The organism is Pedobacter sp. G11 (genome assembly GCF_003860265.1).
Classification (GTDB): Bacteria; Bacteroidota; Bacteroidia; order Sphingobacteriales; family Sphingobacteriaceae; genus Pedobacter; species Pedobacter agri.
Genome location: NZ_CP034190.1, coordinates 4875488 through 4933158, shown reverse-complemented (window position 1 = coordinate 4933158; position 57671 = coordinate 4875488). Strand labels below are relative to the sequence as shown.

Sequence of the window (57671 nt, the reverse complement as noted above, 5' to 3'; positions counted from 1 at the left end):
GCCGAAGATGTGCTTTACATGGGTGATGATATTCCTGATCTAAAAGTAATGCAATTGGTGGGCTTACCAACTTGTCCGGCTGATGCCGTAGAGGAAATTAAAGCCATTTCTACATTTGTTTCTCCTTACACTGGGGGTAAAACTGCCGTTCGTGATATCATAGAAAAAGTAATGAAGGTGCAGGGAAGGTGGCATGATGAAAATCCAGCTGCTTCCGATTCTGGTCAATAAATGATCAGCAGTATTGATCAGTTTCATACGGGTAGCGTGTTTATGCCAAAAGTATTTAAAGCCATTTCCATTTATTCTGCAACAAGGAAGTTACACCTTCTGTGTTAAACCATCCCGCTTGGATTTACTCCAACAAGTCTAAATTTCAAAACAAAAAACATGAAAAAATTAATGATGATTTGTGCATTGTTATTCTCGGTAATAACTTATGCAAGTGCGCAGCAAGGTGGTGGTCGTGGTGGTATGATGATGAAGCCTGAAGACAGGGTGAAACAACTGGATGAAAAACTGAAACTAAGCGAAGAGCAAAAAACCAAATTAACTACTGTTTTTACTGAACAAGCAGACGCGATGAAAAAAATGCGTGAAGAAGCGCAAGGCGGAGACAGAGACGCGATGAGAGAGAAAATGCAAAAATTCCGTACAGACAGTGATGTTAAAGTGAACGCAGTGTTAACTGAAGATCAGAAAAAAATGTATAAAACCTGGCAGGATGAGCAGCGTGCTGAAATGCAGAAGCGCATGCAGGAGCGTGGCGGAAACAACTAAGTTTGATAATAATATCAATAACAAAAGCGGCTTATCGGCCGCTTTTGTTATTTTAGCGCTTTTTAGAAATCCTCGTTATGCTGTACAATACACCAATTACCCTTGCTTCAAAATCGCCCCGTCGTCAAGAACTTTTAGCGTTGATGGGATTAAATTTTAAAGTGGAACTCAAAGAGGTTGATGAAAGCTATCCGGAAGAGTTAAGCCCGGCCGAAATTGCAGTTTATATATCAGAACAAAAAGCCAAAGCATTTAAAGCAAATGGTGAAATCGTAATTACCGCAGATACGATTGTAGCTTTGAATGGAGAAATTTTAGGTAAGCCAAGAGATCGGGCGCATGCACAGGAAATGCTTGCAAAGCTATCTGGTAGTAAACATGAAGTTTTCACAGGTGTAACGCTTGTTAAAGGAACGCAAATGTTTTCTTTCTATGATCGTACTGCCGTTTATTGTAGAAATGTTACAAGTGAGGAAATTGATTTCTACATTGATCATTACAAGCCATTTGATAAAGCCGGCAGTTATGGGGTACAGGATTGGTGGGGAATTGCAGTGGTGCAAAAAATTGAAGGATCTTACACCAATGTAATGGGCTTACCAACGGAAAAGCTGTATGCTGAGCTTCAAAAATTGATATAATTTCAGATGAATTATGGAATCATAAAATCTTTTTCATCATGTAGGCAAATACTTTAAAGATGAAAAAGACGCAAGCCATAGTTACGATCGATAAACCTTGTGCCCAGAACTGGGACGAAATGGAAAAAAAAGATGGGTTTAATTTTTGCGAAGCCTGTAATAAGTGCGTAATCGATTTTACAGGTTACAGTAATGCCGAAATTATCAAGACATTGGCTAATGCTTCATCAGAAGTTTGTGGAAGGCTTAGTAAAAATCAACTGGCGCAACTCAACTATCATTTAGCTGTGGTGCCACCGAATAGAAACTGGATGAAATATTTGGGCGTTTTGGCTATAGGTGTAAGCATATTTGGCCAAACTTTAAGCGCCAGTGCTGCCAATTTCCCGGTTAACACTGAAATTTCAACTGAATTGAAAGGTAACGCTGATGAACTAAAGCCGATTACGATCAAAAAAGTAAGCGGCAGAATTGTTGGTGCTGATAAAAAACCTTTGCAAGGCATCAAGTTAATAATTCCAAACACCAAGTATTACGCTCTCACGGATAAAGATGGGCGATATGAAATTAAATTCGCTCAGGGTATTCATCCAAAAAACAACATTATTATTGTTCAGAGTTTGAGGTTTACAGGCGAGATACCAATTAATTTTTCGATGGAAAAACAAAGAGATTTATTGGCTCAGGATCGTGACGCAATAATTTTGGGTGGTATCGGTTATCGACCTTTAAAAACGAGCGATAAGGTTACAAAAAGTTAGCCAACGATCCCATTTTTAAATCGTAGGTGGATAATGTTAGCTGATTTATTTTAGTACGGCCGAGAACATAGTTGGTAATCAGTGCAGCCATTACAATCATATCTACCCGCAAAGGGATCATTCCGGGCATAGCAGCCCGTTCTTGATGGTTAAGATTTAAAAGTTTGATTGCAACTTCGATATATTCGTCAAAATTGAAAACATAGGTCTCAGCTTTGTTAATATCAATCTGTTTATTTTTTTTATTGATGATTAATTCTGCAAAGGTTTCGAATGCGCCAGCCGATCCAATTAAAGTTTGTGGCTGGTAACGTTCGCATATCTCGAAAAGATCAGCCAATTCGCCCTGAATGTGATATAAAATTGCATTTCTGTCATCATCGCTGATTGGATCTGAATTGAAAAATTGTTGGGCCAGGCGAGCGGCACCGATATTATAACTTTTTTTCCAGATGAGTCTTTCGGTGTCGCAAAGAATAAACTCTACACTGCCGCCACCAATATCCATGATTAAGGATAAATTTTGAATCGCCCCACTTAGTTTTACACCTTGATAGATCAATTCCGCTTCATCATCACCGGAGATGATTTCAATAGCAATACTAGTTTTTTCTCTTACAGCATCCACGAAATCCTGACCATTTTGAGCACTGCGAACAGCTGAGGTTGCTGTTGCCCTAACCTGATCAACCTGATACGCAGTCATGGTGTCAGCAAAATTCTTTAAACACGCCAAACCTCTTTCGAACGCCACAGGAATAATTACATTCTCATTTATTTTTCCTTCTCCAAGCTTAACCGGAACATTCGTTTTATAAATAACTGAAAAGTTGTTTTGCTTTATTTCAGCAATTAACAGGTGAAATGTGTTGGTTCCAAGATCGATAACGGCAATGCGCATATTTTAAAATATGTTTTACGGTGCACTATAAAAACTTAAATAGTTGCAATGAATGATGTAAACTAAACCGGATTGAAGCGATATCCTTTTTTTCTGTGATCCTGAGCACAGCCGAAGGAAAGCAAAAAAAGATTTAGCGGAAAGCCGGACGGTTTTAACCTAAAAGTGATGGGCCTGCTTTACTACATCAAAACAGGTTTCTTAAGCCATCAAAAATACTCTCGAAAAATGTACCGATGTTTAATCCACTGCTATGGTTAAAGTAAACAAATACCAGGAACGCCACCACTACAAAAATGATTAGTTTCCGAAAGGCAAACGCAATAATTACTAATGCAATTGGAATAATGAATAACCATAAACTGTTAATGGCGTAAGGCGTTAGATCTGTATCTTTTTTGTAAACATATACCAATTTGCTGTGTGTACCAGTATCATTTTGATGTTTGATGTAAACAAAAGTCGATTTATCAATTGGTAGCGGTAACACAGCTATTCCATCATTAAATTTTAAAATCTGTGTAAATCCGCTTACGCTAAACGTGTATGTACCATTGATATTTTCGTTGGGTACATTTAGCGAATCGGCTGCAATGATAGCCAGCTTATTGTTTTTAAGCAGGTTTTCTTTAACCAGAAAATTATTAATGGCAGCATTTTGAGCAACACCTAAGTAGCTGATTAGGCAGAGCGAAAATATTAAGAATATTCGTTTCATTCGATAGAACGTTTATTGTATATGAGGTAACCGATGTGCAATAATACACCATTTCTTTTTATTGCGTCATTATATAAATTGTAGCTTAAGCTTACCGGGCCAACCGGAGTATGGTAAAGCAGGCCTGCGGTAGCAGCATAGCGTATTTTACTTATTGCTTTTGCGTAGTCTATATCCTGGAAATTATTTAATTCAAACTCTTTATGAGGCAAAAATAAATAACCTTCCAGTCTAAAGTCTAGATTTTTTTTAAAATTGTAAATGTTTTTAATTCCGCCGGCAGCATAGGTAGTGGCCCTGAATTTATCTAAAAACAACGAGCGGCTATCCTGCAACGGATAAAAAGCCGGAGAAACCAATAGGGTAGCGTAGTAATTGTTAAATAAGGGTTGATTTGAAATTACGCCTTCGACAATATAACCCAGTGTGTATTTTTTGAGATGAAAAAAGTAATTTTCCTGGCTAAGCTTAATGGTTCCCCATTGCCTTAAATTGCTTGCGCCCGGTGCTTTAGCCAAACCCGGGGTATTGCGGAAGATATTGCCGGGATTATAGTTTTCTCTGCCAGTAGTATAGTTTACACTTAGCGAAAAACTCTGACCATTGGTGGCGTATTGTTTTCTGTTTAGCGAGTTTTTTTCTAAGTTAAGTGAACCCCTGAAACCATTAAAAATAGTTTGATCGAGCAAATCGCCCACAGAAAATGTGTTATTCGGACTATAGCGATCGTTATTATTGATAAAACTGGCGTGTAACACTACTTTGGTGTTATAATTTAAAGGTGCGCCCATAGCCAAATCTATTTTTCTATCAGATTGTTCGATGTAAATGGGGCGGGGGTTTTCGATAAAAATTTTGCTGGTATTGTAAAAATTCCAGTGGTTGTAGGTGAGTTCTGCTGCTAGGAACAGCGGTAATTTGGTTGGATAATCTATGCGGCCATTCACTTGAACAGATTCGTAAAACCGACCAGAGTAAAAGCTGGTTCCAAAGGTATAAGCCTTTCTGTTGAGATAATTATATTCAGCACCCAAAAAAACATTGCTAATTGGCCTGGTTGAAATATTTCCTCCCAGATCGAGTTTAAAACTCTTTTTAGGCTGCGCCACCACTTCAAAGGTATAACTATCGCTAAGTGGTTGATAGGAGATTTTAGGATAGATGGTTTCAAACGTTTGGTCGGCAACCAGTTTATAATATCCACGTTTGATGTCCTGGAGGTTAAAAGTCGCTTTATCGCTTTTAAAAAGCCTTTCTACATATTTCTTTTGCTGGCTGTTTACGCCTGAAACAATGATGTTGCTAAAGTTTAAATCTGGTTTTTTGGCATTGAACTGCGCCCTTTTCTTTTCCAGCGCTGCTGGATCTACTCTGTTTTTGATCAATGCTTTTATCCGGGGCATATCGGCCATTGTAGCATCGTAACCCTTTTTAATCAAATCTTCCACCGGAGCAAAATTTGTAACGCTGTAATCGCCCAGGTCGGGTTGGATGTAAACCCCATTTTTGCCAATCATCGTTGAGTCTGACTTGGATAAAAACATATATACTAAAAAACGGTTCATTAACCGGTCATCAATATTTTTGGGGTATTCATTATAGGTTTTTGATGATACATTTACACCAATTACATAATCTGGCTTAAATTCTTTTTCCATTACATCAGCAGGGAAATTGTTGTATAAGCCACCATCAAAAACATATTTACCATCTAATTTAATAGGGCGATAAATGATCGGAACAGTCATTGTTGCCCGAACGGCCTCGGCCAGGTTCCCCTTGCCAACGGTGATACTTTTTTGCGACAACACATCGGCCACCATACATCTGTATGGTACAAATAAATGGTCGAAGTTATCTTTTGAAACTGCCGAAGCCTGTGAAAATAACTCGAGAAAGGCAAAATTTAAGGGAATATCATTGATGATGTTAGAGCGAAAGCTAAAATGGAATCCGGTGTCAATGGCCACTTTTGCGGTAAGCATTGACGCATTTGGTGCGTTTTTTTGAAAGTAATAAGTATAATCACTGGTGTAACGTCCGTTCACCCAGTTCTGAAAATCTTTACTTAATGCAATCTCTTCAATTTCTTTAGGAGAATAGCCTGCAGCGTACATGGCGCCCACAATTCCACCCATTGATGTGCCTGTAATATAATCGATGGGGATGTGGTTTTCCTCAAGAGCTTTGAGCGTACCGATATGTGAAAGTCCTTTGGCGCCGCCTCCGCTAAAAACCAAACCAACCTTTTGTGCATACAATTGGGTACTGCACAAAACGAAAAGCATCAGCAAAAGTCTCTTAAAAGCTACCACTCTTCTAAAATAGTGTTTTCTTTTAAAATTAGTTCAATATGAAAATGTTATAAGTTAAAAATGATGCAAAACTTACCCAGAGAATATATGGGATAAATAGGATGCCCGCCCATTTATCAATTTTATAGAACGTAATCGCATTAGCAATAATGATCATTAATAAAATGATGATCTCAAATAAAGCAAATCCTATTTCATGCAGATAAAAGAAAATGAAAGACCAGGCTAAGTTTAAAATAAGCTGAATGAAATAAATGGCAATTGTCCTGGGCAGGTGTTCAATCTTGTCTCGCTTCATCCAAACCAGATATGCAGCGATACCTATTAAGATGTAAAGAGTTGTCCAAACAGGTGCAAATAACCAGTTTGGCGGGTTGAATGAAGGTTTATGAAGTGTTGGATACCATGTTTTAACAGATTGGGCCGTTGCCCAGCCACCTAATGCGCCAATACCCAAAGTGATGGCAATATTAACGATAAGAGCAATGGGTTTAAATTTCATTTTTGCAGGTTTGATGTTAAACAATGATGAAATCTAAATGTTTGCTTAACGCCCAATGCCGGGAACCACAGGCAAACTTTCATTGCCGTCTTGGCCAACGCTTTGTACCGCAAATAAATAATTGTCTTTACTGTAAGGAATTCTCAGTTCGGTTGCTGTAGTGAAAAATTTCTTTTCCCAAACTGCACTGCTGGTTTCACGCATTAAAACATAATAACCTTTTACAGTGCCGTTGGCCGGCGCTTTCCAATACAAATATGAAGAATTGCTCAAATTTTTAACATCTATCTTTACATCTGTAGGTGTAGAAGGCGCTGTAGCCAGATTAGCTAAGACTGCAATATTTACCGCTGTATTTTTGCGTAGATATTCAAAATCCATAAATTCTTGTAAATCGCCATACCGTACACCATTTTCTGTTCTTAAATCCTGATGCTGATGTTCAAAATTCTCATTCATTTCCGTAATGCGAACGGCAGGAAAACCGTTTTCAACAAAAGGTGTATGATCGCCACCACGCAGAAAACGATCATTTCGGTAAATCAGTTTAACTTCTAGCTGATCAACATATCTTTCCCCAATTTCCTTTACATAGCGGGCCAGTTGACGGCTTTTTCCGTCATTTTCCAAACCAAACTGTCGGATTGATTTTGCATTTTTATCCAGTTCGTAGCTCGGTAGTCCCTCACTAAAAACCCTTAACCTGGTATTATCTATAATTTGTGTTTCGCTGCTATTGTTACTGCCAATCATGTCATTATTCAACATGGCGTCAATGTTCCAGCCTTCTTTTTTCGCCTTTGCAGCCATAAATCCAGAGCCCAGCAAAGATTGTTCTTCGCCGCTTACTGCAACAAAAATGATCGTAGCTGCAAATTTATATTTGCTCATTATTCTCGCAGCTTCGATTACGCCCGCAACGCCGCTTCCATCGTCATTGGCACCCGGTGCATCACTGGTTCTATTCATTACATCCGTTACACGACTATCGAGGTGCCCGCTTACTACGTAAACACGTTTATCGCTGGCATCAGTTCCTTTTAAAATCGCTACTGCATTTCCAAGCAGGGTTGGTTTGTCAACCCTTTTTCCATCTGGCTGGAAGGTTGTGGTATCTAAAAAGGCGGTTAATCTGCCATCACTCTGTTTAGCAAACTGATTGAACTTCGCTACCACCCAGTTCCTCGCTGCACCAATGCCTTTGGTTTTACTTTTAATATCACTTAAAGTATTTCGGGTACCAAAAGCAACCATTTTGGTGATGTATGATTTTAAAGAATCCTGATTAACCGATCTGACCATTTCATTAATATTTCCACTGCGGTTGATAATGGTTTGCGATTGGGCAGAAAAGGCAATAAAGGCAAGTAATAGGCAACTGTATAATTTCTTCATCGGGTGGAATAATTGATGAAGCTAATATATTGAATGATTATCATAACTAAATATAAGTAATGATAATGCCTGTAACATTTTTAAACAAAAAAGCCCTCTAATTTAATTAAAGGGCCTAACGTTAGATAATCCGGAACTATCTTGCTAAAGGAGCAATATTTTTTCTGATATTTGGATTGTGCCAGTTTCCAAAGGCTTTTTTTGCAGATGCCTTTGCTGCATTTAATTCAACATTACCCGCAATAGTTAAATATGTTTTCTCTGGAGAAATTTCATTGTAAAAGCTTTTAACATCGGCAAAAGTTAAATTACCAATTGAAGTTTCGTTCACAGTTTGATCGTAATCATAATCCTGTAATTTAATGCTTGTTAAAAGTTTTGCTTTTGCTATGTTAAATGTTTTTTGGTCGATTTCGATATGTTGTAATTTCGAAGCCATAGCAGTTAGTTTCTCATCAAATTCAGCAGTTGAGGTTGCAAGTTTGCCACTATTGTCGTTGAATAAGAAATCGGCATTCTTTCCTAGGCCCTCGTTAAGAACGGCGTTTAACATTTCAACAATACCGTCTTTTTTATTTTCGAAAGATTTATTGTCTAAGGTAAAACTTGCATATGCTTTAGGCGAACGATTATTTTCAGAAATAATGATGTTCATTCCGTTCTTAAGTTTAAAAGCTACAGGTTCTTTGAATGATTGAGCGCTAACAGAAATAGAAAAAGTTAAACCTAAAAGAGAGAGTAAAATTGTTTTAATGGTGTTCATGAGATTTTTATATATTTTATGAATGATTTTCTGGTGACAAAAGTATTTCTAAATGCTTGACTACTATATAAGTGTTCGCTAGAAAGGCATTTTTACCAGATGAAAGGGCATATATACGGGTTTAAATTTCTATTGGATTTTGCGGAGGAGAGAATTATTCATTTTATTCATTCCTAATGATAATTCGGCGATTGCGATAGGATATTGGTAGTTTTATTACTAACGCTAATCCAAAAAAATGAATTGCCTTATTGTTGATGACAACCCGATTGCCTTAAGTACACTCAAAAATCTATTGAAAATTGAGGACTCTTTAAGGCTGGTTGGCGAATGTGAGAACGCAACAGAGGCCTATAAGATACTAGCTACAAATAAGATTGACTTATTATTTCTGGATGTGGAAATGCCAGGTATTTCGGGTATTGAACTGGTAAAGGGATTAGGTGAGAGAAAACCACTTATCATTTTTATCAGCACCAAACGCGATTATGCTTCTGATGCATTTGACCTGAATGTTGTCGACTTTATTGCCAAGCCAGTAACACCTGATCGTTTTTTAAAAGCTGTAATTAAGGCAAAAGAGATATTTAAAAATCATAATCTATTCGTGGCCTCAAAAAAAGATGAATTTATTTTTATTAGAGATTCCAGTATCATCAGGCGTTTAAAACTTTGTGATATCAATTATTTGGAAGCACGAGGAGATTACGTTAAAATTTACGTGGATGATAAAAATTATTCCATTCACTCTTCCTTAAAATCAGTTGAAGATAAGCTGCCGATGGATATGTTTTCAAGAGTTCACCGCTCTTTTATTGTAAATATAGGGAAGATAGACACCATAGAAGGTGGTACACTAATTATTAACCAAAATTTTGTGCCCGTTTCTGATGCGTACAAAGCATCTCTAAATAAAAGGATGCAAATTCTGTAAAACCAGAGTAGTAGTAATTTTAAAATTTATGATGCAACACATTGACGTATTAATTGCAGAAGATAACCTGATTGACCAAAAACTATTGTCTGCTTATCTGGAGGAATATGATATCACACATATTATTGTTGATAGTGGTGAAGAAGCCATTAAGATTTTGCAGTCTGTCACTTTCAAATTACTGCTTTTCGATATTTCTCTACCCGGAATTAACGGCTATCAGTTAACAAAAGTAGTTAAGGAAGAGATGAAAATAACTACGCCCGTTGTAGCCATTACGGCTTACAGTATTGATGAGGCAAAAGATAAATGTTTTGCCAGCGGGATGAATGCCTGCTTTAGCAAACCGATTAGTAAAATTGAATTAGTAGGTATGCTTACACAATTCTTGCCCAAAGAAAAACTAACATCAGCGCACAGCCGCGACTTTGAAGTGATCGACTTAAGTTATTTGAAAGAGATAAGTTTGGGTGATCTGGATTATGAAATGGAGATCACCAATAAGTTTGTAGAAACAATTGAAAGTGATTTATTGGAGTTGGAGAATAGCTTTCACTCAAAAAACGCCGAACAACTCAGTGTTGTGGCACATCGCACATTATCAACAATTTACATTATGGGTTTGAAATCGAAACTGGAAAGTACATTATGTGCAATAGAACAGGATGATTTGACTTATAGCGAATTAAAAACTAATTTGGAGCATGTTTACGAAACCTGCAGGGCGGCAAAAATAGAAGCGAAACTGTTTATCGAAGACCTCAGAAATTGTAAGAGTTATTAAGTGTGAAATCCATAGATCGATCATCAACTTTTCGATCTTCAATAAACTCTTTAATTTCTCTGATGGTTTCTTCGGGCTCACTAATGTGCGGATAATGTCCAGTCGCTTTCATTACCACGAGAAAATTCTCTCTCGTATTTTGATGTATATAGTCTCCTGCAGACTGAGGTGCCATGATGTCCTTGCTGCTTTGTAGTGTTAGGCTGGGCACCTCGAGATTTTTTAATTGATCTCTGTAATCAGCTTTGAATGTTGCCATAGCAAAAGCCAGGGCGATACTGGGTTCGGTTTCTTCAAAGCATTCCTGTAAAAAATCAGAAAGTTCGGGTTTTTCGGCTTTATCTATTACGGCCGGTGAGATGGTTTTTGTCCAACCAACATAATCCTCGGCAATTTGATTGAAAATAGATTCAATATCTGCAGCCTCGAAGCCGCCAATATAATCCCTATCGTTTAAATATTTAGGAGATGGTCCGATAAAGATAAGTTTTTTGAAAGATTTCGGTATTTGCAAAGCAGCGATCATTCCAATCATACTGCTTACCGAATGGCCAACGAAAATAATATCTTTTAATCCTAAGGTGTCAATAATATCGATAACATCGCAGGCATAACCTTCTAAAGTAGAATATTTATGGTAATCGTATTGGTTGCGATCTGATTGCCCGGAGCCCACATAATCAAAAAGAATTACCCGGTAATCTGCTAGAAAAGCATCAGTAATATATTTCCAGGAACTTTGTGCACACCCAAATCCATGTGCAAATAAAATAACCTGACTGCCTTGGCCAAGAATTTTTACATTATTTCTTATTAATATGGAGTGCAAAGCTCAGAATTTAGATGAATATATGATGAGTCTACATTTGAATTTAGAGATTTGTTTTCCGGTTTAACAATTTAAAAAAAAATGAACAAACAAACTCGTTTAAAGGACGTCAAGATAGTTTTTGAGTGATTTTGAGAGCGTTAAGGTGTCTTGTTCATTTTCTTTATACTTCAGTTTACGGTGAAATGATGCAAAAAAACGCCAGATAATCTTGTTGGTGTTATCTGGCGTTTTTTTTAGAGACTTAAACTCAATTTTGTACTTTAATTTCAGTTCTTCTGTTTACAGCTCTTCCTTCTTCGCTGGCGTTTGATGTGATTGGATCTTTTTCTCCATGACCAATAATTTTAAATTTATCACCGCTTAAACCTGCATTAACAAAATATGACTTTACTGCATTCGCTCTGTCAACAGATAACGACATATTGTGCTCTGGTGTTCCTTCAGCTGAAGAATGCCCATGGAGTTCAAACTTAGCTTCAGGTGCTTTTTTCATTTCGGCTACCGCTTTATCTAAAATAGCAAAAGAAGATGTTTTAAGAACAAACGAATTAAATTCAAATTGGATATTATCTAAGTTAAAATTAGGTTTTTCAGCAGGTGCTTCTTCTTTTGGTGGAGGTGGAGGTGTTGGTTTCTTTTCTTCAACTGGCGGTGTTGGTTTCGACACTGGTGCAGGTTCTGGTTTAGCAACAAGTTTCTTTGATTTGCAGGAATACATTGTTAACGTAAAAGCGCCAATCAATGCCGTAAAAAAAAGGTTTTTAGTAATGTTCATGTTTAAAATTGGTTTTAGGTTGATTTGTGTTTTCTTCAAAACTACAAATAATGATTATACCTATAACGGATCTTTTCGAAAGAACTTATGTTTTACAACTTATCGGGTTTTCTTATAAATGGTTCAGCAATACAAATAAGGCTATTAGGACTTCTCAACCAGTTCAATATCCATTTTTTTAATGAGCCCATCTATAAAAGTGTAGATATGCATTACAACTCCATCAAAAATCATATTGCCATCTAAGCTCTTCACAATTTGATGTACCATAACTTCTAAGCTCCCGTTTGGCCTTTCGAAAAAGGAAGTCGGTTGCACGGTTGGATTAATTTCCGCCCACTGCCTTGTCCAGTACGCCCTAACTTCATCATGACCAATAATATAACCACCTTCCCACGCTTTTGACCATTGCACATCCTTTTGCATGGTTGCCAGTGCATTGTCAATGTTTCTTTGATTAAATGCCTGATAGGCAGTTTTAATAGTTTCTACCGTTTGATTATCCATTTTTAAACATATTATAATTCTGCATTAATTTTTTCATTGGCTAATTCCAGTTCTTCAGTTGTTGCTTCAGGGGTTTCATTTTTTACCTCAGCCTTTGGATTATATTGCAAGTCTACACACATCGGGAAGTGATCAGAACCACAGCTTGGTAAACGATTAATACTACTTAAGGTAAAGTTGGGGCTGCAGAAAATATGATCGAGCGGAAATCGAAGGAAAAAATATTTCGCGTTAAAGCTATTGAAAAATCCTCTTCCCCGGCGTGGATCGAGCAAACCACTCACTTTTCCGAAAAGTTCTGTGGTATAACTCCAGGCCACATCATTCAAATCGCCCATTACGATAACCGGGTGTTCTGATTGTTTCGCTTTTTTTGCTACCAATAAAATCTCCATATCACGCTCTGTCGATCTTGGATTTTCCTGAGGAACAGGAGGCTCGGGGTGTAAACAATATAACTTCACCAACTGCCCTGATGGAAGTTTAACCAAGGTTTCTATTGAAGGAATATCTGATTTTACCAGATATTTAATTTCTCCGTTTTGAAGCTCAAACCTCGAATATAATAACATTCCGTAGGTGTTAGCCAGTGGAATTTTCAACTGAAAAGGATAGCGTTCTGATAGCGTATCCATTTGCGTTTGCCACCATGTATCGGTTTCGACCATCAATATTACATCCGGATCGCATGCGTTAATTTCGTTATGATATTCAGAAGCTTTTCTGTTTTCTTGATAAACATTGGCAATGAACACTTTTAAATTGTTTTTTCCGGGTTTCTCTAAACTACCAATAATCTGTTTGTTGCCAAAAATGGTGAAAGGGAAAATCAAATAAACCAGATAGGAAACGTTTATAAACATTGCAAATAGAACAATGTAGTCGGCAGTTTGATGCGGAAAGGCAAATATTAAAATTGCTAAAATCACGAAAATATTCAATACCAGTTTTTGTAATCTTGGATATTCAAAAACCCTAAAAATCCAAAAATCGTGTCTTATAAATGGAACAAGGGTAGAAAGAATAATGGCAATACTCAGGTAGAAAAGGATTTCGTGAATCAATTTGTTAGATTTAGCTTGTTGGTAATTAATTGAAAATTTTAATATTCATTAAAGTTGACTAACAAACGTATGATGCTATAATATTGTTTGCCGACAGGCTATCACACGGTATTTTTCTGGGCAATAATTCTATTGACATCTTGGGCTAAACCGATATTAGTATAAAACTAAGTAGATGATATGATTATGGTGGCACGGTTGGCCGAGGTTTTTTATTATCATACATCAATGTCTGCTGAAAATACAGGCACTATTTTTGAAAATCAATAAGGATAATTTTTTAACTAAAACTGATATCAAATGAGAAAATTAATTTTTGCGCTTCCTGCGCTTTTCCTACTGGCATCTTGCGGAGGATCTTCTAATGATAATGCAAAAACCACCAGCGAACAAACCGCTGCGGAACAAAAAGGTGAAACTTTAACACTTGATACCGTAGGTACGAAAGTGGATTGGAAAGCCACTCATAAAGGAGGTTTAGCACCACGATGGGGAAAAATTAGCGTGACTTCAGGAACTGTTTCAGTAAATAAAGATTCATTAAGCGGTGGTGAGTTTACTATCAATTTAGCTTCGCTTTATGTAGATCCGGCTTCTGTTACCGAAAAAGATAAAAAATCTACTGATTTGGCAGGTCATTTAAAAAGTCCGGATTTTTTTGATGTAGCTAAATTTCCTACGGCGAAGTTTGTGATTACTAAAGTGGAGCCATTTACAGGTGCGCAACCATCTAGTTTACTAACGGATCCTAATTATTTAATCAGTGGAAACTTAACGCTTAAAGACAGTACATTGAATATTACATTCCCTTCAAAAGTGGCAATTGCCGGATCAGATGTTACTGCTACTGCGAAGTTTATCATTGATAGAAGTGCATGGGGAATTAATTATAAAGCAGAGGGAAGTCCGGAAAACTGGATGATTTCGAAAGATGTGAAAATTGGCTTAACGTTAAAAGCTAAAAAGAACTAATTGCTAACTTGATATTGTTATGCAAGCATGTATTTGCATAACACCCAACGAGTCATCAATGACAAAGAAATGCCTGAAATTTATTTCGGGCATTTTTTTTAAGGTCTAAATTAATGAGGGTGAAAATTCCTTACCGAAAATTACCTCAAATAGTGGGTGGAGAAATAAAATTGATAGGAAAAAAAGGAGGCAACATCGAAATGTTGCCTCTTTGTGCTCCCGACGAGATTCGAACTCATATCGATGGTACCGGAAACCATAATTCTATCCATTGAACTACGGGAGCGAGGGTGCAAATATAGAAAATCAAAATGTTAGTTTCTTGTAATATGAAGCGTAAAATCAACTTTGTTTTTGTCACGCTCAAACAAGAGGTTTGGTTTGCTGTTGGTTTTTGGAGATCGGGCGGTGATAATGAGGAGAATAGAGTGCCTAAGTATTAATTTCTGTTGAAATTACAAGGCTGGCTTTAATTCAGGTTTTCGACGAGCACTGATAAAAATTTTATTAGCGAAAAAATGAACTTTCGCTAACCGGAGCATCCAAAAGACAATTTGAAGAAGTGTAATAAACCTTATTGAAGCGATATCCTTTTGAGCCCTTCAGCGAAAAAGATAAAGTGGAAAGAAGGACTGAGGAAACCGAAGCGAAAGTAACCTTGCTTTACTAAAAATTAATGCGCTCTTAACTTCGAAATTGGCTTTTTTAAAAATAAAAACGCACCTTTGCGAACCGTTAATAGAGGCTTTTGGCATGTAAAAAATAAATAATTGTTTATGGAAGAATTGGTTGTAGAGGAGATTCAGGAACTGCTTGAAAAAGAGAATGATAAAGCATTAAAGCGTTATCTCGATGAACTGAATATCTCGGATGTGGAGGAATTAATTGACGAACTTCCACAATATGCAGCTAAATTCATCGAAACGATTTCACTTAACCGGGCAGTTAACGTTTTCCGGATTCTGGATTTCCCTACCCAGGAAAGAATTATTAAAAAACTTACCGGAAACAAACTCAATCAAATCATAAAAGATTTGCCTCCTGATGATCGTACAGCACTTTTCAGTGAGTTGAAGGGCGATGTGGTAAAAAAAATGATTACGCTTCTGCCACCCGAAGAACGTAAAGAATCGCTGGCGCTTTTAGGTTACAACGAGTACAGTATTGGCCGATTAATGACGCCAGATTACATTGCTGTCAAGCCAGAATGGACTATTGCCAGAGTTTTGGCGCACATCAGGCGGTATGGCAAAAATTCGGAAACGATAGATGTAGTTTACGTTATAGATAAAGACGGAGCGCTTTTAGATGACATTCGGATTCGCGAAGTTTTATTGGCAGATCCTGAAGCCGTTATTGGTGAATTGACGGATAAGCGCTTCATTGCTTTGAGGGCCAATGATCCACAGGAAGATGCAATTAGTATTTTCAGGATGAACAATCGGGTGGCTTTGCCGGTAGTTGATGAAAACAACATTCTTCTTGGTATTGTAACTGTTGATGATATCCTGTGGATTGCCAACGAAGAATACACTGAAGATATTCATAAAATTGGTGGTTCGCAGGCTCTAGATGAACCTTATTTAGATGTGCCTGTTTTTGAACTTTATAAAAAACGTGTGGTTTGGCTAATCGTTTTGTTTTTTGGTGAGCTGCTAACAATAGCGGCAATGTCAAATTTCGAAAATCAAATTGCACAGGTTGTAATTTTAGCCACTTTTATTCCTTTGATTATTTCGAGCGGTGGCAATAGCGGTTCTCAGGCCGCAACGCTTATTATTCAGGCTATGGCGCTAGGCGAAGTAACCGTTAGAGATTGGTGGAATGTGATGCGAAGAGAGATTTTTTCGGGAATTTTATTGGGCTGTACTTTGTGTTTACTCAGCTTTGCGGTAATTGGAACGTGGCAATTGTTTTGGCCAGGCTTTACCGATCATTACGTCCGAATTGGCTTGGTTGTAGGCTGCTCGCTGATAGGAGTAGTGCTTTGGGGAACTTTGATGGGCTCGATGTTGCCCTTATTACTTAAAAAGGTTGGTGCCGATCCGGCGGTGTCTTCCACACCTTTTGTTGCCACCCTGGTAGATGTTACAGGTTTAATTATCTATTTCTCATTCGCGATACTTTTTTTAAGCGGTATTTTACTTTAATAACTTATAAGATGCAGAAAACTATAACAACATTGTTTACCGATATTGGTGGGGTTTTATTAACCAACGGATGGGATAGGCAGGCGAGAGGCGAAGCTGCAGTACTTTTTAATCTCGATTCTGTTGATTTAGAAGAACGCCATCATTTAACCTTCGATACTTATGAGGTAGGTAAGCTAACGCTTGATGAATATTTGGAACGTATCGTTTTCTTTGAAGAGCGTTCGTTTACTTATGATGATTTCAAAGAATTTATGTTCAAAAAGTCGCTTCCATATCCGGAGATGATTGATTTGATTTGTGATTTAAAAAAAAAATATAACCTGAAAGTAGCAGTAATCAGCAACGAGGGAAGAGAATTAAATCAATATCGAATTAATACTTTCAAACTGAATGAATTTGTTGATTTTTTTGTTTCATCAAGTTTTGTTCATTTCCGCAAACCGGATGCAGATATTTTTAAAGTAGCGATTGATATTTCTCAAAGCGACGTGGAGACGAGTTTATACATTGACGACCGGATGCTTTTTGTTCAGGTTGCTGAAGGATTGGGTTTAAAAGGAATTCATCACACCACGTATGAAGATACCAAAGCGCAATTGGCAGGTTTTGGATTGGAATTATAGATCAATTTAATAACAACCGATTTATTTTCAGGAAAGCAATTACACGGCTTTTTTTGATTTTGCTCCTGCTTTCCGTTATATCCCAGATGAAAAATCTGGGGATGCCACTGCAATCAGGTTTGATTAACTATGTTAATGCTACTATTTACAGTTGCAAATTGGCCTGGATGATTGTCGATCAAGATTGTTCCGCGGCTTTTGTGTTTCCGTGGTTAAATAAATAAAAAGGCCACTCGGAAGAGTGGCCTTATATTTATCAACGCCCCTTCAGGGTTGGGGTTAAACGTTAAATCTAAAGTGCATGATGTCACCATCTTCTACCACGTACGTTTTTCCTTCTACACCTAATTTACCAGCATCTTTACAGGCATTTTCTGAACCTAAGGTTACGAAATCATTATATTTTATTACTTCAGCACGGATAAATCCTTTTTCAAAATCTGTATGGATTACACCAGCTGCTTGTGGCGCTGTAAAACCTTTGGTAATCGTCCAGGCCCTAACTTCTTGCACACCTGCGGTGAAGTAGGTGAAAAGATTTAATAATTTGTAGGCTGCACGAATTAATTTGTTTACACCTGATTCATCCAGACCTAAATCTGCTAAAAATTCCTGGCGCTCTTCATAGCTTTCTAGTTCAGCAATTTCTGATTCAATTTTTGCAGAAATGACTAAAACTTCTGCATTTTCATCAGCAACATTTGCTTTCACCAGATCTACATATTTGTTTCCTGTAACTACCGATGCCTCATCAACATTGCAAACATACATCACCGGTTTTTGAGTCAACAGACCTAAATCTTCGATAAAATCAAAATCTTCCTGAGCCAATGGCGCAGTACGGATCGATTTTCCGCTTTCTAAATGCGATTTAACAACAGTCAAAATCTCATAGGTACGTTTTGCATCTTTATCGCCGCCGGTTTTAGCCATCTTCTCCACTTTCTGAATACGTTTTTCAACAGTATCCAAATCTTTAAGCTGCAATTCTGTATCAATGATTTCCCTGTCGCGAATGGGATCAACTGAACCATCTACGTGAATCACGTTTCCATCATCAAAGCAACGTAAAACGTGTATAATTGCGTTTGTAGCACGGATGTTGCCAAGAAACTGGTTGCCTAAACCTTCACCTTTTGAAGCCCCTTTTACTAAACCTGCGATATCGACAATTTCAATTGTATTTGGTTGTACCTTGTTTGGTTTAACCAGTTCAGCAAGCTTTGTCAAACGCTCATCAGGCACAGTAATTACGCCAACATTTGGTTCGATTGTACAAAACGGAAAGTTTGCCGCCTGCGCTTTCGCGTTTGATAAACAGTTAAAAAGAGTCGATTTTCCAACATTTGGTAAACCTACAATACCACATTGTAATGCCATTTATATTATCTTGATTTTATTATTTACGATTTACGATTTCACCTTTCACCTTTCACCTTTCACCTTTCACCTTTCACCTTTCACCTTTCACCTTTCACCTTTCACCTTTTTCAGGCGGCAAAGATAAGCTTTTAAACCTTTATTTTAAGATGGCAATTTGTGGTACATGGATATTTTATCTAAGTTTATAGAAAATTAAAACATATGATGGAAGAATTTGAGCAGCAGAAAGCTGAAGAAGTAAAATTGGTGGTTACCGAAGACATGCGCAGTTATCTTTACGATATTACCAAATGGGCCAAGTTTCTTTCGGTTGTAGGTTTTGTTATTTCTGTTTTTATTATTCTTGCTGCATTCAGTATCCCTGCATTGGTGAATAGTAACCCAGCTATAGCAGCACAAATGGGGCAACTGGGCGCTAGTGGAGCTACAATTATCACAGTAATTTATTTTGTGATGGGCTTGCTGTTATTTTATCCAAGTATACTATTAAACAGAGTGGCAAACAAAGGAAAACAAGGGGTATTATTTGGCGACCAGGAAAACTTAAATCAGGCAATATCAAATTTAAAATCGCTTTTTAAATTTTGGGGTATTGTTACGATAGCCATTATCGCATTCTATTTTTTAATGATATTTTTAGTTGGCGCCGGCATGGCCGTAGCCTAAGTAAATTTTCAATATATCCAATGCAAATAAAAAGGCCTTTGTTGAAATAACAAAGGCCTTTTTATTGAAATTATATTTACTTAAAATGAAAAATCATCGGTTGCTTTAGTGCTGTGTTCCCCATTTTCAGAGTATTCATAGCGTTTTTCAACAACATCCTGGTGAGTTTTAATGTAATCAACAGTTTCGTTTAAACCTTCTGCAAATTTCTCAAAATCTTCTTTGTATAAAAAGATTTTGTGTTTAACGAATACACCGTCTTCTAATCTTTTCTTGCTCTCGGTAACTGTTAAATAATAATCACCTGAGCGAGTAGCCTTCACGTCGAAGAAATAAGTTCTCTTACCTGCTCTTACTTTCTTTGAAAAAACTTCTTCTCTTTCCTTGTTGTCGAATTCTCCCATGGTTGGTATTGATGTTGGTTTTTGGTTTCGGTAAATATAAAGCAAATATTTAAAGTTCAAAATACAATTTTAATACAATTTAAATTGTTCTCGTTTCTTCTTCCAGAAGTTGGTGATTATAAAGTTCGGTATAACTGCCATTCAGGCTAAGTAATTCATTATGTGTGCCTTGCTCGATGATTTTTCCGTCGTCAAGAACGAGTATTTTATCGGCATTTTTTATAGTAGAAATACGGTGGGCAATTAATATGCTGGTTTTGCCCAACATAATTTTGCCTAAGTTTTGAAGAATCTCTTCTTCAGTTTTGGTGTCAACAGCTGATAAACAGTCATCAAATATTAAGATTTTCGGCGATTTGATTAATGCTCTTGCAATGGAAACCCGTTGTTTTTGTCCACCGGATAATGTAATTCCGCGTTCACCAAGCATCGTCTGGAACTTCTCTTCAAACCCGATGATGTTGTTATAAACCGATGCATTTTTTGCTGCATCGTGAACTTCTTCATCCGTTACCTGATCTAAACCAAAAGCAATATTATTTTTAATGGTATCTGAAAAAAGGAAAACTTCCTGAGGTACAAAACCAATCTGACTACGATAATTTTTAAGGTTTAGCGATTTTAGGTTTTCTCCATCAATGCTAATCCTGCCGTTTTCAACATCATACATTCGCATCAACAGATTTGCCAATGTTGATTTTCCGGAACCTGTTTTTCCAATTATAGCAACAAATTCTCCGCTGTTAATTTGAAAGCTCACATTTTTCAATGCTTCAATTCCGGTATCAGGATAGGTGAAACTTACATTTTCAAACCTGATATTGCCATTGATTTCACTTTCTGCTGTACTTGTAGATTGGATATCAGAAGGAATATCCAAAAATTCGTTAATCCGCTTTTGAGATGCAGCCGCTCGTTGAATTAACGAAGTTACCCAACCTAACATGGTTACCGGAAAGGTTAACTGATTAATGTAAATGATAAACTCTGCAATATTTCCGGCAGTAATGCTACCATTCATGACCTGAATACCACCAACGTAAATAGTTAGGATGGTACTTAAGCCTATTAATAACAGCATGGTAGGATAAAAAAGCGCTGAAACCTTCACCAGGCTCATCGAATCTTTTTTATAATCATTACTTTGAATTTCGAACATGTTACGGGTGTAATCCTCGCGTACGTAAGATTTTATGATTCGAATGCCTGAAAAACGTTCTTGTACAAAACTCGATAAATCTGATAATCGCTCTTGTATTTTTCCACTTTTCTTAAATATCAAGGTATTTACATAGTAGATGATGATGACCAAAAAGGGTAGTGGGAGCAGGCAATAAATTGCCAGTTTGGAATTCACATCAAACATCGACCAAATGATAAGTACTGAAAGCACAAAGGTGTTGATGGTGTACATAATTGCCGGGCCCACATACATTCTAACACGATTCACATCTTCCGTAGCCCGATTCATTAAGTCGCCAGTGTTATTACGGCGGTAAAAACCTAAACTTAATTTTTGATAGTGCTGATAGATGTCGTTTTTCATATCAAACTCAATATGCCTGGACATGAGGATAATGGTTTGACGCATGAAAAAAAGAAACAATCCACGTAAAACGTATAATGCGATGACGAGCAGGCCAAAATATAACAGATTGCTGCTGAAAATATCGTAGATAATTTCTTGGCGATTAAATCCATTAAACAGGTTGTACACCTGCACATTTTCTGTAATTAAATCAACAGCATAGCCGATAACCTGCGCTGGCACTACACCGAAAATATTCGAGATCACGACGAAAATACTGCCCGGAATAATCCACCATTTATATTTTAAAAAGTACTTGTTTAATCTGCTTAGATGTTTCATTCCTGACAAATTTAGCCAAAGCAGATATAATTTTGTTATAGTTTCGTTAAATAGGTGTAATAATGGTTTTTTATTTTAATTTTGCAGCAGGTTAGCCGAACGTTCATTATGCCAGCAAATTCTTCGTCAGATTCATCCATTTTAGAGCAATTGAGTGCTTACGGGCATAAAAAATTGGTTTTCTGTAATGATCCCGATACAGGTTTAAAAGCTATTATTGCCATTCACGATACAACTTTAGGTCCTGCTTTAGGCGGAACGAGGATGTGGAGTTATGCAACAGAAGGCGAAGCCTTAGAAGATGCACTTCGTCTATCTCGCGGAATGACTTACAAATCGGCCATTACAGGCTTAAATCTCGGTGGCGGCAAAGGTGTAATCATTGGCGATTCTCGTAAAGATAAAACAGAAACTTTAATGCGTAGCTATGGCAGGTTTATTAAAAACCTGAATGGTGAATTCATTACCGCAGAGGAAATGGGAACCAATACGCGTGATATGGAATACATTCGTATGGAAACCAATTACGTAACCGGTGTACCAGAATCAATTGGAGGTGCTGGTAATCCTGCTCCCTTTACTGCTCAAGGCGTTTATTTAGGTATTAAGGCAAGCGTAAAAGAGGTTTTTGGTACCGATATGCTGGCTGGCAGAACCATTGTTGTACAGGGTATTGGAAATGTTGGGGAACATTTGGTTGCTTTACTGAGAAAGGAAAATGCTGAGGTTTTAATTAGCGACATTAATCAGGAACAATTGACTTACGTAGCCCGTAAATACAAAGCTAAACCTATCGAGGCTGACAAAATTTTTGGTTGCGACGCAGATGTTTATGCGCCATGCGCAATGGGTGCCACGGTGAATAACAAAACTATCGAAAGAATGAAGTTTGCAATCATCGCAGGCTCCGCAAACAATCAGTTAAAAGATGAAGTTTTAGATAGTGAGTTATTACTGAAAAAAGGAATTCTTTTTGCACCGGATTATTTAATTAATGCTGGCGGATTGATTTCTTGTTATTCAGAGTGGACTGGCTTTGGAAAGAAACGCACTGTTCAGCTTACTGAAAATATTTATGATGCCACACGCAGTGTAATCAAACTGAGTAAAGCAGAAAATATCTCGACAAATATTGCCGCAAATCGTATAGCCGAAAAGCGTATTGCAGATGTTAAAAAAATTAAATCATCATATTAAATAATTATTAAAACAGGTTTTATAAACCGCACTCGTTCTTACATTCATGTTAAACAGAAGGCACTTAAGAATTAAAGCTTTGCAAAATATTTTTGCATGGCACATGGCAGACAAAAAAGACATTAAAGGTGATCTTAAAACTTTAATGCAAAGCATCGATAGCGTGTACGAAATGTACATCTGGATGCTCTCACTAATGGTTGAAGTTACCGAGTTCACAGCTAATGACGCTGCAGAACGTGCTAACAAACACCTTAAAACGGCTGAGGATTTAAATCCAAATATGAAACTGCTACACAATAAGTTTAGCGTTTTAATGCAGCAAAACCCTGAGTATGTTTCAGCAGTAAAAAAGTACAAGGTTGATTGGGGTTTCGATCCGGAAATTCGTAAAACCGTATTTAACTCTTTGAAGGCATCAAAAGAGTATGCTGATTACCTTGCAGATCCAAACGAAAGTTTAGAATCATCAAAAGATATCATCAAATATATTTTCAGAAAAATCATCCTTAAAAATCAGGGGATTATTCAGGTTTTTGAAGAGAAATTTATTAACTGGCAGGTAGATCACGAAGTGATGAAGGGTATGGTTGCTAAAACACTGAAGAACTTCACTTTCGATGATCCTTTTAAAAATAAATTAACTGAAATTAGTGCCGACTGGATTGAAGACAGCAAATTTGTTCAGGATTTATTTGTTTATACTTTGCAAAACGATGCTAAGTATCAGGAATTGATTGCAGAACGTACCAAGAACTGGGAATCGGAGCGTATTGCGCTAATGGATACGATTTTAATGAAAATGGCGATTTGTGAGTTGTTAAATTTCCCATCAATTCCGGTAAAAGTAACCATCAACGAGTATCTTGAATTATCAAAAGATTACAGTACACCGAAAAGTAATTCGTTCATAAACGGTATTTTAGACAAAATTTTAGGTGATCTTAAAAAAACGAATACGATCAAAAAGATCGGTCGTGGTTTAATTGAAGAGTAAAATGAAAAAAGTATTAATCCTTGCCATTGCGGCTTTATCTTTTACTGCTTGTCGCAACGCTAATAATTCAACAACAGCGGTTGCCGGCGGTGATTCATCGGCCAACACAATTGCTTCACCAGATGCCGCAGTAATTGTGTTCGAGAGCGATATCTTCGATTTTAAAAAAATCAATCAGGGAGAGAAAGTCCAGCATGATTTCAAGTTTAAAAATACCGGTAAAAGCCCGTTAATTATTTCGAACGCTACTGCTACTTGTGGTTGTACTGTTCCTGAAGTACCCAAAGAGCCGATTTTGCCAGGCAAGGAAGGTGTAATTAAAGTGATCTTTAATAGCGAGGGTAAAGAGGGCATGCAAGACAAAGTAGTTACGGTAACTTCAAACGCAAACCCTACCATTGCTACCGTACATTTGGTAGGAGAGGTACTCACCAAAAAATAATAAATTGAATGATGATGGATTCACTATAATAATCCGTGATCAACTTTATAAATATAATAAATAAGAAATGACATCAACAGTAATTTTACAAGCAACAGGTGGATTTGGCCAATACGGACAATTAATCATGTTAGGTGCTATCGCGGTAGTATTCTACTTTTTCATGATCCGTCCTCAGGTTAAAAAAGCAAAAGATCATAAAAAATTAATCGAAGGATTGAAAAAAGGTGATAAGATTATTACAACAGCGGGTATTCATGGCCGTATTGCTGATATGAATGATACCACTTTTTTAATTGAAGTTGAAGGTGGTGTAAAAATTCGTTTTGATAAATCCGCAGTATCTTTAGATGCTACTAAAGCAGTTGTAGCACCTACAGCAAAAGCATAATTTAGCTTATCTTTTTTGAAGAGGGTGTTCAAATGAATTGGACACCCTCTTTTTATTTTATGGTGTTGATGAACTTCAAAAAGAGCTAGTTGATTAGATTATTTTTGAGCCACTACTTAATTTGCTACATTTGAAACAATTGTTACCTGAAACAAAAACTTAGACAAAAGTTGGTTTACTTTACAATATGCCCTTTATCAGATTAACTCAAGTCGAGAGACGCCGTGCACTTACACTTCTAGCCTGCCTTTTTCTGGCTATAGCGGCGTGGCTTTTTATGGCGTTAAATAATAAGTATAATTATATCGCAAAAACGGTTATTGTTTTTAAAAATAACCCGACTAAGCGGGCCTTTTATCCTTTGCAATCTGATACTGTTGATTTGGAAGTTGAAGGAACAGGATGGCAGCTGCTATTTGCCCGCTTGAGGATCAGCCCTCCATCTATTTCAGTCAATCTCAGTCAGTTAAATACTAAGGACTTCATTGTGTTTTCTGATCAGCTTTATCAGGTAAATAAACAGGTTGGCAGTGCACAAAAAGTTATTTCAGTTAAGCCAGATACACTATATTTCGATTTTACAAAACGGGTAGTAAAAAACGTTGACGTCAGGCTGGTTAGCAAGCTGGAATTTGCAAAGCAGTATGGTTTGGCAAAAGAAACCATTCTTAGCCCAAAAAAAATAAAAGTAGCCGGTCCGATGGAAGAGTTAAGCAAAATTGAGTTTTGGCCAACTGATACATTGAAAATCAGTAACCTGCAAAGTAGCAGCACAGTTAGAATTGGTTTACAGCATAGCATTCATAAAAATGTCAGTATTTATCCATCCTCAACGGAAGTAAAATTGTCAGTTGATGAATTTACCGAAAAAACTGTTGAAGTGCCTTTAAAGATCGTTAACAATACAAATTATAACAGCATCAAATTATATCCAAAAAAAATTAAGGTAACATTTCTGGTTGCGCTGGGTAGTTATGCTGAAGTGAATGCAAATTTTATTACAGCTACGGTTGATGTAGATGAGTGGAAGAATTTAGGTCATAAACAATTCGCAGTTAAAATAACAGAATTTCCGGATTACTGTAAGCTCGTTAGTGTCATCCCGTCAAAAGTTGATTTTGTTGTAGAAAAATAATGTATAAAGTTGGTATAACAGGTGGCATTGGTAGCGGCAAAACTACTGTCTGCAAAGTTTTTGAGGTTTTGGGTATTCCTGTTTTCTACGCAGATACCGAAGCAAAAAATATAATGGTTCAGGACGAAATACTGATCGCAGGAATTAAAGAAACCTTTGGTAAAAATAGTTATTTTGATGATGGAAAACTGAATAACAAACATATTGCGGGTATCGTTTTTAATAGCGAAGCTGAACTCGCAAAGTTGAATGCCCTGGTTCATCCTGCAGTATTTAGGGCGTTTGATAGATGGGAAGAATCAATTGATCCGAATGTTCCCTATACACTAAAAGAAGCAGCATTACTTTTCGAAAGTGGTTCTTACAAAATGTGCGATACGACAATTTTGGTAACTGCTCCGCTTGAAGTTAAATTGGCAAGGGTAATGCAACGCGATCAGGTTTCAGTAGAACAGGTTAAAGCCAGGATGGACAAGCAATGGAGTGATGAAGAAAAGGCTAAGTTAGCCAATCACTTTATTATCAACGATGAAACGCATTCAATTATTGAACAGGTTTTATCCTTGCACCATCATTTTCTGAACACTGCTGCTGGCGTTCAGATTTAACATTCATCTTATTATTTACAAATATATTTTCTCCAAGTAATGTTTCAACTAAAATCATGTTTATCCTTAAATCTTAAAAATCCTGATTAATGATTTTAGATGATTTTATAACCATAACCCCAACTGGTTTATATTGTGTTTATGGTGATTTCTTTTTAGATCCGCAACAACCAGTTAACGAGGCGGTGGTATCTCATGCCCATGGCGATCATGCGATAGGGGGAAGTCAGCATGTGTATTGTACCGCTGCAACGCAAAGTTTCATGAAACATCGTTACCGTAAGTTTGCAGCTGGCGATTTCCATGTCAAAAATTACCACGAAACTTTTAAAATTAAGGATGTAGCCATTACTTTTTATCCTGCTGGTCATATACTGGGTTCGGCGCAAGTTTTAATGGAATATCAAGGCATAAAATACCTTTATACCGGCGATTATAAAATCGAACCTGACGTTACCTGTGAACCTTTTGAATTTATTACTGCTGATGTTTTGATTACCGAAAGTACCTTCGCAAATCCTGATACCAAGCATCCATCTCCAGTTGAAGAAATTAAAAAACTTAACGCAACCACTGCGAACATTATGCTGGGTGCTTATGCCTTGGGTAAAAGTCAGCGGATTATTCATTTACTTAATGAACATTGCTCCACAAAAAATATAATGGTTCACCATAGTATTATGCCATTTGTGAAGATTTATGAGGATTTCGGAATGGAGGTGGGTAATTATAAGATGTACGATCGTAAGGTGATGAAAAATCATCACGAACACCAAGTATATATCGTGCCACCTATGGTTTTTCATAGCTATCATAAAGCCATTAATGTTGTTCGTGCTTTCGCTTCGGGATGGAAGAATCTGCAGCAACAAAACGGAATTTCACTTTATATTTCAGATCATGCAGATTGGAATGCAATTTTAGAAACTATTAATAAAGTGCAACCAAAACAGGTTTGGACTTTACACGGTGATGGGAAACAATTAAAAGACTACTTTAAAGGCAAGCTGGAAATTAAGATCATGAATGAATGATAGTATGAGTATGTGATTGAATATTTAAGTGCGAATGGTAGTAATTAATTCACTCATTCAATAATTCAAAATTCACTCAATAATTTTTATGAAAGAGGGAGAAGACTTTTATTTTAACGAAGATGGATTGATGGTTTTTACATCAGCATATCATTTAAAGCGAGGCTATTGCTGTAAAAATAAATGCAAACATTGCCCCTGGGGTTACGGTAAGAAAAAAGAGAAGAAATGAATAATCTTTCTAAAATTTAACCCGATTGTAGATATCACTCAATTTAATTTCAAAACCCATTGAAACAAACTTTAAAGCATCTTCAATTAATTTATATTCAATTAATTCCCAGTTTTGTTTGTCATTAAGGTAAAAGGCCTCAACTGATATAGATTCAGAATCAACTAGGATGTACTCTCTTAGTGTTGGAATATCACGATACAATTTAAACTTTCCACCTCGATCATAATTTTTAGTTGATGGTGAGAGGATTTCGATGATTACCGTTGGCTCCAAATTAGTATCCTTGTCCTCCTCAGGATGATTAATTTCGTTGCAATACACAGAAATATCTGGGTAGGTAAATAAAGAGTTTTGTGGTATATTCATCCTCATATCGCTGCCAAAAGGCACACATTTTGAAGTTGCGAGTTTAGTGGAAAGAAATCCAAACAAGCTGGAAAAAATAAGATTATGATTAAAGCCAGCCTCAGACATTGATCTTACTTCGCTACTCTCATCTTGATGCAAAGAAAATATCTCACCCTGAAAATACTCATGCTTTTCTTGTGATGCTTTTTCCATCTCGAGGTATTCTGCAACTGTAAAATGCCTTTTTTTGTATTCTACATTTGGTTCTTTTACAATTTCTTCCATTTCCTAATTTACATAAATTTTAAACTCGTGTAAACTGCAAACGACAAATTGTTAACTCAATTAATGCACATTTCCGGCGAAAAAACCAATCAAGGCCACACCAATGCCCAGTAGCACGGCTACCATTTTACGGGTATTGATTTTATGATCGGCACTCGATTCGAATAAAATCGTTGTAGAAATGTGTAGAAAAATACCAATTACAATACCCATAATTTTATTGAAATAGGCATCTATACCACCAATTGTTCCGTTACTTAGGCCAACGCTCACATAAAAACCCAGTGGCGCCATCGCAGCGAAGATGAGCAAATAGAAAACAATGCTTCCCTTTTTAAAGTGGTTTTGCATTAAGATGCTTGCTAAGGCAAATGCTGCAGGAATGTGGTGCAATGATATTCCAAAGATTAGTTCATTATGCTGATCTTTAGCCAGCGGCATTCCTTCCAAAAATGCGTGTAAACATAAACTAATCATAATACCAAAGGGGAACACATGGCCATCATGATGTTTATGTATATGTCCATGTTCTACACCTTCTGAAAATTGCTCTAAAAATATCTGAAGTAAAAAACCAATTAATATAAAAACCCCGATTTGCCATTTATCTGGTCCGCTATAAGCATCTGGAATTAAATGCAATACAGTAATGCCAAAAAGATAAGCGCCGCTAAATGATAGAATCAGTTTTAGTAATTTCGATTTATCGCTTTTAACCAAAAAGATAGAAGAGCCTCCTAAAAAAGCGCAGAAAAAAAGTACGGCAAATTTCCAAGCTTCCATTAAAATTCAGGTTGTAGTTTTTTAAAAATTTGTGAGCAGATTAATCCAATAAAAGTCCCCAGCAATGCACCTGTTGCAACATCTACAGGGTAATGTACACCTACATAAACTTGTGCAAAGCTAATAATGGCTGCCCAAAAAATTCCAATAGGTAAAATCGGTTTCCATCTGCTGTAAAATAAACCAATCAAAAATACCGCAATGGCAAAATGATTGGTTGCATGTGCTGAAGGAAAGCTTAATCCACTGCCACAAGGCACACGATGGATAATATCATTGGCCAGGTTAAAATCATTACAAGGACGCACTCTCGAAACCAAAGGCTTAATTAATCTTGATGCAATTAAATCGCCCATAGCAAATGTAAAAAGCAGCATTGCAATGATATAGTAGCCTTGTTTTTTATACTGTTTAATGCAAAAAACAATAATAAAAAGGTACAGTGGCGACCAGAAAAAACGGTTACGCATTAAAGGCATCAGCCAATCGAAAAAGCCATTCGAAAGCCCACGGTGGATTTTCAAAAACAACTCAACATCAAATTGCTGTATGCTTTCTATCATGCTTTTTTGCAGATTAAAATTAAACGGTCTGAACTAGATTCATCGAAATCATCAAGTGCATAACTACCGAAAGACTTTTGGATCACCATACCAGCTTTTGTTAGCATCCTTTCAAAATCTTCAAATGAAAAAGCTTGAACGCGTTCTTCGAAATTGTATACTTTGCCCTGGTCGTCAAAATTTATCTTCTTTATAATTTTTCCATCAACCACGTTTTTAGTGATGTTAAAGGTAATGCCATCAAGTTCCTTTGCTTCGCAGTGATTTAAATTTCTGATAATTTTTCCTGTATTGAAATAATCAACAACCAGGGTACCTTCGGCTTTCAAACACTTCCTAAAAGTTTTTAGTGCATTTACGTGTTCTTTTTCGGTGTCGAAATAGCCAAAACTGGTGAAGAGATTTAGCGCAACATCGAAATAATTGATGTAAAAAAGTTTGCGCATATCATGCACCAGGAAATGTAACTTATTGTTTTCAAACTGCCTGGCATATTTTATACTTTGCTCTGATAAGTCGATCCCGGTAACATCGAAACCTTTTTTGTTCAGATAAATGGAATGCCTGCCCTTACCACAAGCAATATCGAGTATTTTTGAATCAGGTTGTGGATTGAGGTATTTGGTAAGGTTATCGATAAAAAATTCGGCTTCAGCATCGTTTCTTTGTTGATAAAGAATATGATAATATGGCGAATTAAACCAATACTGAAACCACTTGCGCTGCATAAAAAAGCATTTTGTTAACGAATTTGCAAACTTAGATAAAATTGGGATAAACAAAGTACATTAATTTCATAGATAAGCAATTTATAATTTATCAATTCAGAGGGTTGATCTTATAGTTTGGAAATTAACGTTCAGTTTTTTATTGGGAGCTACAGCCCTGCCATTCGCTGTAGCCCTCGTAGAAAAAACTCGGGGCTGCCGCTGCTGTCATGTTTAGAAACAAGGGCTTGTTCTTAATCAATCGTCATTGCTGGGTATGGAGCAATTTTAAAGCTTTGGGTTAAACACAATGACAAATCGGAATTAGATGATTGCCTCAGTCGTCGCAATGAAGGCAAACTGATTCGTTTACTTTACAAAAAATTAAAAATCAGTCACACGTTTGATTAAATACCAAACCTAATTTCTATAAAATATATCGTATAAATAGATATAAAAACAATGTAAATTAACCAACCAGGCCAGTCTAAAAATAGCTGCTATCTTGTTTTTTTTCTTATTTTTGAAGTCTAATAAAATACACAAAGTGACTTTAATAAAATCAATTTCAGGAATAAGAGGAACCATTGGTGGGCAGGCTGGAAATGGCTTAACACCCCTAGATATAGTAAAATTTACGGCAGCTTTCGGGAGCTGGGTAGTACAAAAAACAGGTAACAAAAGAATTGTTTTAGGTCGCGATGCTCGTATTTCGGGCGAAATGGTGAATAATTTAGTGATCGGAACCTTACAGGGTTTAGGTATCGAAGTAATCGATTTAGGTTTATCAACTACACCAACTGTAGAGGTTGCCGTACCTGATGAACAAGCCGGTGGTGGTATTATTTTAACGGCTAGCCACAACCCAAAACAATGGAACGCCTTGAAACTATTAAATTCAAACGGGGAATTTATTAGCGATTTAGATGGTAAGGACGTTTTAGATATCGCTGAAAGCGCAAGCTTCGAATTTGCTGATGTAGACAAGTTAGGTAAGGTTATTAAAAACGATACTTACCTGCAAAAACATATCGATAAAGTTTTAGCATTGCCTTTGGTAGATGTTGAAGCCATTAAAAAGGCTGATTTCAAAGTCGTAATCGATTGTGTAAATTCAACAGGTGGTATCTTTATTCCGGCTTTATTGAAAGCTTTAGGTGTAACCAGAGTGACAGAACTTTACTGTGAACCGGACGGTCATTTTCCGCATAATCCGGAACCACTTCCAGAAAATTTAACGGAAATTTCTAAAGAGGTACAAAAGCAAAATGCAGATTTAGGTATTGTGGTTGATCCGGATGTTGATCGTTTGTGTTTCGTAAACGAAGACGGAAGCATGTTCGGCGAAGAATATACCTTAGTTGCCGTTGCTGATTATGTGCTGAAAAACACTCCAGGAAACACCGTTTCAAACTTATCATCAACACGTGCTTTACGCGATGTTACTGAAAGAGCAGGTTCAGATTATAACGCATCGGCAGTTGGTGAAGTAAATGTGGTGAACAAAATGAAAGAAACCAACGCTATCATTGGTGGTGAAGGTAATGGTGGAATTATCTACCCTGAATCGCACTATGGAAGAGACGCCTTAGTAGGAATTGCTTTGTTTTTAACGCACCTGGCTAAATTTGGTAAATCTATTTCATTATTAAGAAGCAGTTATCCGCAATACCACATTTCGAAAAATAAAATTACCCTTACTCCAGAAATGGATATCGATAATTTATTGAAACAGGTAGAAGAGAAATATAAAAACCAGCCATACAGTACCATAGATGGATTGAAGATTGAATTCGATAAAACATGGGTACATTTGCGTCGTTCTAATACAGAACCTATTATCCGTATTTACAGCGAGGCTGAGAATGAAACTGTAGCCGAAAATTTGGCCAACAAGATCATTTCAGACATTAAAGAAATCCTTAAATTGAATTAGCAAATGAAGAGAGTTTATTTAGATAACGCAGCTACAACGCCTCTGGATAAGGACGTAATTGCAGAAATGACAAATGTGATGGAGAACTCTTTTGGTAATCCATCAGCTATTCATGCACTGGGTCGCGAGGTGAGAACCTTGGTAGAGAAAGCTCGTAAAACAGTAGCCAATCTTCTTGGCGCATCTCCATCCGAAATATTTTTTACTTCGGGAGGTACCGAGGCTGACAATACGGCTATTCGCTGCGGTATTTCGGCTTATGGAATTAAACATGCCATCACTTCAAAAATTGAGCATCATGCGGTTGAGCATACTTTAAATATGATGCTTAAAAATGGCGAAATTGATAAACTAAGTTTTGTTAATATTGATGAGAAAGGGAATGTTGATTACGCTCATCTGGAAGAATTGCTTGCCAGCAACGAACGTACTTTCGTATCGTTAATGCATGCCAACAATGAATTGGGCACCTTAACCGATATGATTAAAGTTGGCGATATTTGCGAGAAATATAATGCCATTTATCATGCCGATACAGTTCAAACCATGGGCCATTATACACACAATGTACGGGAACTAAAAGCCCATTTCATCGTTTGTGCGGCACATAAACTTCATGGCCCGAAAGGAGTCGGTTTCTTGTATGTAAATAGCAATATTAAAATTCCACCGATGATTTATGGTGGCGCCCAAGAGCGTAACATGCGTGGTGGAACGGAAAATGTTTACGGCATTGTAGGGTTGGCAAAGGCACTGGAAATTGCTTATGCAGAAATGGAGCAACACCAGAACCATATTCAGGGGTTAAAGGATTATTTAAAAGAAGCTTTAATTGCTGAAATTCCTGGTATCGGTTTCAACGGCGAAACAGATGCAGATAAAAGCCTTTATACAGTGTTAAACGTGTCTTTCCCGGAGATGGATATGGCCGATATGTTGCTGTTTAATTTGGATATCAACGGCATTTGCGCTTCGGGCGGTAGTGCCTGTTCTTCAGGTTCAAACATTGGCTCACATGTTTTAAACGGCATCAAAGCCGATCCGAACCGTCCATCTGTTCGCTTTTCTTTCAGTAAATATACTACAAAAGAAGAGTTAGATTACGTAATCGAGAAAGTAAAAATGGTTGTTAAGCAAAATGCTTTAGCCTAAAATATCATTAACCAAATAGGAACAGTCTCGAAGCAATTCGGGACTTTTTTTTATCGCAAATTTTTTGAAAAGCAATTGCAGCTCGGCGATTAAAGTGAGTCCTGCTTTCTGTTTCAACAAAAGCAGAAAAAGCTTTTGGTTTCCACGTCAATCAGGTTTAGATTACAACGGTTTGTGATGCTTGGTTATGTCAGTTCGGTGCGGATAACAAATAAATCAAACCGTCTATCAGGCTCCTCTCAAGATGGTAATTCTACCACCTAAAACAATAAGGGGCAAGCAAACTTTCAAAAGATTTGCCAAGAAAACACAGAGGTCGAAGCACAATAAGATGAATTAACGGCTCTGAATTGTATTTTACTGTTTTTATTTGTATTTCATGAACCCGCAGAAATGATCGGCTGTGGCCACCTTTTATCAAGAAAAGTGGAAAGCCTGTATGGCTAATACAAAACACTTGTATATCTCGAAACAAAAACTTATCTTTAAATAAGATAAAGGCCATCTATAAGCCAATAGCAATTAGTTCCTCAACGAAACCTTATCAAAACTCCCATGGTATAAGGTTAGACAAATTTTACAACAGCTTTTAAATTTTTGAGTTTCGGCTCAAGAATACATTCGTTCTAAAATTTAATCAACCTACGAAAGCAACCAAGGCTTTCTATAAATCTTATCGTTATGGAAAATTATGAAATTACTCCACAATCAACAAATCTTGAGAATGGAAAATCGTTAGCAGACAGAAAACACATTTACAAGTTTATTTTAACGCCGTTTTCATTTGAATCTTCACATCACTTCAATAAAATACACAAAAGGAAATTTAATTCATTTGGATGTATACACGAACTCAGGAAACTATCTGGATCGATGCTTTGAGTTTATAGTTTAAGCGGGTGATATGCTTTAAAAAAAAGGCAGGGTAAAATATGTTAAAACTTATTCTTAAAACAACTATCACAAACAAAATAAATTTTTACTTGTTCCTATAATACATCAATTGAAAATACTATGGGAACTGATAAAGAAAAAGGCAAAATCATTGAGAATGAATTGCTAGATAAAACAGCCGAAGATATCAAAGAAAATAGAAACCTTGATGATAACAAGTCATCAAAAGTTGCCACTAATTTATTTGATAAAGATAAAGGACGCAAGAACAATGCTTTTGGTCCGGGGCATGAGCCAGGAACTACACCAGGTTCAGGAATTTAGCGAGTTATCGCGAAGCAAAATATTAAATTTAAGCCACAGCATTTGTTGTGGCTTTTTAAGTTAATTTGAAAATGGAAAGAAGAAATTTTATTAAAAACTCGGCATTAGCAATGGCCTTGCTTTCAATTTATAAAACAGATGTATTTGCACAGCAGGAAATATTTCGAGCATATAATTTCAAGCCGCTAAGAAATAATGTTGGTATTTTTACTGAGCAGGGCGGAACCATCGGCTGGTTAAATTCTTCCAACGGCTTTGTTGTGGTAGATTCACAATTTCCAGCTTCTGCACCTCATGTAATTGAAGAATTGAAAAAACTGGGTGAGAAGCCATTCAAATATCTGATCAATACGCACCATCATAGCGACCACACCGCCGGAAATATTGCATTTAAAGGTCTCGCAGAAAAAGTTGTTGCTCACCAAAATTCTTTGGTAAACCAAAAAAGAGGAGCAGAGAAGGCCAATAATTTGGATAAACAATTATTGCCAGACACTACTTTTGGTACGGGTTGGAAAGCGCCGGTTGGGAACGAAAAAATAAGTGCCTATTACTATGGTTCTGCACATACCAACGGTGATGCCGTTTACCATTTCGAAAATGCAAATATTGTGCATGTGGGTGATTTGGTTTCTAACAGAAAATATCCTTACATCGACAGAGAAAATGGCGCACACATCGGAAATTGGATTACAGCACTGGAAAAAATTCACAACCAGTTTGATAACGATACCTTATTCATATTTGGTCATAGCCGTGAACCAGAGAAAGTAACCGGAAATAAAAGTGATATTAAAGCCTTTCAAAACTATCTTCAAAATTTATTAACCTTTGTGGCTGCCGAAATCAAAGCCGGAAAATCGAAAGAAGACATCTTAAAGGCAACCGCTATACCCAATGCCCCTGAATGGCAGGGAGAAGGAATTCTACGGAGTTTAACAGCAGCTTATGATGAATTAAAGGGCGTTTAGATCTTAAAAATGGAGACAACACGCTCACGTATCTGATCTCATCAACTGAAAGCGGTTGTGAGTTTGAGCTGTTGATGACAATTTTTTTAAGTCAAAAAACAAAGTATATATGCGCAAATCTTTTTCCAATTTATAAACATTCTATATTTGAAATAAATCCTAAGCGTAGGGCGTAAACTACTTAAGCTTAGGCCTTATCTGTTATATTTGCGTTACACAAATCCAAATCAGATATGGATGATTTTTTAGCAGCCCGCTCCCAAATGGCCTTATCATTAGGCTTTCATATTATTTTTTCATGTATTGGAATGGTGATGCCATTTTTTATGGCAGTTTCGCATTACAAATGGCTAAAAACAAATGACGAAGTTTATAAAAACCTAACGAAAGCCTGGAGTAAAGGTGTCGCGATCTTCTTTGCCACTGGGGCGGTATCAGGAACAATGTTATCTTTCGAACTTGGCCTGCTTTGGCCAAAATTTATGGAACACGCCGGGCCAATCTTCGGCATGCCATTTTCTTTAGAAGGAACTGCATTTTTTATAGAAGCAATAGCCCTGGGGTTTTTCCTTTACGGATGGGATAAATTAAATAAATGGTTCCATTGGTTTACAGGAATGGTTGTTGGCGTCAGCGGACTTGCATCAGGAATATTGGTTGTGGCTGCAAATGCCTGGATGAACAGCCCGGCAGGATTTGATTTTGTTAATGGGAAATACCTGAACATTGATCCCATTCAAGCCATGTTCAATAAAGCTTGGTTTTCGCAGGCATTGCACATGTGTTTAGCAGCCTTTACTGCAACTGGTTTCGCAGTAGCAGGAGTACACGCCCTAATGATTTTGAGAAACCAAAACAAAGTATTCCATTTAAAAGCATTTAAAATTGCAGCCGTTTTTGCCTGCATTGGCGCTTTACTTCAACCTTTAAGTGGAGATATCTCGGCAAAAGATGTGGCAAAAAGGCAGCCCGCAAAACTGGCGGCTATGGAAGCGCTTTATCAAACCGAAAAACCGGCACCGCTCTTAATCGGAGGAATTGTAAATGAAAAAGATAAAACCGTAAAGGGGGCGATAAAAATTCCTGGAGCACTAAGTTTTCTGGCCCATGGCGATTTCAAAGCGGAAGTAAAAGGCTTGGATCAAATTCCCGAAAATGAACAGCCACCAGTAGCCATCACGCACTATGCATTTCAGATTATGGTAGGTATCGGTACGCTACTTGCCCTAATCTCACTCGTTTATTTTATTAATCTCATCCGAAAAAAATCGCTTTTAGAGAAACGCTGGCTGCTTAAACTCTTTGTATTTGCCATTCCATTGGGCTATGTAGCTTTAGAAGCCGGATGGGTGGTAACCGAAGTCGGGCGCCAGCCATGGATTATTTATGGAATTATGCGTACTAAAGATGCAGTAACACCGATGCCTGGTATTGCCTTTTCATTTTACATATTTTCTGCCATTTATCTTTCACTTAGCATTATTGTAACGTTTTTACTTTATCGCCAAATAAAAATGGTTCCGGTATTGTATAATAATGTAAATCCAAAAACTTCAGATCACTAATATGGAATATGTTGTAATTACCTTTTTGTGTTTAGGGATTTTGCTTTATTTCCTTTTGGGCGGAGCAGATTTTGGTGCCGGCATTATTGAACTTTTTACCTCTACAAAAAACAGAAGCAGGACCAGAAAAACCATGTATCAGGCTATTGGGCCCGTATGGGAAGCAAACCACATGTGGTTAATCATTGCTATTGTAATCCTTTTTGTTGGCTTTCCTCACATCTACACTACCATGTCGGTTTACCTCCATATTCCTTTGCTCATTATGCTTATCGGCATTATCGCAAGGGGTACGGCTTTTGTCTTTCGTCATTATGATGCGATTAAAGATGATATGCAATGGCTCTACAACCGGATTTTTAGGTATTCAAGTTTTGTTACCCCACTGTTTTTAGGAATCATTGCCGGAAGTGTGATTTCAGGTCATATCGATACCGATGCGAAGGATTTCCTTTCGGCTTATGTATACAGCTGGTTAAACTGGTTTTCAGTAGCAGTAGGCTTATTCACAGTAGCACTCTGCGGTTTTCTTGCAGCCATTTACCTTATTGGTGAAACAGATAACGATCATGATAAACGTAGGTTCATCAAAAAAGCAGAGTACATGAATATTGCTGCAGTAATATTTGGTGCGATGGTTTTTATTGCCGCACAATTCGATCATATTCCACTAGTCGATTGGGTTTTTAAAAATATGGTTGGGCTCACCGCCATTATCTTAGCTAGCTTATCTCTAATCTTGCTTTGGTATCTTTTGATTAAAGGTAAAACGCAGATATTAAGGGTTTTGGCTGGTTTTCAGGTGACGATGATTCTAGTGGCCATTAGTTATGCGCATTTTCCAAACTTTATCCGATTGAAAAATGGTGAGGCAATTTCCCTCTTTGAAACCGTTGGGCCACCGAAAACCATTTACAGTTTAGGTTTAGCGCTATTGTTAGGGAGTATTTTAATCCTTCCTTTCCTCGGCTATTTGTTTTATAAGTTTAAGAAGAAAGAAGAGTAGTCCGTTTAATAATGTTGTTCTGCGGGTTAATCCTGCAAATATGAATGTTTGCGTTTTTTTTAGGGCGGTCGTCATTGCGAGTTCCGATTTTTCATCGGAACGTGGCAACCTCATTTAAGTAAAATATCATCATGGAGATTGCTTCAATCGATGAAAAATCGATTTCGCAAAGGCGGAAGATGAAGTTCCTAAAAGTGAAAAAGTAGTTTCATTATAATCGAAGCTTTAAAACTAGAAAACACCTGCATAAAAAAAGAGCATCTGTTTCCAAATGCTCTTTTAAAATCTTATAAATTTCTATTACAAACCGCCTTTTCTGGTCGCTTTTCTGGCTTCTGGCCATGCTGCTGGTTTGCCAGTACGTTCGTTTACAGGTAAGTCTGTCGCTTTTTCTGTCGAAGTTTTTTCTGGATCTTCACAAGCCATATAAACCATAATTGCTGCTAAAATAACGTTGCTGCGAATTTCATCGAAAACTAACTTATCATAGCTGTCGCGGTTGGTATGCCAGGTATAAGTTCCATAATCCCAACTGGTTGAACTTAAAGAATAACCTAGCGCACCTGCTGCTACAAAAGAAGCAAAGTCTGAACCACCTGCACCTGGCATACCAGGGAAACTGGTTTTAATCTGGTTCTTAATTGTATCAGGAACTGCTGCCAACCAACGTGTAATGTAATCTTTTGATTTAGCAAAACCTTGTCCACCAATATTAACCACACGACCAGTTCCATTATCTTGGTTAAACAAAGCTTGTAAGTTGCCTACAATTTCCGGATGATCTTCTACAAAAGCTCTCGAGCCATTCAAACCTTGTTCTTCACTTCCCCAGTGTCCAACCAAAATGGTACGTTTCGGGTTAGGATAAAATTTCTTTAAAATGCGCATGGCTTCCATCATCATAATTGTACCTGAACCGTTATCGGTTGCACCACTTGCACCATCCCATGAATCGAAGTGAGCCGATAGCATCACATATTCTTTTGGTTTTTGCTTGCCTTTAATTTCTGCCAGCGTGTTAAAAGTTGGTACTACGCCATGTTCTTTCGATTCTGATTCAATCTTTAAAGTAGGTTTGTTTCCACTTTGTGCTAAACGGTAAACTAGGCCGTAATCTTCTACAGATAAATCCACTGTAGGAATCTTTGTGGTATTAGCGCCGAAAATTTTATCTACACCAAAACCTTGCGACCAGTTGTTAATAATAATACCCGCTGCTCCGGCATTTTCTATGGCTAAAGCTAAATTTTTAGCGTTTAAACCCGTTTTTGCCATGCTGGCACTCCAGGCTTTTAATGCATCAGCTTTCTCTTTTTTATATTTTTCAAATAAATCCTTGGTTGCAAATTCTTCCCAGTTTTTTTCTGGTCGGCCAGAAATTTGGTTCATCGAAATTAAAACCAATTTACCTTTAACATTTGGTAACCATTTTTGAAAAGAAATGGAATCGGTAATTGCCGGCAGAATGATGGCTTCCGCGTTGATGGCTTTTCCATTGGTTGATGGACTCCAGGCCAGTTGCGTACCTTCCAAAGTTCTTAACCTCGGGCTAACCAAATCAATGTGTGTAACGCCACGTTCCCAGCCACGCCATTCGCCCCATTTTTCATTTTTTGCCGAAATTCCCCAATCGCTGTATTTTTTAACTGCCCAGTCGTTGGCTTGTTTCATTTGTGGCGAACCCACCAAACGTGGTCCAACAACATCTAAAAGTTCATGAGCAAGTTTCTCTAATTGTGAGTTTTCATTAACCTCTTTAACAATGTTGTCGATTACTTTCTTGTCTTGCGCAAAAGCGAAAGAGGAGGTAAACAGGAGTAAGGTTGGGAAAAGTAGTTTTTTATTCATTTCAGTTTGCTTAATTGATGGGCTAATTTAAGGAATTAGGGGCTGGGAGTGGTGATGTTAATGGAAATGTTGCACATCAATGCTTTTATCTTTCAACTTTGGGCTTTCAGCTTAATTAGCTATTTTTGGGCTTTTAATATAATTCATGAGCATTTCCACCAAGTACAATCCTGCAGAAACAGAAGATAAATGGTATAGCTATTGGCTATCAAAAAAGTTTTTTCACTCAGAGCCTGATGAGCGTGAGCCTTACGCCATTGTAATTCCTCCGCCAAATGTTACGGGTGTGCTGCACATGGGGCATATGTTAAATAATACGATTCAGGATGTTTTGATTCGTAAAGCACGTATGGAAGGTAAAAATGCTTGCTGGGTTCCGGGTACTGACCACGCATCTATCGCTACTGAGGCGAAAGTGGTGGCAATGTTAAAAGAGCAGGGCATTAATAAAAAAGACCTTTCCCGTGAGGAATTTTTGAAGTATGCCTGGGAGTGGAAAGAAAAATATGGCGGTATTATTTTAGAACAGTTGAAGAAACTGGGTGCGAGTTGCGATTGGGACCGTACGCGTTTTACCATGGAAGAAGATCTTTCGGAAGCCGTAATCGATTCGTTTATTCATTTGTATAAAAAAGGATGGATTTACCGTGGCATTCGAATGGTAAATTGGGACCCAGCTGGTAAAACAGCAGTTTCTGATGAAGAGGTAATCCGTAAGGAGGTTAATCAAAAACTCTATTATATTAAGTATTTGATTTCGGGAACTGAAGATCAGTTTTTAACAATTGCGACTACCCGTCCGGAAACAATCATGGCTGATGCTGCAATTTGTATTAACCCAAACGATGAACGTTTTACGCATTTAAAAGGCAAAAAGGTTTTTGTACCACTGGTTAATCACGAAATTCCGGTTATTGAGGATGAATATGTTGACATTGAATTTGGTACAGGTTGCTTAAAAGTTACACCAGCACATGATTTAAACGATTATGAGTTGGGTGTGAAACATAATTTACCGGTTACTGATATTTTAAATGATGACGGAACCTTGAACGAGTTGGCGGTTATTTTGGTTGGCGAAGATAGATTTGTTGCCCGTAAAAAAATCGCTAAGTTATTAGATGAAGCTGGTCATTTAGAAAAGGTTGAAGATTATAAATCCCAGGTGGGTTTCTCTGAACGAACAGACGCTGCGATTGAACCAAAACTTTCGATGCAATGGTTTGTGAAGATGAAAGAGTTGGCGCAACCTGCATTAGATGATGTTTTAAATGGAGAAGTAAACCTGATTCCGAATAAATTTGAAAACACATACCGCCACTGGATGGAAAATGTTCGCGATTGGAATATTTCTCGTCAGCTTTGGTGGGGACAGCGAATTCCAGCCTGGTACGATGATAAAGGCAACTGGGTAGTTGCTAAAACAAAGGATGAAGCTTTAGAAGAATTCTGGAAGAAAAAACATCTGGATGAAAGCTGTTCAGAAACAGAAAAAGCAGGATTTAAACATCAACTGGAACCTTTCTTAAGGCAAGATGAAGATGTGATGGATACCTGGTTTTCATCATGGTTATGGCCGATTTCTGTTTTCGATGGTTTTAAAAATCCTGATAATAAAGATATCAATTACTATTACCCAACCAACGATTTGGTTACGGCACCAGAGATTTTATTTTTCTGGGTAGCACGTATGATTATGGCCGGGCATGAGTTTATGGGTAAAAAACCATTTACCAATGTTTACTTAACCGGTATCGTTCGTGATAAATTAGGTCGTAAAATGTCTAAATCGTTAGGTAATTCCCCTGACCCGATTGGATTAATTGAAAAATACGGTGCTGATGCGGTTCGTGTTGGGATGTTAATGTCATCTCCGGCAGGAAACGATTTAATGTTTGATGAAAGTTACTGCGAACAAGGCCGTAACTTCGCCTCGAAAATATGGAATGCTTTCCGTTTGGTTAAAGGTTGGGAAGTTGCTCCAGAACCAAGCGTTTTTATTAAACCAGGTGAATCACAAGAAGTAAGCTACTGGAGTATCGAGAATATGTATGCAATTAGATGGTTTGAATATAGATTAGATGAGACTTTATTAGAAATTGAAAATCATTTTAAAAACTATCGTCTATCCGAAGCTCTTACGACTATATATAAATTAGTTTGGGATGATTTTTGTTCTTGGTATTTGGAAATGGTCAAGCCGGGATTTGAAAGCCCAATAGACTCAGAGACATACAGTATTACAATAGGTTTTTTGGATAAAATCTTAAGAATTCTCCATCCATTTATGCCCTTTCTTACTGAAGAATTGTGGCATGATGCACAACTTTTTGGTAGAAGAGTTGAGCTAGATTGTTGTATAGTATCTTCATTCCCAGAATACACAGGGGAATTTAAGTATGATAAATTGAATTATATTTCTCCAATGTTCGGGGAAACTTCTGTTTCATTAAATGAAATAGTGGTTGATTTTGAAAAAATAAAGAACGGAATCGCATTTATTAGAAAATGTAAGCAACAGCTTAATAAAATTAAGTCTAAAATTGACGTCATTACTATTTCAGGAATTCCAGAAGAAGCAATCATAAATTTTTGGCAACCAGTTATTGAAAAGTTAGCAGGCTGTAAGTTAATTATACAAGGCATTGCTGAATTGGATAAATCTTATTACACAAATAACGACGCGGCTTCTTATAGATGGTTGGTGGAAAAAGAAATTCAAGATGTGGATGCAGAACGCATTCGCTTAAATGCAGATTTGGTTTACTTGCAAGGTTTCCTAAAATCAGTTGATGCGAAATTGAGCAACGAACGTTTTGTACAAAATGCTAAACCCGAAATTATTGCCAACGAACGCAATAAAAAAGCAGATGCTGAAGCAAAAATTAGGATTATTGAGGAAAGCTTAACGATGTTGAAATAAAATATATTAGCAAACCTATAGTTTAAGGCAACCCTTTAGAATTAAATTTCTAAAGGGTTTTTGTTTTTAAGGCGCTCGCTAAGATCAACCAAACCTATCGCCTCAGCTCTGATGATGAGTTTGCCAAACCGTTTCTAAATTGTTACTAAACCGTTTTACAATCTTTCATCTAAAAGCCTTATTTTGGTGTAGAAAAAGAGCTTTGCGCTCCACTAACCAAATTTCAGTCCATTACCTGCATGCTGTACATCAATAAAGGCTTAATTATATGAGAATGAGAATAAGAGCTGTAATCATCGTATTTATTCTTCTGCCTTTAATTTTAAGTTTTCAATCGGAGAAGAAAACAATCATCCCGCTTGGAATCGTGGCGCCGATAGAAAAAGACAGCCTCATACATGCATCTGGATTCAATTTAATGGGGGAGTCTGTGAGCAAAATGATTTCTCCTTCTCTAACAGAAGAAAAATTTGCAGAAAATTTAGTACGAATTAAAAACCTTCAGACTAAACTCTACATGTGCAATGTAATGTTTCCTGGTGATATGAAAATCGCTGGTCCAAACGTAAATGAAACGACGGTACTCGCTTACGCAGATCGTTTATTTGCCAGAGCCCAGAAAGCAGAAATAAAAGTAATTGTGCTCGGAAGTGGAACTGCCCGGCGATTGCCAGATCACTATGATGTGAAAAAAGCAACAGCAGATTTTGTAATCTTGAGCAAAAAAATAGCAGTTATTGCCGCTAAATATCAGGTGAAGATCGCACTCGAAAATCTTCAGCGTAAAGAAACCAATTTTATCAATACAGTAAAATCGGCCGCGGAAATTGTAAGGTCAGTGGATCATCCAAATTTTAAACTAAATGCTGATATTTTCCACATGCGAAGAGAACATGAGCCGCCTCAACACATCATCGATGCAAAAGATCTGCTTATTCATTGCGAGATTGCCGAAGATGCCGACAGGACACTACCAGGAATTAAAGGCGACGATTTTACTCCTTACCTCGAAGCCTTAAAAAACGCCGATTACAAAGGTCCGATATTTGTCGAAGCTGGAAGTAATTATTCACAGACGCAAATGGCCTTTTGCTTTCAATTTTTAGCCAAACAAATCGAAAACGTTTATAAAAACTAATCACCTCAATCATTCGCTATTAAAACGATATTATGGAAAACTCCAGAAGAAAATTTATTAAACAATCTGCCATATTTGCTGCGGCTACTTATGCAGGTACCATGGGCATGAGTGCTAAAAGTTATGGCAGGATCATAGGCGCCAACGATCGGGTACGTGTGGGCGTTGTCGGATTTTCAGACCGTTTTAAAGATACATTACTGCCTTGTTTTTTAAACCACAACAAAGAGTTAAACTTTGATATTGTTGGCCTCTCAGACCTGTGGAATTACCGCAGAGATTTAGGAATTGCCCATCTGAAAGAAAAATTCGGCCATGATATCAAGGCTTGCAGAAATAACGATGAACTTTATGCTACCAAAGATTTGGATGCTGTAATTATCAGCACTGCCGATTTTCAGCATGCGCTGCATACCATCGAAGCAGTTAAGGCCAATTGCGATGCATATGTAGAAAAGCCTTTTGCCGAAACCATGGACGATGCAAAAGCGGCGTTAAAAGCAGTAAAAGCAACAGATAGAATTGTGCAGATTGGCTCTCAGCGTAGAAGTGGTGAAAACTATGTAAACGCGGCGAAATTTATTCAGGATGGGAAATTTGGTCCTATTACGGCTGTAGATTTGGTTTGGAATGTAAACCAACCCAGACGCTGGCGCAGACCAGATTTAGTGGCTAAACTTAAAGAAGAGGATATCGACTGGAAGAGATTCCTCTTAAACCGTCCGAATGAAGCTTTCGATCCAAGAAAATATTTAGAATATCGGTTATTTTGGCCCTATTCTTCAGGAATGCCAGGACAATGGATGTCGCACCAGATTGATACGGTTCACTGGTTTACCAATTTGAAACATCCAAGAAGTGTGGTGGCTAACGGTGGAATATATACCTGGAAAGATGGGCGTAGAAACTGGGATTCAATGGTTGCGGTTTTTGATTATGGTCAGCCAAATGCCGAGGATGGGTTTCAGGTTACCTTCACTTCAAGAATGCAAAACAGTGTGGGAGATGTGGGCGAAGTATACTACTCAAATGGTGGCGAATTAAATCTTATCACCAATAAAGTATCGCCAAAAGGTGGGTTGAAAGAACGTGAAGCTGCCGCAATGGGCATGAAAGCCAATTTGCTGCCAGAATTTGATTTAAGTAAAACCGAAATTAAAGCTGCAACAGGCGCAAATATGGGTGGCGATTCACTCACATCCGGACATATGCGAAACTGGATGGAATGTGTGCGCAGTCGTAAAACACCAAACGCACCTGTAGAAGCTGGTTATTCACATTCTATCGCAAATATTATGACCAATGCTGCCGTTCGTACCGGAGCGAAATCAACTTTCGACGAAGGCAGACAGGAAGTGATTGCAAATGGAAAAGTTTTTAAATATTAATATTCAGCAGTAAAATCAAAAACATGTTAAATATAAAGAAATACAGTATCCTAGCACTTTTCCTTGTTAGTTTATCAGCAGCTGCGCAAAAAGCAAAACCCATTTTCGATGGCAAAACCTTAAACGGTTGGAAAGCCGTTGCCGGGGCCGCACCGTACACCGTCGAGAACGGAATGATCGTAGGTACAATGACCAAGGGAACACCAAATTCATTTTTGATCACCGATAATGAATACGGAGATTTTATACTTGAGCTCGACGTGAAATTGGAGGGCGAAACCACCAATTCCGGCATTCAAACCCGAAGTCATATCAAACCAGAGGGTAACAATGGTAAAGGATTAGTTTTCGGCAGACAAGTTGAAATTGACCCTACGCCGAGAGCCTGGACCGGTGGAGTTTACGATGAGGCCAGGCGTTTATGGCTTTACCCGCTGGAATTAAATCCGACGGCCAAATCATTATATAAAAAAAATGAATTTAATCATTACCGCATCGAAAATATTGGCAATGAGCTTAAAACCTGGGTGAACGGAAAACCTGTTTCTTACGTCATTGATACCCTGGATCAGGCTGGATTTATAGGTTTGCAGGTTCATGGAATAGGGAATAATTTGGAGAACGATGGAAAAAAAGTGTACTTCAAAAATATTAACATTCAAACAGATGGCTTAAAATCCAAAGCATTTCCTAAAGGGATTTATGCTGTCAATTTTACGCCAAATAACTTGTCGCCTTATGAGCAATCTGAAGGATATAAATTACTTTTTGATGGAAAAGGTAATGCTGGATGGGTAGGTGCACACAAGGATAGCTTCCCCGAAAAAGGATGGAAAATTCAGGATGGCATTATTAGCGTAGAACCATCCGGTGGTGCGGAATCAACCAATGGCGGTGATATTGTAACCAAAGAAGAGTTTTCTGCTTTTGATTTGTCTTTCGAATTTAAACTCACACCAGGTGCCAATAGCGGAGTGAAATATTTTGTAACCTTAAACGAAAAGAGTTCAGGTTCAGCCATTGGTTTAGAATACCAGGTTTTAGATGATCAATTGCATCCTGATGCTAAATTGGGTAGAGATGGAAACCGTACATTAGCCTCATTATATGATTTAATGACCTCAAAAAAAGAAGCCCGTTATCTTCGTCCGATTGGGAGCTGGAACAATGGCCGTTTAATCGTTTATCCAAATAATAAGGTAGAACATTATTTAAATGGCGTTAAAGTATTAGAATATGTTCGTGGTTCAGCGGAATTTAAAAAGCTTGTAGCCATTAGTAAATACAAAGACTGGAAAAACTTTGGCGAAGCGGCGAGAGGGCATATCCTGCTACAGGATCATGGAAATAAAGTAGATTTCAGGACAATTAAAATTAAAACACTATAAATGCATCGTAGGTCATTTGTTAAACACTCTGCTGTTTTAGGTTCAAGTTTGCTGGTAGGAGATGACGTTTTTGCTGCATTTCAGACTGATCGGGTAATTAACATTGCGATGATAGGTTGTGGAGATCGTGGAAAAGGTGTGTTATCAGTGATCAAATCCATGCCTTCTAAATTTAATATTACTACATATTGCGATGTACTCGATTTTCGATTAAAAGAAACTGAAAAGTATGTTCCAGCTGGCGCAAAACCTGTTAAAGATTACCATAAAGTGTTAGATGATCAAAAAATTGATGCTGTTTTCATCGCGACGCCCTTAAGTGAACATTTTAAAATTGCCAAAGATGCTGTGCTTGCCGGTAAACATGTTTATGTAGAAAAAACCATGACCTATAATATTGCTCAAGCCTTGGAACTAAAAAAACTCGTTAAAAAATATCCAAAGCAAGTTTTTCAGGTCGGTTATCAGTATCGTTATTCTCCATTGTATTTCAAAGTGAAAGACATGATTCAAAGTGGCTATTTAGGTAAGGTTACGCAAATCGATTGCCGTTGGGATAGGAACTGGAATTGGCGTCGTGCAGTCGCAGATCCTGCTTTAGAGAGACAAATAAACTGGCGCATGTACAAGGAATATTCCGGCGGTCTGGCTGCCGAATTGCTATCTCACCAGATTGATTTTATCAACTGGGCTTTTGAAACCCAACCCGACGAGATTACGGGGACAGGAGGGATCGATGTTTTTAAAGATGGTAGAGAAACCTATGATAATATTCAGGCTACTTTGCGCTATAATGAAAAGGGAATGATCGGGAACTTTGGGGCAACCTGTGGCAATGCCCGCGACGGCTATCTTTTCAAAATAAAAGGTACCAAAGGTTCGGTATCGTTGCTAACCAGTACTGGCTTATTTTATCCTGAAGAAAGTACAAGGAAAGAATTAGGTATTGTAGATGGAGTAACCGGCGCTACTAAAATTGTTGTCAATCAGGATGGTGGAATCCCGATTTTGGATAAGGCAACGCAGGATGGAACAACCTATGCACTAGATGAATTTTATAAATCAATAATGAATCAGATGCTGCCTGCTTCGAATATCAACACCGGTACCCAGGCTTCTATATGTGTGGCCATGTGTAATGAAGCCATTTATACAGGAAATAAGCAGCTTTGGAAAAAAGAGTATGATATTTAATTTATGATCATACTCAGGCACCAGCGATCTTTTTCATCGGAGGCAGATCTTTTCTACTTCAGGATGAAAGGATAGGCTTCAAAGGTAGCTCAGAACATAACTACAAATTCAGATAATCAGGCATGTCAGGCGTAAAAACAAAACTTCCCTTATCGAAATCCATTTTGGCGTACACATGTTGTAAACCATTGGTTAAAACGATCCATTTTGCCTGATGAATGGAATTATATCTCGATGCCTGTTCAAAAACCGATGGTGTGATTTTAACTTTCGGTGCCTTACATTCAATCAACATCAGTTTTTCTCCCGCAGTGTTGTAAACCAGGATATCGCTGCGCTTCTGTAACTGATTTAAAACAAGTCCACCTTCGATTTGAATTAAAGTTTTGGGAAATTTTTTATTGGTTACTAAATCCTGTATAAAATGCTGACGAACCCATTCTTCGGGGGTAAGTACAAGGTGTTTTTTTCTTAACTCATCAAAAATGAAAACCACGTCATCTTTCCGGCTGATTTTAAATGGATAGGGTGGAAGGTTAAGTGGGGTAGGATTAAACATCTTTGGTTGTAATAAGCAATTACCAATCAAACAATTCAACAATTAATCGATTGAACAATTAAGAAACAAGCGCCAAAGTTAATATTGTTTATAAACATTTACTCCATTCATAAAAGCTAAATTGTAATTTTACAGCAATGACAGCTTCCGAAATTATCAAAGACATCAAAGCCCGGAAATTTAAACCGGTGTACTTGTTGCATGGCGAAGAATCCTATTATATCGATCAGGTAACCGATTTCATTGAAGATAAATTGTTAAATGATGCAGAAAAGGGTTTCAATCAGACCGTTCTGTATGGGAAAGATACCGACATGGCAACCGTTTTGGGGGCTGCAAAGCGTTATCCAATGATGTCAGACTATCAAGTGGTTATTGTGAAAGAAGCGCAGGATTTAAAATGGGGAAAAGATGACGGAGGGAGTAAGGAGGCCGAATTTGTATTGAGCTATTTCGAAAAGCCTTTGCCAAGTACCATTCTGGTATTGGCTTTCAAGTATGCCAACTTCGATAAACGTAAAAAGATATATAAGGCCATTAGCAAAAGCGGTTTAATTTTTCAGTCAGACCCGGTACGTGATTATAAGCTGGTGCCCTGGATAGAAGAATTTATCAAGGAAAAAGGTTATAAAATCGATCAGCAGGCTTCAGCTTTGATGGCAGAATATCTGGGAACGGATCTTTCTAAAATCGCCAATGAAATTGAAAAGCTGATGTTAAATGTGCCAAAAGATGTGACGATTAATGCAGATCTGGTTCAAAAAAATATTGGAATTAGTAAGGAATATAATGTTTTTGAGCTGCAAAAGGCCTTAGCCATTCGCGATGTTTTGAAATGCAATAAAATCATCAATTATTTTTCGAGTAATCCAAAAGCCAATCCAACGGTGATGGTATTGGCTAATTTGGGCGGCTATTTTACCAAACTTTTAAAATACCATTATATTCCCAATAAAGCAGATGCTGCCTCTGCACTTGGCGTACCACCATTTTTTATTAAAGATTACGAAGTGGCAGCAAGAAACTACAATACAGGAAAAGTTTTTCAGGTAGTGAGCTTATTGAGAGAATACGATTTGAAAAGCAAAGGGTTGGATAGCTCTGGAAATGTAACCGACGGCGAACTGCTGAAGGAGTTGGTATTTAAAATTGTACATTGATACTTTAAATATTTCATTAAAAATGATGCATAACCTGAAGCTAAAGTGTAATTAGTGCAGAAATTCCTGCAAGTACAACAATAGCTCCTGCAATGATCACGTATTCGCCCGCACCTTTTCTATGTGAGGTTTTACTATAAGCAAAGTTGCGATACGTTTTAACGTAGGTAGAATCTTTTAATAAAGAAGTATCTGAAACGTTTTCAACTCTCGGCTTGAAATAATCAGAGGTTCTGCCACTTGTTCCTTTTCTATATATTTTTAGGTCCGATTTACTTAATTTAAAATTTTTAGCATCCTTCCGGGCAACTTCTTCTTGTCGCAAAAGTTTTTTATGAGATTGTGCAAAGACATGGCTTCCGATAATAGAAAGCAAGAGTATTAGAAGCGTATATTTTATTTTCATGGAAAGGGATTACTGTATCAAATCTAAAAAAAAAATTTGTAGTATAAGTACTAATTGCATGTAGTTAAACTCATTTTTTATGTAAAATGTTTTATATAAAAAAAACCTCTTTTCGCTGTGATAAGTTGGTGATTAAAATATTAATTTATCGCGGAAATTGTAAATTTGAGACTTAAATTAATAAAGCAAATGAATCATTGGTTAGTAAAGTCAGAACCTTTTAAATATAGTTGGGAAAAATTTAATGAAGATGGACGTACATTTTGGGATGGCGTTCGCAACTATCAGGCCCGAAACAATCTGAAAGAGATGAAAGAGGGCGATTTAGTGCTTTTTTATCATAGTAATGAAGGCAAAAACGTAGTCGGAATTGCGAAGGTGGTAAAGGAATTTTATCAGGATCCGACAACTGATGATCAAAACTGGGTTGTGGTTGATTTATCCCCTGTTGAAACTTTAAAAAAGCCTGTAACTTTAGAGCAGATTAAAGCGGAACCTAGCTTGGCCGACATTTCGCTCATACGTCAGGGGCGTTTATCGGTAATGCCGTTAAAAGCGACAGAATTTGATAAAATACTCGAAATGGGAAGCTAGTTCCTTTAAATTTCATAACAAAATGCAAACCACAAGCAATTTCACACCTATGAAATTGCTTGTGGTTTTTATAACGTAGTTTCTTCCACTTTCCGCTTACTAAAGGCAATGCCTAAGGTCATTACCAGGCTTGATCCCAGTACTACCAGAAACAAAAAAGAGGTGCCTACCTGAGGTATTTTTAAGGAAGCTGGCAAGTTAAAGTACAACAGTATGCTAATCAATCCCCTCGGAGCAATATACAGGATGGGCGCAATTGAATCTTTCTTAAAAATTTTGAGAAAAAATATTCTGATCACATAAATTGAAGCTAAAATGAATAAACCATTTCCTATGATAGGTAGATCATTTAACTCCTGAACATTCATGGTAAAACCAAAAATAACAAAGAAGAATGTGCGTAAAATAAACGCACTCTCGGCAGATAACTGGTAGAGTTGAGATAAATCAGCAGATAAATTTTTGTATAAAAATATACTTCTAAACCATAAATTCTGTATGGCATCAGCATTATTTAAAAACAAACCTGTGCTCAATATTAAAACAAGCGACGATAAGTGATAGGATTGTCCGATCGCGTAAACCAATATTAAGATCGATATGATCAGGAAGAATTTAATATGATGCACCAATCTACCCATAATATAGAGTAACACTACACAGGCTATTGCTGACAATAAAATAATTAAAAAGGTGCTTAATCCAAGACCAATAAAGGCCGAGGTTGTAATGGAATGATTGGTTATGGCAAAGTTAAAAATAATGATCCCCAGGATGTCGGAAAAGGAAGATTCATAAACGACAAACTCCTTATCTTTTCCACTCAATGCCGCTGCAGAGGGAATAGCGATGGCCGAACTAATTACGCTAAAAGGGATCGCATTGGCAATGCAGGTATATAAATCTTTATGAGAAATCTGGTAGATAATAACCGTTATCAATGTTGCTGTGCCCAACAGAATCGTAAGTGCTGAGAAAAATGCACTCTTAATAATTTTATTTTTATTCTGGTCATATTTTAGTTCCAGCGATCCTTCAAATACAATCAGAATCAATCCTACGGTGCCAAGTGTAGGTAAAATAGAGAGAAAATTGAAGGTGTGGATATTCAGGTATCCTACCAAAAACCTCAGGCCAATACCCAGCAATAGCAATAGTAAAACAGAGGGTATTTTAGTTTTACTCGCCACTAAATCAAACAGATAAGAGAAAATTACTAATCCGCTTAAAATAATCAGAATGGTGTATGTAGTCATAATTTCGAGCGAATGATGAATTGCTAAAATAAAATAAACCTTTTAAGCACCAAGAAGTTTTTTGTAAAAATTATGCTTTAAAGAAGAGCGCTTTCAATTCACTGGCATCATCCGGGTGCATTTTGCCGCCCAAAACCAGTCGCAATTGTCTGCGTCTTAAAGCACCGTCAAACAGATCGATTTCTTCAGGTGTTTCAGGCACTAATTCAGGAACAGGTATCGTTCTGGCACTTTGATCAAATGCAACAAAAGTGTAGTAAGCTTCGTTACTTTTCTGGCGGGCACCACTCGGAATATTTTCAGCCCAAACATCTAAACGAACTTCGACTGATGTATTGAAAGCCCTGGTTACTTTAGCCTCAATGGTAATTACATCGCCAAGTTTTATGGGATGTTTAAAAGAAACATTATCTACTGAAGCGGTAACTACAATGCGGTTACAATGTTTTTGAGCTGAAATGGCTGCGGCGATATCCATCCAGTGGAGTAACCGGCCACCCATCAGATTATTCAGTGTATTGGTATCGTTAGGCAATACCAATTCATTCATAATGGTAAAACTCTCTTTGGCAAATTTCTTTTTCAGACTCATATTCGAGCGCAAAAGTAAGTAAAATGTAACTTAAAGTTCCAATCTATTAGTGAATGGGAGTGGCTTTCCTGTTGAAATGAAGTTTACTTCTAATCTCTAAACAAAAAAGCTGGACTTAAAATAACCAAAATTATTTAAGCCTAGCTTTTTATATTATACCTCAAGTGCTATCAATCTACTGTTCAAATGAACCAATGACTGATGAGCTACCCGAACAATCTAGTTATTCATCATTTTAATAAAAGCGCCTAATTTAGCTTTCATCGCTCTTCTATCTACAATAAAATCAAGGAAGCCGTGTTCCAATACAAATTCAGAAGTTTGGAAACCTTTCGGTAAATCTTTTTTAATGGTTTCTTTAATAACCCTTGGTCCTGCAAAACCAATTAATGCGCCTGGTTCTGCAATGTTGATATCGCCAAGCATAGCATAAGAAGCAGTAACACCACCAGTTGTAGGATCTGTTAATAAAGAAATATAAGGAATTTTAGCCTGACTCAATAATGCAAGTTTTGCCGATGTTTTAGCCATTTGCATTAATGAGAATGCAGCTTCCATCATACGGGCACCACCTGATTTTGAAATCATCAGGAATGGAATTTTATGTTTAATGCTGTAATCGATTGAGCGGGCAATTTTTTCTCCTACTACCGAACCCATTGAGCCCCCGATAAATGCAAAATCCATACAGGCGATTACAATATCCTGCCCCTCAATTTTACCTACACCCGATCTGATTGCATCCTTTAAGCCAGTTTTGGCCTGGCTTTCAATAATTCTATCAGTGTAAGGTTTATTATCGTTAAAATTTAATGGATCGCCTGACGTAAGGTTAGCGAAAAGTTCTTTAAAGTCGTTGTTGTCAAATAAAACTTCAAAATATTCTTTAGAACCTACTCTCAGGTGATAGTTGCAGTAATGGCAAACATATTTGTTCTCCTGAAGTTCTGCCTGATGAAGCGGTTTTTTACAATTTGGACACTTATTCCACACACCATCGGGTGCTTCTTTCTTCTCTTCGGTGGTGGTAATGATACCTTTATTTTCTCTCTTAAACCAAGCCATATAATTTTTTAAAGAATTGGATTGCAAAGAAACGAAAAATATAATTAAGATAAAGAATTACCAATGATCAAATACAAAGAATGACCAGTTATCAAATCATCAATGATCAAACTATTATAAGTAATACTCAAATTTCAGTTAGCAGATGGGCTTGGTGCTTTGTACGGTTTGAAATTGATTGTTGAGATTTGTTTATTTCCAGAAGTGTGTGTTTTTTACACTAAGGATAATGTGCTATTTACACTAAATAGCCCTTATTTGGTTGTAAGGCAAATAATTCTGTTGTTACAAAAGCTTGTAATGTTAATTTTTTTTTTAACTTCGGACTTAATAAAATTAACAAGAGATGAGTTTAAAAGGCTACAAAGGCGTAATTTACGGAGATGCCGTTCAAGAATTGTTTGAGCAGGCTAAAAAACATCAGTTTGCTTTACCAGCAGTAAACGTAACCGGTACAAATACGGTTAACGCGGTATTGGAAACTGCTAAGGCAGTAAATTCGCCTGTTATGATTCAATTATCAAATGGTGGTGCGCAATTTTACGCAGGTAAATCTTTAGATAATGAGAAATTACAGGCATGTATTTTAGGTGCTGTATCGGCAGCTAAACATGTACATTTATTGGCAGAACATTATGGTGTTGCCGTGGTTTTACATACTGACCACGCCGCTAAAAAATTGTTGCCTTGGATTGATGGCCTTTTAGATCATGGTGAAAAATTCTTCGCTGAAACAGGAAAACCGTTATTTTCTTCACACATGCTTGATTTATCGGAAGAGCCGATCGAAGAAAACATGGAAATTTCTGCAAAGTATTTCGAGCGCATGGCGAAGATGAACATGACTATCGAAATTGAACTTGGTGTTACGGGTGGTGAGGAAGATGGTGTTGATAACAGCGATGTAGACAGTTCAAAATTATATACGCAACCAAGTGAAGTTGCTTATGCTTACGAAGAATTGAGCAAAGTTTCTCCACGTTTTACAGTTGCCGCGGCATTTGGTAATGTACACGGTGTATACAAACCAGGTAACGTGAAATTACAGCCTGTTATTTTGAAAAATTCTCAGGATTTTATCAAAGAAAAATTCAGCTTAACTGCCGAGAAGCCTATCAATTTTGTTTTCCACGGTGGTTCAGGTTCTTCTCAGGAAGAAATCAGAGAAGCAATTTCTTATGGTGCGATCAAAATGAACATCGATACCGATATGCAGTGGGCATTTTGGGAAGGAATTTTAGAATATTATAAAAAGAATGAGGCTTATCTTCAAGGTCAAATTGGTAACCCTGATGGTGATGATAAACCAAATAAAAAATATTACGATCCACGTGTTTGGTTGCGTAAAGCTGAAGAAGCATTTGTTAAACGTTTAACACTTGCATTTGAAGATTTAAACTGCATCAACGCAAACGATAAATTATAAGGAATTGGAAGGATAAATTGTTGGGAGTTTGTAATGTTGCAACTCGCTAACTTTTAAACTTTTCAATTGAAAAACAAAAGCGCCATTGGTAAAAAACCGATGGCGCTTTTGTTTGTTTATCATTATATTTAATCAAATATTGTGATGACAAAATCGAAAAACCATATCAAGAAAAATAATTTTTTTGAGAAATTCGCCAATGCTGCAACAAAGTTTACAGGCAGTTCAGTTGCGTTTATTGCGGCTACAGCTATTGTAGTTATCTGGGCGGTAACTGGTCCGGTTTTTCATTATTCAGAAACCTGGCAACTGGTCATTAACACAGGCACAACGATTATTACCTTTCTAATGGTATTTCTAATTCAGAAAGCACAAAATAAAGACGGAAAGGCAATCCAGTTAAAATTAAATGAACTTATAGCGGCTCAACAAGGAGCGAGTAATCGAATGGTTGACATTGAGGATCTAAGTGAAAGTGAATTGGATCAATTGCATAAATTTTATGTTACGATTGCCACACTTGCCAAAAAAGAGGCCGATATTCATTGCTCACACTCCATAGACGTGGCGAAAGAATTAAACGAATCAAAATTAAAAACGAATAAACATTTTAAAAAGTAAAAGTAATGAGTTTACAGGTTCAAAAAGTTATCCATCCCGAAGATTTAGACAAAGTATTTGCTATACGTAAAATTGTATTTGTAGATGAGCAGAACTGCCCGCCTGAACTGGAGTGGGAAAATGAAGATGTTTCCACTCATTTCCTGGCTACTCAAAACGGACAACCTTGTGGTGCTTGCCGATGGCGTAAAACGGATAAAGGTTACAAGCTGGAACGTTTTGCGGTATTGAAAGACTTTAGAGGGCAGGGTGTTGGCAGAGCATTAATTGCCGAAGCACTTTCTGACTTACCTGAAGATGCACATTATATTTACCTTAATTCTCAGCTTGATGCAGTGAGTTTATATGCTAAGTTTGGTTTTGTTTCAGAAGGAGATCAATTCGAAGAAGCCGGAATCCAACATTTTAAAATGGTAAAAAAGGTTTAGTTAATGCTGTTGTCATTGCGAGGTACGAAGCAATCTTAATGCATTCGCTATAAACTAGACATTTTAAAGTAAATAGTTATGTAAACCTTCGCACCCAAAGTAGTAGGACTGATTCGTGCCTCGCAATGACGACTTAGGTAAAAAATTATAGTTTACCCAAATATCTTTCCTGATAAACGCATCGCTTCATTCCACTTATCCATATTAAGATTCAGTTCTTCACCTTTTGAATTTAAATAACTGATGACATCTTCTGTTGCGATGTTTCCTGTTAAATCATCAGCAGCCATTGGGCAACCCCCAAATCCTTTCAAAGCTGAATCTATTCGCTTTACACCAGAATCGTATGCGGCTTCAATTTTTTCAAATCTTTCGGTAGGAGTAGAGTGTAAATGAACGCCAATTTCCGTGTGATTAAATTTTGATATCAATGGAGGCAAAATTGCTTTTATTTTCGCTGGCGTAGATATGCCAACAGTATCTGCCAAAGAAAGAATCTCAACGCCTTTGCTTACCAATATAGCTGCCCATTTTTCTACAATTTCATAATTCCATTCATCTCCGTACGGGTTACCAAAACCCATTGATAAATACACTACAGCCTTTTTGTTATTTTTGGCACAAAGGTCGAGCATTTCTTCAACAGTAATAAGTGATTGCTCAATACTTGAATTGGTATTTCGCTGTTGAAACGTTTCTGAGATCGAAAAGGGAAATCCTAGGTAACTAATCTCTTTATGGTAAACAGCTTGTTCTACACCTCTTAAATTGGCTACAATAGCCAGTAACTTTGTCGAAGTCTTGCTTAGATCTAAACTGGCCAAAACTTTTTCAGTATCTGCCATTTGTGGAATGGCTTTCGGAGATACAAAACTCCCGAAATCCAGCGTATCGAAACCAACCTGAAGCAATAAATTTAAATATTCTGATTTAAGTTCGGTAGGGACAAAATCATGTAACCCCTGCATGGCATCGCGAGGGCACTCTACTAATTTGAATTTATCTCGGCTCATATGATCTGGTTTAACTGCAAATTGCGCAATGTTTTTTGCAAAGAAAAGAGGTTAGAAGCAACATTAATGTAGTATTGCAATTTAGTCTGTAGTCGATTGTCCATCGTTTATAGGCTAATGAAGTTCTTTTACTTCCTCCCTGTAATCAACACTTCTATCTTTAGCAAAGGTCCTGATAATTAATCTTGTTCCTCTATCGTAACTAAAATAACTCCATAACCAGTTCACGAACACAATGATTTTATTTCTGAAGCCTACTAAGGTCATTAAATGCACAAACATCCACGTAAACCAGGCAAAAACTCCCTGGAAGCGGATTTTGCCGAGATCTACAACAGCTTTGTTTCTACCTACTG

At 37.2% G+C, this 57671-nt stretch carries 59 protein-coding genes and 1 tRNA gene (2 of these 60 running past the window's edge); 34 read left to right on the top strand and 26 right to left on the bottom strand.

Going from position 1 to position 57671, the window contains the following annotated elements:
* The 4 genes from EA772_RS21300 to EA772_RS21285 all read left to right on the top strand — a co-directional run.
* Positions 1 to 231 carry the 3' portion of an HAD family hydrolase gene (locus EA772_RS21300; RefSeq protein WP_124914856.1) on the top strand. Its footprint begins 297 nt before the window's first position, so the window shows 231 of its 528 coding nt (coding positions 298-528); the start codon falls outside the window, past its left edge; the stop codon is at positions 229 to 231.
* Between the two features lie 159 nt (positions 232 to 390).
* Positions 391 to 780, top strand: a complete 390-nt coding sequence (locus EA772_RS21295) for a hypothetical protein (RefSeq protein ID WP_010600446.1) — start codon at positions 391 to 393, stop codon at positions 778 to 780.
* A gap of 77 nt (positions 781 to 857) precedes the next feature.
* Entirely contained in the window at positions 858 to 1421 is a 564-nt protein-coding gene (locus EA772_RS21290) for a nucleoside triphosphate pyrophosphatase (RefSeq protein ID WP_124914855.1), read from the top strand.
* Between the two features lie 59 nt (positions 1422 to 1480).
* The gene (locus EA772_RS21285) at positions 1481 to 2182 is read left to right on the top strand and encodes a hypothetical protein (protein ID WP_124914854.1); all 702 of its coding nucleotides are present in this window, start codon (positions 1481 to 1483) and stop codon (positions 2180 to 2182) included.
* On the opposite strand, the gene EA772_RS21280 is transcribed toward EA772_RS21285, so the two are convergent.
* The 6 genes from EA772_RS21280 to EA772_RS21255 form a co-directional block, all read right to left on the bottom strand.
* Positions 2169 to 3083, bottom strand: coding sequence for an exopolyphosphatase (locus EA772_RS21280; protein ID WP_124914853.1), 915 nt, complete (start codon positions 3081 to 3083; stop codon positions 2169 to 2171). The two genes, EA772_RS21285 and EA772_RS21280, sit on opposite strands and share 14 nt — an antisense overlap.
* 187 nt (positions 3084 to 3270) lie before the next feature.
* Positions 3271 to 3801: a hypothetical protein gene (locus EA772_RS21275; protein WP_010600450.1), complete on the bottom strand. Its 531-nt coding sequence runs from the start codon at positions 3799 to 3801 to the stop codon at positions 3271 to 3273.
* Positions 3798 to 6089 carry a patatin-like phospholipase family protein gene (locus EA772_RS21270; protein WP_124914852.1) on the bottom strand — a complete coding sequence of 764 codons (2292 nt, stop codon included), beginning with the start codon at positions 6087 to 6089 and terminating at the stop codon, positions 3798 to 3800. The genes EA772_RS21275 and EA772_RS21270 overlap by 4 nt, the downstream gene beginning before the upstream one ends.
* Before the next feature lie 55 nt (positions 6090 to 6144).
* Entirely contained in the window at positions 6145 to 6618 is a 474-nt protein-coding gene (locus EA772_RS21265) for a TspO/MBR family protein (protein ID WP_124914851.1), read from the bottom strand.
* 45 nt (positions 6619 to 6663) lie between these two features.
* Entirely contained in the window at positions 6664 to 8013 is a 1350-nt protein-coding gene (locus EA772_RS21260; protein WP_124914850.1) for a M28 family metallopeptidase, read from the bottom strand.
* A 136-nt stretch (positions 8014 to 8149) separates the two neighbouring features.
* Entirely contained in the window at positions 8150 to 8776 is a 627-nt protein-coding gene (locus EA772_RS21255; protein ID WP_124914849.1) for an insulinase family protein, read from the bottom strand.
* Between the two features lie 238 nt (positions 8777 to 9014).
* Between EA772_RS21255 and EA772_RS21250 the strand changes: the two genes are divergently transcribed.
* Both EA772_RS21250 and EA772_RS21245 read left to right on the top strand, forming a co-directional pair.
* Positions 9015 to 9710 (top strand): LytTR family DNA-binding domain-containing protein, encoded by a 696-nt coding sequence (locus EA772_RS21250; RefSeq protein WP_124914848.1) that lies wholly within the window; start codon positions 9015 to 9017, stop codon positions 9708 to 9710.
* A gap of 28 nt (positions 9711 to 9738) precedes the next feature.
* Positions 9739 to 10494 (top strand): response regulator, encoded by a 756-nt coding sequence (locus EA772_RS21245; RefSeq protein WP_124914847.1) that lies wholly within the window; start codon positions 9739 to 9741, stop codon positions 10492 to 10494.
* Here EA772_RS21245 and EA772_RS21240 read toward each other — a convergent pair.
* The 4 genes from EA772_RS21240 to EA772_RS21225 all read right to left on the bottom strand — a co-directional run bounded on the left by EA772_RS21240 (position 10472) and on the right by EA772_RS21225 (position 13672).
* Positions 10472 to 11323 (bottom strand): alpha/beta fold hydrolase, encoded by an 852-nt coding sequence (locus tag EA772_RS21240; RefSeq protein ID WP_124914846.1) that lies wholly within the window; start codon positions 11321 to 11323, stop codon positions 10472 to 10474. The two genes, EA772_RS21245 and EA772_RS21240, sit on opposite strands and share 23 nt — an antisense overlap.
* A 250-nt stretch (positions 11324 to 11573) precedes the next feature.
* A complete protein-coding gene (locus tag EA772_RS21235; RefSeq protein ID WP_124914845.1) occupies positions 11574 to 12101 on the bottom strand; it encodes an OmpA family protein in 528 nt (175 codons plus the stop codon).
* Positions 12102 to 12245: 144 nt separating this feature from the next.
* Entirely contained in the window at positions 12246 to 12608 is a 363-nt protein-coding gene (locus tag EA772_RS21230; RefSeq protein ID WP_124914844.1) for a nuclear transport factor 2 family protein, read from the bottom strand.
* Between the two features lie 11 nt (positions 12609 to 12619).
* A complete protein-coding gene (locus EA772_RS21225) occupies positions 12620 to 13672 on the bottom strand; it encodes an endonuclease/exonuclease/phosphatase family protein (RefSeq protein WP_124914843.1) in 1053 nt (350 codons plus the stop codon).
* A 300-nt stretch (positions 13673 to 13972) separates the two neighbouring features.
* Here EA772_RS21225 and EA772_RS21220 point away from each other — a divergent pair, with 300 nt between their 5' ends.
* Positions 13973 to 14644 (top strand): YceI family protein, encoded by a 672-nt coding sequence (locus EA772_RS21220; protein WP_124914842.1) that lies wholly within the window; start codon positions 13973 to 13975, stop codon positions 14642 to 14644.
* 214 nt (positions 14645 to 14858) lie between these two features.
* On the opposite strand, the gene EA772_RS21215 is transcribed toward EA772_RS21220, so the two are convergent.
* Positions 14859 to 14930, bottom strand: a tRNA-Arg gene (locus EA772_RS21215).
* A gap of 490 nt (positions 14931 to 15420) precedes the next feature.
* Between EA772_RS21215 and mgtE the strand changes: the two genes are divergently transcribed.
* Both mgtE and EA772_RS21205 read left to right on the top strand, forming a co-directional pair.
* Positions 15421 to 16794 (top strand): magnesium transporter, encoded by a 1374-nt coding sequence (gene mgtE / locus EA772_RS21210; protein ID WP_124914841.1) that lies wholly within the window; start codon positions 15421 to 15423, stop codon positions 16792 to 16794.
* A gap of 11 nt (positions 16795 to 16805) precedes the next feature.
* Positions 16806 to 17420 carry an HAD hydrolase-like protein gene (locus tag EA772_RS21205; protein WP_010600463.1) on the top strand — a complete coding sequence of 205 codons (615 nt, stop codon included), beginning with the start codon at positions 16806 to 16808 and terminating at the stop codon, positions 17418 to 17420.
* A 279-nt stretch (positions 17421 to 17699) separates the two neighbouring features.
* Here the strand turns inward: EA772_RS21205 and ychF are convergent, their stop codons facing one another.
* On the bottom strand, positions 17700 to 18800 hold the full coding sequence (gene ychF / locus EA772_RS21200) for a redox-regulated ATPase YchF (protein WP_124914840.1): 1101 nt from the start codon (positions 18798 to 18800) through the stop codon (positions 17700 to 17702).
* Between the two features lie 204 nt (positions 18801 to 19004).
* Between ychF and EA772_RS21195 the strand changes: the two genes are divergently transcribed.
* Positions 19005 to 19469: a DUF5362 family protein gene (locus tag EA772_RS21195; RefSeq protein WP_124914839.1), complete on the top strand. Its 465-nt coding sequence runs from the start codon at positions 19005 to 19007 to the stop codon at positions 19467 to 19469.
* Positions 19470 to 19549: 80 nt separating this feature from the next.
* On the opposite strand, the gene EA772_RS21190 is transcribed toward EA772_RS21195, so the two are convergent.
* Entirely contained in the window at positions 19550 to 19873 is a 324-nt protein-coding gene (locus EA772_RS21190; RefSeq protein ID WP_010600466.1) for a DUF3276 family protein, read from the bottom strand.
* A gap of 79 nt (positions 19874 to 19952) precedes the next feature.
* Positions 19953 to 21743, bottom strand: coding sequence for an ABC transporter ATP-binding protein (locus tag EA772_RS21185; protein WP_124914838.1), 1791 nt, complete (start codon positions 21741 to 21743; stop codon positions 19953 to 19955).
* 108 nt (positions 21744 to 21851) lie between these two features.
* Here EA772_RS21185 and EA772_RS21180 point away from each other — a divergent pair, with 108 nt between their 5' ends.
* The 8 genes from EA772_RS21180 to EA772_RS22190 all read left to right on the top strand — a co-directional run bounded on the left by EA772_RS21180 (position 21852) and on the right by EA772_RS22190 (position 27779).
* The gene (locus tag EA772_RS21180; RefSeq protein WP_010600468.1) at positions 21852 to 22940 is read left to right on the top strand and encodes a Glu/Leu/Phe/Val dehydrogenase; all 1089 of its coding nucleotides are present in this window, start codon (positions 21852 to 21854) and stop codon (positions 22938 to 22940) included.
* A gap of 46 nt (positions 22941 to 22986) precedes the next feature.
* On the top strand, positions 22987 to 23937 hold the full coding sequence (nusB, locus tag EA772_RS21175) for a transcription antitermination factor NusB (RefSeq protein WP_116167513.1): 951 nt from the start codon (positions 22987 to 22989) through the stop codon (positions 23935 to 23937).
* A 1-nt stretch (position 23938) separates the two neighbouring features.
* Entirely contained in the window at positions 23939 to 24379 is a 441-nt protein-coding gene (locus EA772_RS21170) for a DUF1573 domain-containing protein (protein ID WP_168187613.1), read from the top strand.
* A gap of 67 nt (positions 24380 to 24446) precedes the next feature.
* Positions 24447 to 24770, top strand: a complete 324-nt coding sequence (gene yajC, locus EA772_RS21165) for a preprotein translocase subunit YajC (RefSeq protein ID WP_010600471.1) — start codon at positions 24447 to 24449, stop codon at positions 24768 to 24770.
* A gap of 277 nt (positions 24771 to 25047) precedes the next feature.
* On the top strand, positions 25048 to 25905 hold the full coding sequence (locus tag EA772_RS21160) for a CdaR family protein (RefSeq protein ID WP_124914836.1): 858 nt from the start codon (positions 25048 to 25050) through the stop codon (positions 25903 to 25905).
* Positions 25905 to 26513, top strand: coding sequence for a dephospho-CoA kinase (gene coaE, locus EA772_RS21155; protein ID WP_124914835.1), 609 nt, complete (start codon positions 25905 to 25907; stop codon positions 26511 to 26513). The genes EA772_RS21160 and coaE overlap by 1 nt, the downstream gene beginning before the upstream one ends.
* Before the next feature lie 89 nt (positions 26514 to 26602).
* Positions 26603 to 27547 carry an exonuclease gene (locus EA772_RS21150; RefSeq protein WP_124914834.1) on the top strand — a complete coding sequence of 315 codons (945 nt, stop codon included), beginning with the start codon at positions 26603 to 26605 and terminating at the stop codon, positions 27545 to 27547.
* Between the two features lie 88 nt (positions 27548 to 27635).
* Positions 27636 to 27779, top strand: a complete 144-nt coding sequence (locus EA772_RS22190; RefSeq protein WP_010600474.1) for a DUF5522 domain-containing protein — start codon at positions 27636 to 27638, stop codon at positions 27777 to 27779.
* A 9-nt stretch (positions 27780 to 27788) separates the two neighbouring features.
* On the opposite strand, the gene EA772_RS21145 is transcribed toward EA772_RS22190, so the two are convergent.
* From EA772_RS21145 to EA772_RS21130, 4 genes are read right to left on the bottom strand one after another with little or no spacing between them, the layout of a single operon-like run.
* Positions 27789 to 28415 carry a Uma2 family endonuclease gene (locus tag EA772_RS21145; protein ID WP_124914833.1) on the bottom strand — a complete coding sequence of 209 codons (627 nt, stop codon included), beginning with the start codon at positions 28413 to 28415 and terminating at the stop codon, positions 27789 to 27791.
* 60 nt (positions 28416 to 28475) lie between these two features.
* Entirely contained in the window at positions 28476 to 29198 is a 723-nt protein-coding gene (locus EA772_RS21140) for a ZIP family metal transporter (protein WP_124914832.1), read from the bottom strand.
* On the bottom strand, positions 29198 to 29761 hold the full coding sequence (locus tag EA772_RS21135; RefSeq protein WP_124914831.1) for a phosphatase PAP2 family protein: 564 nt from the start codon (positions 29759 to 29761) through the stop codon (positions 29198 to 29200). The genes EA772_RS21140 and EA772_RS21135 overlap by 1 nt, the downstream gene beginning before the upstream one ends.
* On the bottom strand, positions 29758 to 30489 hold the full coding sequence (locus EA772_RS21130) for a bifunctional 2-polyprenyl-6-hydroxyphenol methylase/3-demethylubiquinol 3-O-methyltransferase UbiG (RefSeq protein WP_124914830.1): 732 nt from the start codon (positions 30487 to 30489) through the stop codon (positions 29758 to 29760). Before EA772_RS21130 ends, EA772_RS21135 begins: the two co-directional genes overlap by 4 nt.
* 526 nt (positions 30490 to 31015) lie before the next feature.
* Between EA772_RS21130 and glmM the strand changes: the two genes are divergently transcribed.
* From glmM to EA772_RS21100, 6 genes are all read left to right on the top strand, one after another.
* Complete coding sequence (glmM, locus tag EA772_RS21125; protein ID WP_124914829.1) at positions 31016 to 32404, top strand: phosphoglucosamine mutase; 1389 nt, start codon at positions 31016 to 31018, stop codon at positions 32402 to 32404.
* Between the two features lie 3 nt (positions 32405 to 32407).
* Positions 32408 to 33556: a cysteine desulfurase family protein gene (locus tag EA772_RS21120; protein ID WP_124914828.1), complete on the top strand. Its 1149-nt coding sequence runs from the start codon at positions 32408 to 32410 to the stop codon at positions 33554 to 33556.
* Between the two features lie 1014 nt (positions 33557 to 34570).
* A complete protein-coding gene (locus EA772_RS21115; RefSeq protein ID WP_010603361.1) occupies positions 34571 to 34774 on the top strand; it encodes a hypothetical protein in 204 nt (67 codons plus the stop codon).
* Positions 34775 to 34845: 71 nt separating this feature from the next.
* Entirely contained in the window at positions 34846 to 35745 is a 900-nt protein-coding gene (locus EA772_RS21110) for an MBL fold metallo-hydrolase (RefSeq protein WP_116167524.1), read from the top strand.
* A gap of 233 nt (positions 35746 to 35978) precedes the next feature.
* A complete protein-coding gene (locus tag EA772_RS21105) occupies positions 35979 to 37310 on the top strand; it encodes a cytochrome ubiquinol oxidase subunit I (RefSeq protein WP_124914827.1) in 1332 nt (443 codons plus the stop codon).
* Position 37311: 1 nt separating this feature from the next.
* On the top strand, positions 37312 to 38316 hold the full coding sequence (locus EA772_RS21100; protein WP_116167526.1) for a cytochrome d ubiquinol oxidase subunit II: 1005 nt from the start codon (positions 37312 to 37314) through the stop codon (positions 38314 to 38316).
* A 300-nt stretch (positions 38317 to 38616) separates the two neighbouring features.
* Here EA772_RS21100 and EA772_RS21095 read toward each other — a convergent pair whose 3' ends face one another.
* Complete coding sequence (locus tag EA772_RS21095; protein WP_010599170.1) at positions 38617 to 40164, bottom strand: M20/M25/M40 family metallo-hydrolase; 1548 nt, start codon at positions 40162 to 40164, stop codon at positions 38617 to 38619.
* Between the two features lie 145 nt (positions 40165 to 40309).
* Between EA772_RS21095 and EA772_RS21090 the strand changes: the two genes are divergently transcribed.
* From EA772_RS21090 to EA772_RS21070, 5 genes are all read left to right on the top strand, one after another.
* Complete coding sequence (locus tag EA772_RS21090; protein ID WP_124914826.1) at positions 40310 to 43087, top strand: valine--tRNA ligase; 2778 nt, start codon at positions 40310 to 40312, stop codon at positions 43085 to 43087.
* A gap of 274 nt (positions 43088 to 43361) precedes the next feature.
* Positions 43362 to 44225, top strand: coding sequence for a sugar phosphate isomerase/epimerase (locus EA772_RS21085; protein WP_168187612.1), 864 nt, complete (start codon positions 43362 to 43364; stop codon positions 44223 to 44225).
* A 32-nt stretch (positions 44226 to 44257) separates the two neighbouring features.
* Positions 44258 to 45613 carry a Gfo/Idh/MocA family protein gene (locus EA772_RS21080; protein ID WP_124914824.1) on the top strand — a complete coding sequence of 452 codons (1356 nt, stop codon included), beginning with the start codon at positions 44258 to 44260 and terminating at the stop codon, positions 45611 to 45613.
* 23 nt (positions 45614 to 45636) lie between these two features.
* Positions 45637 to 47001: a DUF1080 domain-containing protein gene (locus EA772_RS21075; RefSeq protein WP_124914823.1), complete on the top strand. Its 1365-nt coding sequence runs from the start codon at positions 45637 to 45639 to the stop codon at positions 46999 to 47001.
* Positions 47002 to 48195, top strand: a complete 1194-nt coding sequence (locus EA772_RS21070) for a Gfo/Idh/MocA family protein (protein WP_124914822.1) — start codon at positions 47002 to 47004, stop codon at positions 48193 to 48195.
* 100 nt (positions 48196 to 48295) lie between these two features.
* Here the strand turns inward: EA772_RS21070 and EA772_RS21065 are convergent, their stop codons facing one another.
* Positions 48296 to 48754 carry a type I restriction enzyme HsdR N-terminal domain-containing protein gene (locus EA772_RS21065; protein WP_124914821.1) on the bottom strand — a complete coding sequence of 153 codons (459 nt, stop codon included), beginning with the start codon at positions 48752 to 48754 and terminating at the stop codon, positions 48296 to 48298.
* Positions 48755 to 48891: 137 nt separating this feature from the next.
* Here EA772_RS21065 and holA point away from each other — a divergent pair, with 137 nt between their 5' ends.
* Entirely contained in the window at positions 48892 to 49914 is a 1023-nt protein-coding gene (gene holA, locus EA772_RS21060; RefSeq protein ID WP_010599163.1) for a DNA polymerase III subunit delta, read from the top strand.
* 40 nt (positions 49915 to 49954) lie between these two features.
* On the opposite strand, the gene EA772_RS21055 is transcribed toward holA, so the two are convergent.
* Complete coding sequence (locus EA772_RS21055) at positions 49955 to 50320, bottom strand: hypothetical protein (RefSeq protein WP_010599162.1); 366 nt, start codon at positions 50318 to 50320, stop codon at positions 49955 to 49957.
* Between the two features lie 189 nt (positions 50321 to 50509).
* Between EA772_RS21055 and EA772_RS21050 the strand changes: the two genes are divergently transcribed.
* Positions 50510 to 50914, top strand: a complete 405-nt coding sequence (locus EA772_RS21050) for an EVE domain-containing protein (protein ID WP_010599161.1) — start codon at positions 50510 to 50512, stop codon at positions 50912 to 50914.
* 68 nt (positions 50915 to 50982) lie between these two features.
* Here the strand turns inward: EA772_RS21050 and EA772_RS21045 are convergent, their stop codons facing one another.
* The 3 genes from EA772_RS21045 to accD form a co-directional block, all read right to left on the bottom strand.
* Positions 50983 to 52170, bottom strand: coding sequence for a sodium:proton antiporter (locus tag EA772_RS21045; RefSeq protein WP_124914820.1), 1188 nt, complete (start codon positions 52168 to 52170; stop codon positions 50983 to 50985).
* A 70-nt stretch (positions 52171 to 52240) separates the two neighbouring features.
* Entirely contained in the window at positions 52241 to 52762 is a 522-nt protein-coding gene (locus EA772_RS21040) for an acyl-CoA thioesterase (RefSeq protein WP_124914819.1), read from the bottom strand.
* A gap of 219 nt (positions 52763 to 52981) precedes the next feature.
* Positions 52982 to 53827: an acetyl-CoA carboxylase, carboxyltransferase subunit beta gene (gene accD / locus EA772_RS21035; protein ID WP_124914818.1), complete on the bottom strand. Its 846-nt coding sequence runs from the start codon at positions 53825 to 53827 to the stop codon at positions 52982 to 52984.
* 346 nt (positions 53828 to 54173) lie between these two features.
* Here accD and fbaA point away from each other — a divergent pair, with 346 nt between their 5' ends.
* From fbaA to EA772_RS21020, 3 genes are all read left to right on the top strand, one after another.
* The gene (gene fbaA / locus EA772_RS21030; RefSeq protein WP_010599157.1) at positions 54174 to 55253 is read left to right on the top strand and encodes a class II fructose-bisphosphate aldolase; all 1080 of its coding nucleotides are present in this window, start codon (positions 54174 to 54176) and stop codon (positions 55251 to 55253) included.
* Between the two features lie 144 nt (positions 55254 to 55397).
* Positions 55398 to 55874: a low affinity iron permease family protein gene (locus tag EA772_RS21025; protein ID WP_124914817.1), complete on the top strand. Its 477-nt coding sequence runs from the start codon at positions 55398 to 55400 to the stop codon at positions 55872 to 55874.
* A gap of 5 nt (positions 55875 to 55879) precedes the next feature.
* Positions 55880 to 56302, top strand: coding sequence for a GNAT family N-acetyltransferase (locus tag EA772_RS21020; protein ID WP_116167537.1), 423 nt, complete (start codon positions 55880 to 55882; stop codon positions 56300 to 56302).
* Between the two features lie 152 nt (positions 56303 to 56454).
* On the opposite strand, the gene EA772_RS21015 is transcribed toward EA772_RS21020, so the two are convergent.
* Positions 56455 to 57315, bottom strand: a complete 861-nt coding sequence (locus EA772_RS21015) for a hydroxymethylglutaryl-CoA lyase (protein WP_124914816.1) — start codon at positions 57313 to 57315, stop codon at positions 56455 to 56457.
* A 114-nt stretch (positions 57316 to 57429) separates the two neighbouring features.
* A protein-coding gene (locus tag EA772_RS21010) for an NAD(P)/FAD-dependent oxidoreductase (RefSeq protein WP_124914815.1) crosses the window boundary here: on the bottom strand, positions 57430 to 57671 show its end. 1075 nt of this gene lie beyond the right edge of the window; the window shows 242 of its 1317 coding nt (coding positions 1076-1317); its start codon lies off the right edge, out of view — the gene reads right to left on this strand; its stop codon occupies positions 57430 to 57432.

Excerpts from the sequence above, each read along its gene's own strand:
- EA772_RS21250 (WP_124914848.1), top strand. The coding sequence starts at position 9,015 with ATGAATTGCCTTATTGTTGATGACAACCCGATTGCCTTAAGTACACTC.
- EA772_RS21115 (WP_010603361.1), top strand. The coding sequence starts at position 34,571 with ATGGGAACTGATAAAGAAAAAGGCAAAATCATTGAGAATGAATTGCTA.
- coaE (WP_124914835.1), top strand. The coding sequence starts at position 25,905 with ATGTATAAAGTTGGTATAACAGGTGGCATTGGTAGCGGCAAAACTACT.
- EA772_RS21285 (WP_124914854.1), top strand. The coding sequence starts at position 1,481 with ATGAAAAAGACGCAAGCCATAGTTACGATCGATAAACCTTGTGCCCAG.
- EA772_RS21050 (WP_010599161.1), top strand. The coding sequence starts at position 50,510 with ATGAATCATTGGTTAGTAAAGTCAGAACCTTTTAAATATAGTTGGGAA.
- holA (WP_010599163.1), top strand. The coding sequence starts at position 48,892 with ATGACAGCTTCCGAAATTATCAAAGACATCAAAGCCCGGAAATTTAAA.
- ychF (WP_124914840.1), bottom strand. The coding sequence starts at position 18,800 with ATGGCATTACAATGTGGTATTGTAGGTTTACCAAATGTTGGAAAATCG.
- EA772_RS21100 (WP_116167526.1), top strand. The coding sequence starts at position 37,312 with ATGGAATATGTTGTAATTACCTTTTTGTGTTTAGGGATTTTGCTTTAT.
- EA772_RS21140 (WP_124914832.1), bottom strand. The coding sequence starts at position 29,198 with ATGGAAGCTTGGAAATTTGCCGTACTTTTTTTCTGCGCTTTTTTAGGA.
- EA772_RS21245 (WP_124914847.1), top strand. The coding sequence starts at position 9,739 with ATGATGCAACACATTGACGTATTAATTGCAGAAGATAACCTGATTGAC.
- EA772_RS21290 (WP_124914855.1), top strand. The coding sequence starts at position 858 with ATGCTGTACAATACACCAATTACCCTTGCTTCAAAATCGCCCCGTCGT.
- EA772_RS21130 (WP_124914830.1), bottom strand. The coding sequence starts at position 30,489 with ATGCAGCGCAAGTGGTTTCAGTATTGGTTTAATTCGCCATATTATCAT.
- accD (WP_124914818.1), bottom strand. The coding sequence starts at position 53,827 with ATGGCTTGGTTTAAGAGAGAAAATAAAGGTATCATTACCACCACCGAA.
- EA772_RS21260 (WP_124914850.1), bottom strand. The coding sequence starts at position 8,013 with ATGAAGAAATTATACAGTTGCCTATTACTTGCCTTTATTGCCTTTTCT.
- EA772_RS21065 (WP_124914821.1), bottom strand. The coding sequence starts at position 48,754 with ATGTTTAATCCTACCCCACTTAACCTTCCACCCTATCCATTTAAAATC.
- EA772_RS21270 (WP_124914852.1), bottom strand. The coding sequence starts at position 6,089 with ATGCTTTTCGTTTTGTGCAGTACCCAATTGTATGCACAAAAGGTTGGT.
- EA772_RS21230 (WP_124914844.1), bottom strand. The coding sequence starts at position 12,608 with ATGGATAATCAAACGGTAGAAACTATTAAAACTGCCTATCAGGCATTT.
- EA772_RS21255 (WP_124914849.1), bottom strand. The coding sequence starts at position 8,776 with ATGAACACCATTAAAACAATTTTACTCTCTCTTTTAGGTTTAACTTTT.
- mgtE (WP_124914841.1), top strand. The coding sequence starts at position 15,421 with ATGGAAGAATTGGTTGTAGAGGAGATTCAGGAACTGCTTGAAAAAGAG.
- EA772_RS21020 (WP_116167537.1), top strand. The coding sequence starts at position 55,880 with ATGAGTTTACAGGTTCAAAAAGTTATCCATCCCGAAGATTTAGACAAA.
- EA772_RS22190 (WP_010600474.1), top strand. The coding sequence starts at position 27,636 with ATGAAAGAGGGAGAAGACTTTTATTTTAACGAAGATGGATTGATGGTT.
- EA772_RS21095 (WP_010599170.1), bottom strand. The coding sequence starts at position 40,164 with ATGAATAAAAAACTACTTTTCCCAACCTTACTCCTGTTTACCTCCTCT.
- EA772_RS21235 (WP_124914845.1), bottom strand. The coding sequence starts at position 12,101 with ATGAACATTACTAAAAACCTTTTTTTTACGGCATTGATTGGCGCTTTT.
- EA772_RS21170 (WP_168187613.1), top strand. The coding sequence starts at position 23,939 with ATGAAAAAAGTATTAATCCTTGCCATTGCGGCTTTATCTTTTACTGCT.
- EA772_RS21025 (WP_124914817.1), top strand. The coding sequence starts at position 55,398 with ATGACAAAATCGAAAAACCATATCAAGAAAAATAATTTTTTTGAGAAA.
- EA772_RS21275 (WP_010600450.1), bottom strand. The coding sequence starts at position 3,801 with ATGAAACGAATATTCTTAATATTTTCGCTCTGCCTAATCAGCTACTTA.
- EA772_RS21195 (WP_124914839.1), top strand. The coding sequence starts at position 19,005 with ATGATGGAAGAATTTGAGCAGCAGAAAGCTGAAGAAGTAAAATTGGTG.
- fbaA (WP_010599157.1), top strand. The coding sequence starts at position 54,174 with ATGAGTTTAAAAGGCTACAAAGGCGTAATTTACGGAGATGCCGTTCAA.
- EA772_RS21120 (WP_124914828.1), top strand. The coding sequence starts at position 32,408 with ATGAAGAGAGTTTATTTAGATAACGCAGCTACAACGCCTCTGGATAAG.
- EA772_RS21295 (WP_010600446.1), top strand. The coding sequence starts at position 391 with ATGAAAAAATTAATGATGATTTGTGCATTGTTATTCTCGGTAATAACT.
- EA772_RS21105 (WP_124914827.1), top strand. The coding sequence starts at position 35,979 with ATGGATGATTTTTTAGCAGCCCGCTCCCAAATGGCCTTATCATTAGGC.
- EA772_RS21080 (WP_124914824.1), top strand. The coding sequence starts at position 44,258 with ATGGAAAACTCCAGAAGAAAATTTATTAAACAATCTGCCATATTTGCT.
- nusB (WP_116167513.1), top strand. The coding sequence starts at position 22,987 with ATGTTAAACAGAAGGCACTTAAGAATTAAAGCTTTGCAAAATATTTTT.
- yajC (WP_010600471.1), top strand. The coding sequence starts at position 24,447 with ATGACATCAACAGTAATTTTACAAGCAACAGGTGGATTTGGCCAATAC.
- EA772_RS21090 (WP_124914826.1), top strand. The coding sequence starts at position 40,310 with ATGAGCATTTCCACCAAGTACAATCCTGCAGAAACAGAAGATAAATGG.
- EA772_RS21085 (WP_168187612.1), top strand. The coding sequence starts at position 43,362 with ATGAGAATAAGAGCTGTAATCATCGTATTTATTCTTCTGCCTTTAATT.
- EA772_RS21015 (WP_124914816.1), bottom strand. The coding sequence starts at position 57,315 with ATGAGCCGAGATAAATTCAAATTAGTAGAGTGCCCTCGCGATGCCATG.
- EA772_RS21190 (WP_010600466.1), bottom strand. The coding sequence starts at position 19,873 with ATGGGAGAATTCGACAACAAGGAAAGAGAAGAAGTTTTTTCAAAGAAA.
- EA772_RS21070 (WP_124914822.1), top strand. The coding sequence starts at position 47,002 with ATGCATCGTAGGTCATTTGTTAAACACTCTGCTGTTTTAGGTTCAAGT.
- EA772_RS21145 (WP_124914833.1), bottom strand. The coding sequence starts at position 28,415 with ATGGAAGAAATTGTAAAAGAACCAAATGTAGAATACAAAAAAAGGCAT.
- EA772_RS21075 (WP_124914823.1), top strand. The coding sequence starts at position 45,637 with ATGTTAAATATAAAGAAATACAGTATCCTAGCACTTTTCCTTGTTAGT.
- EA772_RS21055 (WP_010599162.1), bottom strand. The coding sequence starts at position 50,320 with ATGAAAATAAAATATACGCTTCTAATACTCTTGCTTTCTATTATCGGA.
- EA772_RS21160 (WP_124914836.1), top strand. The coding sequence starts at position 25,048 with ATGGCGTTAAATAATAAGTATAATTATATCGCAAAAACGGTTATTGTT.
- EA772_RS21150 (WP_124914834.1), top strand. The coding sequence starts at position 26,603 with ATGATTTTAGATGATTTTATAACCATAACCCCAACTGGTTTATATTGT.
- EA772_RS21265 (WP_124914851.1), bottom strand. The coding sequence starts at position 6,618 with ATGAAATTTAAACCCATTGCTCTTATCGTTAATATTGCCATCACTTTG.
- EA772_RS21135 (WP_124914831.1), bottom strand. The coding sequence starts at position 29,761 with ATGATAGAAAGCATACAGCAATTTGATGTTGAGTTGTTTTTGAAAATC.
- EA772_RS21110 (WP_116167524.1), top strand. The coding sequence starts at position 34,846 with ATGGAAAGAAGAAATTTTATTAAAAACTCGGCATTAGCAATGGCCTTG.
- EA772_RS21040 (WP_124914819.1), bottom strand. The coding sequence starts at position 52,762 with ATGAGTCTGAAAAAGAAATTTGCCAAAGAGAGTTTTACCATTATGAAT.
- EA772_RS21280 (WP_124914853.1), bottom strand. The coding sequence starts at position 3,083 with ATGCGCATTGCCGTTATCGATCTTGGAACCAACACATTTCACCTGTTA.
- EA772_RS21185 (WP_124914838.1), bottom strand. The coding sequence starts at position 21,743 with ATGAAACATCTAAGCAGATTAAACAAGTACTTTTTAAAATATAAATGG.
- EA772_RS21180 (WP_010600468.1), top strand. The coding sequence starts at position 21,852 with ATGCCAGCAAATTCTTCGTCAGATTCATCCATTTTAGAGCAATTGAGT.
- EA772_RS21205 (WP_010600463.1), top strand. The coding sequence starts at position 16,806 with ATGCAGAAAACTATAACAACATTGTTTACCGATATTGGTGGGGTTTTA.
- EA772_RS21220 (WP_124914842.1), top strand. The coding sequence starts at position 13,973 with ATGAGAAAATTAATTTTTGCGCTTCCTGCGCTTTTCCTACTGGCATCT.
- EA772_RS21045 (WP_124914820.1), bottom strand. The coding sequence starts at position 52,170 with ATGACTACATACACCATTCTGATTATTTTAAGCGGATTAGTAATTTTC.